The 56,590-nt window shown below is 67.6% G+C and carries 56 protein-coding genes, 2 pseudogenes and 1 riboswitch (2 of these 59 running past the window's edge); of the genes and pseudogenes, 38 read left to right on the top strand and 20 right to left on the bottom strand.

The window, feature by feature from the left end; genetic code table 11:
- The 4 genes from H7J93_RS04030 to H7J93_RS04015 all read left to right on the top strand — a co-directional run.
- A protein-coding gene (locus H7J93_RS04030) for a carboxylesterase/lipase family protein (RefSeq protein ID WP_267305002.1) crosses the window boundary here: on the top strand, window positions 1–129 show its end. 1,434 nt of this gene lie to the left of the window's left edge; 129 of the gene's 1,563 nt are visible here — the last part of the coding sequence; its start codon lies off the left edge, out of view; its stop codon occupies window positions 127–129.
- A gap of 31 nt (window positions 130–160) precedes the next feature.
- Window positions 161–1,084 (top strand): sterol desaturase family protein, encoded by a 924-nt coding sequence (locus H7J93_RS04025; protein WP_267305001.1) that lies wholly within the window; start codon window positions 161–163, stop codon window positions 1,082–1,084.
- Between the two features lie 43 nt (window positions 1,085–1,127).
- On the top strand, window positions 1,128–2,534 hold the full coding sequence (locus tag H7J93_RS04020; protein WP_267305000.1) for an NAD(P)/FAD-dependent oxidoreductase: 1,407 nt from the start codon (window positions 1,128–1,130) through the stop codon (window positions 2,532–2,534).
- Between the two features lie 187 nt (window positions 2,535–2,721).
- Window positions 2,722–3,402 (top strand): Rv1815 family serine proteinase, encoded by a 681-nt coding sequence (locus H7J93_RS04015; protein WP_267304999.1) that lies wholly within the window; start codon window positions 2,722–2,724, stop codon window positions 3,400–3,402.
- On the opposite strand, the gene H7J93_RS04010 is transcribed toward H7J93_RS04015, so the two are convergent.
- Window positions 3,399–3,839 (bottom strand): nitroreductase/quinone reductase family protein, encoded by a 441-nt coding sequence (locus H7J93_RS04010; RefSeq protein WP_267304998.1) that lies wholly within the window; start codon window positions 3,837–3,839, stop codon window positions 3,399–3,401. The genes H7J93_RS04015 and H7J93_RS04010 overlap by 4 nt on opposite strands.
- A 100-nt stretch (window positions 3,840–3,939) precedes the next feature.
- Between H7J93_RS04010 and H7J93_RS04005 the strand changes: the two genes are divergently transcribed.
- From H7J93_RS04005 to H7J93_RS03985, 5 genes are all read left to right on the top strand, one after another.
- Entirely contained in the window at window positions 3,940–4,617 is a 678-nt protein-coding gene (locus tag H7J93_RS04005; protein ID WP_267304997.1) for a TetR/AcrR family transcriptional regulator, read from the top strand.
- A gap of 42 nt (window positions 4,618–4,659) precedes the next feature.
- Window positions 4,660–5,007, top strand: coding sequence for an ArsR/SmtB family transcription factor (locus H7J93_RS04000; protein ID WP_267304996.1), 348 nt, complete (start codon window positions 4,660–4,662; stop codon window positions 5,005–5,007).
- Entirely contained in the window at window positions 5,000–5,635 is a 636-nt protein-coding gene (locus H7J93_RS03995) for an SRPBCC family protein (protein WP_267304995.1), read from the top strand. The genes H7J93_RS04000 and H7J93_RS03995 overlap by 8 nt, the downstream gene beginning before the upstream one ends.
- Before the next feature lie 63 nt (window positions 5,636–5,698).
- Window positions 5,699–6,193, top strand: coding sequence for a VOC family protein (locus H7J93_RS03990; RefSeq protein WP_267304994.1), 495 nt, complete (start codon window positions 5,699–5,701; stop codon window positions 6,191–6,193).
- Window positions 6,190–7,644: an FAD-binding protein gene (locus H7J93_RS03985; protein ID WP_267304993.1), complete on the top strand. Its 1,455-nt coding sequence runs from the start codon at window positions 6,190–6,192 to the stop codon at window positions 7,642–7,644. Before H7J93_RS03990 ends, H7J93_RS03985 begins: the two co-directional genes overlap by 4 nt.
- On the opposite strand, the gene H7J93_RS03980 is transcribed toward H7J93_RS03985, so the two are convergent.
- From H7J93_RS03980 to H7J93_RS03970, 3 genes and pseudogenes are all read right to left on the bottom strand, one after another.
- Window positions 7,641–9,557, bottom strand: a complete 1,917-nt coding sequence (locus H7J93_RS03980) for an ABC transporter ATP-binding protein/permease (protein ID WP_276021302.1) — start codon at window positions 9,555–9,557, stop codon at window positions 7,641–7,643. The genes H7J93_RS03985 and H7J93_RS03980 overlap by 4 nt on opposite strands.
- A 57-nt stretch (window positions 9,558–9,614) precedes the next feature.
- Complete coding sequence (locus tag H7J93_RS03975) at window positions 9,615–9,788, bottom strand: hypothetical protein (protein ID WP_267304991.1); 174 nt, start codon at window positions 9,786–9,788, stop codon at window positions 9,615–9,617.
- 5 nt (window positions 9,789–9,793) lie between these two features.
- Window positions 9,794–10,015 (bottom strand): annotated as a pseudogene (locus tag H7J93_RS03970) (FAD-dependent monooxygenase); the annotation flags it as partial.
- 38 nt (window positions 10,016–10,053) lie between these two features.
- Between H7J93_RS03970 and H7J93_RS03965 the strand changes: the two are divergent.
- From H7J93_RS03965 to H7J93_RS03905, 13 genes are all read left to right on the top strand, one after another.
- A complete protein-coding gene (locus tag H7J93_RS03965; protein ID WP_267304990.1) occupies window positions 10,054–11,697 on the top strand; it encodes an acetolactate synthase in 1,644 nt (547 codons plus the stop codon).
- Window positions 11,698–11,829: 132 nt separating this feature from the next.
- Complete coding sequence (secA2, locus tag H7J93_RS03960) at window positions 11,830–14,154, top strand: accessory Sec system translocase SecA2 (protein ID WP_267304989.1); 2,325 nt, start codon at window positions 11,830–11,832, stop codon at window positions 14,152–14,154.
- A gap of 9 nt (window positions 14,155–14,163) precedes the next feature.
- On the top strand, window positions 14,164–14,787 hold the full coding sequence (locus H7J93_RS03955) for a CDP-alcohol phosphatidyltransferase family protein (protein WP_267304988.1): 624 nt from the start codon (window positions 14,164–14,166) through the stop codon (window positions 14,785–14,787).
- A complete protein-coding gene (locus tag H7J93_RS03950; RefSeq protein ID WP_267304987.1) occupies window positions 14,784–15,680 on the top strand; it encodes a DUF881 domain-containing protein in 897 nt (298 codons plus the stop codon). The genes H7J93_RS03955 and H7J93_RS03950 overlap by 4 nt, the downstream gene beginning before the upstream one ends.
- 10 nt (window positions 15,681–15,690) lie before the next feature.
- Window positions 15,691–16,023: a small basic family protein gene (locus H7J93_RS03945; protein ID WP_083150732.1), complete on the top strand. Its 333-nt coding sequence runs from the start codon at window positions 15,691–15,693 to the stop codon at window positions 16,021–16,023.
- Window positions 16,024–16,031: 8 nt separating this feature from the next.
- Window positions 16,032–16,850: a DUF881 domain-containing protein gene (locus tag H7J93_RS03940; protein WP_267304986.1), complete on the top strand. Its 819-nt coding sequence runs from the start codon at window positions 16,032–16,034 to the stop codon at window positions 16,848–16,850.
- Between the two features lie 34 nt (window positions 16,851–16,884).
- Window positions 16,885–17,280 (top strand): glycine cleavage system protein GcvH, encoded by a 396-nt coding sequence (gene gcvH / locus H7J93_RS03935; protein WP_267304985.1) that lies wholly within the window; start codon window positions 16,885–16,887, stop codon window positions 17,278–17,280.
- A gap of 166 nt (window positions 17,281–17,446) precedes the next feature.
- Window positions 17,447–17,923 (top strand): glycogen accumulation regulator GarA, encoded by a 477-nt coding sequence (gene garA / locus H7J93_RS03930; RefSeq protein WP_267304984.1) that lies wholly within the window; start codon window positions 17,447–17,449, stop codon window positions 17,921–17,923.
- A 29-nt stretch (window positions 17,924–17,952) separates the two neighbouring features.
- Window positions 17,953–18,702, top strand: coding sequence for a transcriptional regulator FtsR (gene ftsR / locus H7J93_RS03925; RefSeq protein WP_267304983.1), 750 nt, complete (start codon window positions 17,953–17,955; stop codon window positions 18,700–18,702).
- Between the two features lie 48 nt (window positions 18,703–18,750).
- A complete protein-coding gene (locus tag H7J93_RS03920; protein ID WP_267304982.1) occupies window positions 18,751–19,245 on the top strand; it encodes a bifunctional nuclease family protein in 495 nt (164 codons plus the stop codon).
- Window positions 19,246–19,473: 228 nt separating this feature from the next.
- Window positions 19,474–20,097: a MerR family transcriptional regulator gene (locus H7J93_RS03915; protein ID WP_267304981.1), complete on the top strand. Its 624-nt coding sequence runs from the start codon at window positions 19,474–19,476 to the stop codon at window positions 20,095–20,097.
- A gap of 109 nt (window positions 20,098–20,206) precedes the next feature.
- A riboswitch (glycine riboswitch) is annotated at window positions 20,207–20,304 on the top strand.
- 151 nt (window positions 20,305–20,455) lie between these two features.
- On the top strand, window positions 20,456–23,302 hold the full coding sequence (gene gcvP / locus H7J93_RS03910) for an aminomethyl-transferring glycine dehydrogenase (protein ID WP_267304980.1): 2,847 nt from the start codon (window positions 20,456–20,458) through the stop codon (window positions 23,300–23,302).
- 57 nt (window positions 23,303–23,359) lie between these two features.
- Window positions 23,360–24,235: an alpha/beta fold hydrolase gene (locus tag H7J93_RS03905; RefSeq protein ID WP_267304979.1), complete on the top strand. Its 876-nt coding sequence runs from the start codon at window positions 23,360–23,362 to the stop codon at window positions 24,233–24,235.
- On the opposite strand, the gene H7J93_RS03900 is transcribed toward H7J93_RS03905, so the two are convergent.
- From H7J93_RS03900 to H7J93_RS03860, 9 genes are all read right to left on the bottom strand, one after another.
- Window positions 24,232–26,313 (bottom strand): substrate-binding and VWA domain-containing protein, encoded by a 2,082-nt coding sequence (locus H7J93_RS03900; RefSeq protein WP_267304978.1) that lies wholly within the window; start codon window positions 26,311–26,313, stop codon window positions 24,232–24,234. The genes H7J93_RS03905 and H7J93_RS03900 overlap by 4 nt on opposite strands.
- Window positions 26,314–26,351: 38 nt before the next feature.
- Window positions 26,352–28,559: a malate synthase G gene (locus H7J93_RS03895; protein ID WP_267304977.1), complete on the bottom strand. Its 2,208-nt coding sequence runs from the start codon at window positions 28,557–28,559 to the stop codon at window positions 26,352–26,354.
- Between the two features lie 72 nt (window positions 28,560–28,631).
- Complete coding sequence (locus H7J93_RS03890; protein WP_267304976.1) at window positions 28,632–29,555, bottom strand: polysaccharide deacetylase family protein; 924 nt, start codon at window positions 29,553–29,555, stop codon at window positions 28,632–28,634.
- The gene (locus H7J93_RS03885; protein ID WP_267304975.1) at window positions 29,548–30,612 is read right to left on the bottom strand and encodes a hemolysin family protein; all 1,065 of its coding nucleotides are present in this window, start codon (window positions 30,610–30,612) and stop codon (window positions 29,548–29,550) included. Before H7J93_RS03885 ends, H7J93_RS03890 begins: the two co-directional genes overlap by 8 nt.
- Window positions 30,612–31,973 carry a hemolysin family protein gene (locus tag H7J93_RS03880; protein WP_267304974.1) on the bottom strand — a complete coding sequence of 454 codons (1,362 nt, stop codon included), beginning with the start codon at window positions 31,971–31,973 and terminating at the stop codon, window positions 30,612–30,614. Before H7J93_RS03880 ends, H7J93_RS03885 begins: the two co-directional genes overlap by 1 nt.
- Before the next feature lie 205 nt (window positions 31,974–32,178).
- Window positions 32,179–33,615 (bottom strand): GuaB1 family IMP dehydrogenase-related protein, encoded by a 1,437-nt coding sequence (locus H7J93_RS03875; protein ID WP_267304973.1) that lies wholly within the window; start codon window positions 33,613–33,615, stop codon window positions 32,179–32,181.
- A gap of 97 nt (window positions 33,616–33,712) precedes the next feature.
- On the bottom strand, window positions 33,713–35,173 hold the full coding sequence (gnd, locus tag H7J93_RS03870; protein WP_267304972.1) for an NADP-dependent phosphogluconate dehydrogenase: 1,461 nt from the start codon (window positions 35,171–35,173) through the stop codon (window positions 33,713–33,715).
- A 54-nt stretch (window positions 35,174–35,227) separates the two neighbouring features.
- Entirely contained in the window at window positions 35,228–36,163 is a 936-nt protein-coding gene (locus H7J93_RS03865; protein WP_267304971.1) for a M56 family metallopeptidase, read from the bottom strand.
- A 14-nt stretch (window positions 36,164–36,177) separates the two neighbouring features.
- Window positions 36,178–36,594, bottom strand: a complete 417-nt coding sequence (locus H7J93_RS03860; RefSeq protein WP_267304970.1) for a BlaI/MecI/CopY family transcriptional regulator — start codon at window positions 36,592–36,594, stop codon at window positions 36,178–36,180.
- 238 nt (window positions 36,595–36,832) lie between these two features.
- On the opposite strand from H7J93_RS03860, the gene H7J93_RS03855 reads away from it, so the two are divergent.
- From H7J93_RS03855 to H7J93_RS03820, 8 genes are all read left to right on the top strand, one after another.
- On the top strand, window positions 36,833–37,609 hold the full coding sequence (locus tag H7J93_RS03855; protein WP_267304969.1) for an iron reductase: 777 nt from the start codon (window positions 36,833–36,835) through the stop codon (window positions 37,607–37,609).
- Window positions 37,610–37,791: 182 nt separating this feature from the next.
- Complete coding sequence (locus H7J93_RS03850; protein WP_267304968.1) at window positions 37,792–38,196, top strand: PaaI family thioesterase; 405 nt, start codon at window positions 37,792–37,794, stop codon at window positions 38,194–38,196.
- 54 nt (window positions 38,197–38,250) lie between these two features.
- Window positions 38,251–38,553 carry an urease subunit gamma gene (locus tag H7J93_RS03845; protein ID WP_267304967.1) on the top strand — a complete coding sequence of 101 codons (303 nt, stop codon included), beginning with the start codon at window positions 38,251–38,253 and terminating at the stop codon, window positions 38,551–38,553.
- On the top strand, window positions 38,550–38,882 hold the full coding sequence (locus H7J93_RS03840; RefSeq protein ID WP_267304966.1) for an urease subunit beta: 333 nt from the start codon (window positions 38,550–38,552) through the stop codon (window positions 38,880–38,882). Before H7J93_RS03845 ends, H7J93_RS03840 begins: the two co-directional genes overlap by 4 nt.
- 16 nt (window positions 38,883–38,898) lie before the next feature.
- A complete protein-coding gene (locus tag H7J93_RS03835; protein ID WP_267304965.1) occupies window positions 38,899–40,620 on the top strand; it encodes an urease subunit alpha in 1,722 nt (573 codons plus the stop codon).
- Window positions 40,621–40,635: 15 nt separating this feature from the next.
- Window positions 40,636–41,271: an urease accessory protein UreF gene (locus H7J93_RS03830; RefSeq protein WP_267304964.1), complete on the top strand. Its 636-nt coding sequence runs from the start codon at window positions 40,636–40,638 to the stop codon at window positions 41,269–41,271.
- Window positions 41,272–41,287: 16 nt separating this feature from the next.
- Entirely contained in the window at window positions 41,288–41,962 is a 675-nt protein-coding gene (gene ureG, locus H7J93_RS03825; RefSeq protein ID WP_267304963.1) for an urease accessory protein UreG, read from the top strand.
- Window positions 41,962–42,588, top strand: coding sequence for an urease accessory protein UreD (locus tag H7J93_RS03820; RefSeq protein ID WP_267304962.1), 627 nt, complete (start codon window positions 41,962–41,964; stop codon window positions 42,586–42,588). The genes ureG and H7J93_RS03820 overlap by 1 nt, the downstream gene beginning before the upstream one ends.
- Here the strand turns inward: H7J93_RS03820 and H7J93_RS03815 are convergent.
- From H7J93_RS03815 to H7J93_RS03805, 3 genes are all read right to left on the bottom strand, one after another.
- A complete protein-coding gene (locus H7J93_RS03815; RefSeq protein ID WP_267304961.1) occupies window positions 42,585–43,958 on the bottom strand; it encodes an NAD(P)/FAD-dependent oxidoreductase in 1,374 nt (457 codons plus the stop codon). The genes H7J93_RS03820 and H7J93_RS03815 overlap by 4 nt on opposite strands.
- A gap of 112 nt (window positions 43,959–44,070) precedes the next feature.
- Window positions 44,071–45,000, bottom strand: coding sequence for an LLM class F420-dependent oxidoreductase (locus tag H7J93_RS03810; RefSeq protein ID WP_267304960.1), 930 nt, complete (start codon window positions 44,998–45,000; stop codon window positions 44,071–44,073).
- Window positions 45,001–45,067: 67 nt separating this feature from the next.
- Window positions 45,068–45,739: an SDR family oxidoreductase gene (locus H7J93_RS03805; RefSeq protein WP_267304959.1), complete on the bottom strand. Its 672-nt coding sequence runs from the start codon at window positions 45,737–45,739 to the stop codon at window positions 45,068–45,070.
- A gap of 202 nt (window positions 45,740–45,941) precedes the next feature.
- On the opposite strand from H7J93_RS03805, the gene H7J93_RS03800 reads away from it, so the two are divergent.
- The 3 genes from H7J93_RS03800 to H7J93_RS03790 all read left to right on the top strand — a co-directional run bounded on the left by H7J93_RS03800 (window position 45,942) and on the right by H7J93_RS03790 (window position 49,056).
- Window positions 45,942–46,742: an ABC transporter permease gene (locus tag H7J93_RS03800; protein WP_267305048.1), complete on the top strand. Its 801-nt coding sequence runs from the start codon at window positions 45,942–45,944 to the stop codon at window positions 46,740–46,742.
- Window positions 46,743–46,748: 6 nt separating this feature from the next.
- Window positions 46,749–47,804, top strand: a complete 1,056-nt coding sequence (locus tag H7J93_RS03795; RefSeq protein WP_267304958.1) for a sulfate/molybdate ABC transporter ATP-binding protein — start codon at window positions 46,749–46,751, stop codon at window positions 47,802–47,804.
- 220 nt (window positions 47,805–48,024) lie between these two features.
- Window positions 48,025–49,056 (top strand): APA family fibronectin-binding glycoprotein, encoded by a 1,032-nt coding sequence (locus H7J93_RS03790; RefSeq protein WP_267304957.1) that lies wholly within the window; start codon window positions 48,025–48,027, stop codon window positions 49,054–49,056.
- 50 nt (window positions 49,057–49,106) lie between these two features.
- Here the strand turns inward: H7J93_RS03790 and H7J93_RS03785 are convergent, their stop codons facing one another.
- Entirely contained in the window at window positions 49,107–49,358 is a 252-nt protein-coding gene (locus H7J93_RS03785; RefSeq protein WP_267304956.1) for a CDGP domain-containing protein, read from the bottom strand.
- A 221-nt stretch (window positions 49,359–49,579) separates the two neighbouring features.
- Between H7J93_RS03785 and H7J93_RS03780 the strand changes: the two genes are divergently transcribed.
- Window positions 49,580–49,885: a GlsB/YeaQ/YmgE family stress response membrane protein gene (locus H7J93_RS03780; RefSeq protein WP_267304955.1), complete on the top strand. Its 306-nt coding sequence runs from the start codon at window positions 49,580–49,582 to the stop codon at window positions 49,883–49,885.
- Window positions 49,886–49,900: 15 nt separating this feature from the next.
- Entirely contained in the window at window positions 49,901–50,947 is a 1,047-nt protein-coding gene (locus H7J93_RS03775; RefSeq protein WP_267304954.1) for a zinc-binding alcohol dehydrogenase family protein, read from the top strand.
- Here H7J93_RS03775 and H7J93_RS03770 read toward each other — a convergent pair.
- Window positions 50,944–51,423, bottom strand: coding sequence for a hypothetical protein (locus H7J93_RS03770; protein ID WP_267304953.1), 480 nt, complete (start codon window positions 51,421–51,423; stop codon window positions 50,944–50,946). The two genes, H7J93_RS03775 and H7J93_RS03770, sit on opposite strands and share 4 nt — an antisense overlap.
- 122 nt (window positions 51,424–51,545) lie before the next feature.
- Between H7J93_RS03770 and H7J93_RS03765 the strand changes: the two genes are divergently transcribed.
- Window positions 51,546–52,133 (top strand): CGNR zinc finger domain-containing protein, encoded by a 588-nt coding sequence (locus H7J93_RS03765; RefSeq protein WP_267304952.1) that lies wholly within the window; start codon window positions 51,546–51,548, stop codon window positions 52,131–52,133.
- A gap of 18 nt (window positions 52,134–52,151) precedes the next feature.
- Here the strand turns inward: H7J93_RS03765 and H7J93_RS03760 are convergent, their stop codons facing one another.
- Together H7J93_RS03760 and H7J93_RS03755 are read right to left on the bottom strand one after the other, a co-directional pair.
- The gene (locus H7J93_RS03760; RefSeq protein WP_267304951.1) at window positions 52,152–52,919 is read right to left on the bottom strand and encodes a CPBP family intramembrane glutamic endopeptidase; all 768 of its coding nucleotides are present in this window, start codon (window positions 52,917–52,919) and stop codon (window positions 52,152–52,154) included.
- Between the two features lie 11 nt (window positions 52,920–52,930).
- Window positions 52,931–55,345: a phosphoketolase family protein gene (locus H7J93_RS03755; protein ID WP_267304950.1), complete on the bottom strand. Its 2,415-nt coding sequence runs from the start codon at window positions 55,343–55,345 to the stop codon at window positions 52,931–52,933.
- Window positions 55,346–55,429: 84 nt separating this feature from the next.
- On the opposite strand from H7J93_RS03755, the gene H7J93_RS03750 reads away from it, so the two are divergent.
- A complete protein-coding gene (locus H7J93_RS03750) occupies window positions 55,430–56,305 on the top strand; it encodes a TIGR03619 family F420-dependent LLM class oxidoreductase (protein WP_267304949.1) in 876 nt (291 codons plus the stop codon).
- Window positions 56,278–56,590, top strand: a pseudogene (locus H7J93_RS03745) (CaiB/BaiF CoA transferase family protein) (it continues 2,046 nt past the right edge of the window). The gene H7J93_RS03750 and the pseudogene H7J93_RS03745 overlap by 28 nt, the downstream one beginning before the upstream one ends.

The raw sequence follows: 56,590 nt of genomic DNA, 5'->3' as shown, positions 1-56,590 counted from the left end.
CCGCAGTGGCGGTCCTACCGCAAGGAGGACCGCGCGACGCTGGTCATCGACGCGGCCGAGCGGGTGGTCGAGGATCTGGACCGCGATGTGCGCCTGGCCTGGGGCGATGAGGTCCTCCACTTCCGCTAGGTCGTAAGCTTTTTGCCCAGGAGGTGTCACCGTGGACTCGACCGGTGTGCTGTCGCACGTATTGCCGCCGCTGATGCATGACCCGGTGACCTTCGCGATCCCGTTCTTCCTGATCATGCTGGTCATCGAGTGGGTCGCCGCGGGCAAGCTCGCCCATGACGAGGCCCAGCGCCCGCCCGCCGGGGCGTACCTCAAACCGGATGCGTGGGCGAGCATCAGCATGGGGCTGGTGTCGATCCTCACCAGCGGCGTGCTGAACGCCGTCGCACTGGTCGGCTACGCCGCGCTCTACGTCTACGTCGCGCCCTGGCAGCTACCCGCGAACGCTTGGTACACCTGGGTGATCGCCATCGTCGGCGTCGACATCCTGTACTACCTCTATCACCGGATCGCGCACCGGGTGCGCCTGATCTGGGCGACGCATCAGGCGCATCACTCCAGCCAGTACTTCAACTTCGCGACAGCGCTGCGCCAGAAGTGGAACATCAGCGGCGACGTCTTCCTGCGCGCGCTGCTTCCGCTGTTCGGAGTGCCGCCGTGGATGGTGTTCGCCAGCTTCTCGATCAACCTGATCTACCAGTTCTGGATCCACACCGAGCGCATCGGAAAGCTTTGGCGCCCAATCGAGTTCGTCTTCAACACGCCGTCGCATCACCGCGTCCACCACGGGATGGACCAGCAGTATCTCGACAAGAACTACGGCGGCATCTTCATCCTCTGGGACCGCATGTTCGGCAGCTTCAAGGCCGAGACCGACAGGCCGAACTACGGCCTGACGAAACAGGTGGACACCTACAACATCTGGACGCTGCAGACCCACGAATATGTGGCGATCTTCCGCGACGTCCGGCGCGCGACCCGCTGGCGCGACAAGCTGGGCTACGCGTTCGGTCCGCCGGGCTGGGAGCCCGCGGGTCGTCCCGTGGAGGCGGGGGCCGCCGAGGTCCGCGTCTAGGGTTTTTCGACGCCGCCGCCGTCGGCCCCGTAGTCTCCGCCATGTGGAAACGGTGTTCGATGCCCCTGTCGACCCCGCGCTGGTCGAACGTTCGCTTGCCGCAAGCACCTTCGGCTCGATGTGGCTGGACATTCCCAGGCCGGTCTACCCTCCGCTATCCACCTCGGTCACGTGCGACCTCCTGGTGGTGGGTGGCGGCTACACCGGGCTGTGGGCGGCCCTGCACGCCGCCGAGCGCAATCCCGGCCGCCGCATCGTCCTCATCGAGGCGAACCGGATCGGATGGGCGGCCTCGGGGCGCAACGGCGGTTTCGTCGACGCCAGCCTGACCCACGGCGCCGAGAACGGAAAGTCGCGTTGGCCCAACGAGTTCGACACGCTCGAGAAGCTCGGCATGGCCAATCTCGACGGTATGCAGTCCGACATCGAGCGCCTCGGTCTGGACACGCAGTGGCAACGCACCGGGATGCTGTCGGTGGCCACCGAACCACATCAGGTCGACTGGCTGCGCGAGGCCGCCGAGGCCGGTGAAGGCCGCTTCCTCGATACGCAGCAGGTCCGCGCGGAGGCCGACTCGCCGACCTACCTGGCGGGCCTGTTCAGCGCGGACACCTGCGCGATCGTCCATCCCGCCAAGCTGGCAGTCGAACTCGCCCGCGCGTGTTCCGAAGCGGGCGTGCAGATCTACGAGGGCACCAACGCCACCGGACTCGAATCCGACGGTGACGCACTGCGCGTCGCCACCGCAGCGTCGACCATCACCGCGCATCAGGTGGTGCTGGCGACGAACGTGTTTCCGAGCCTGCTGCGACGAAATCGGCTACGCATCGTGCCGGTGTACGACTACGTGCTGGCCACCGAACCGCTCACCGACGAGCAGCTGGCCCGCATCGGGTGGCAGGGTCGACAGGGAATCGGGGACTGCGCCAACCAGTTTCACTACTACCGGCTGACCGTGGACAACCGCATCGTGTGGGGCGGCTACGACGCCGTCTACCACTTCGGGCGCAAGGTCGATCCGGCCTACGAGGACCGGCCAGCGACCTACCGCCGCCTCGCCGCGCATTTCTTCATCACCTTCCCGCAGCTCGACGACGTCCGGTTCTCCCACCGCTGGGCGGGCGCCATCGACACCAACACGCGGTTCTGTGCGCACTGGGGGACCGCCCACGACGGCCGGGTGGCTTACGTCAACGGGTTCACCGGCCTCGGGGTGGGCGCGGCCAGGTTCGCCGCCGACGTCTGCCTGGACCTTCTCGACGGCGCGTCCACTCCGCGGACCGAACTGGAGATGGTGCGGAAACGCCCGCTGCCGTTCCCGCCTGAACCCTTCGCGAGCATCGGCATCCAGGCGACGCGGTGGTCGCTCGATCGTGCCGATCATTCGGCGGGGCGCCGCAACCTCTTCCTGCGCACGCTCGACGCATTGGGCCTCGGCTTCGACTCCTGACGACCCCGTCGTTGCCACTCTGTAACGTCTTCGTGATCCTCGCCGATGGGGTGAAGTAGGGACAGCTCAGGGACAGCTGGCGTGCAGTTGCTCCTGGTCGGGCGAGGTTATCGGGTTATCTCACTCGGCCTGTGGGCATCGCTGTACGTCGGTACCCTTTACACACTTGAGACCCAAGGGGGGCGACATGCGCCGACGGTGGTTACGTGTATTCGCTGCGGTAACGGCCCCGGTCGCCGCGCTGGTCCTCCCCGTCATGCCGGTGGGCGCCGACCCGGGAGTCGTCGTGTTCCCGGGTATGGAGGTCATCCAGGGCACAAACGCCTGCACCGTGGGATTCGTCGATACGCAGGCGCGCGTCGCCTACACCGCGGGCCATTGCCGCGGCGACGGCAACGTGCTCGACCGGGGCCGCAGGTTCGTCGGGCACCAGGGGGCGTTCCGCGACAACACACCCAACGGCGCGACCATCGACACCAATCACCAGATCACCGATTGGGAGGCCATCAACCTGGCCTCCGACGTCACAGTCAACAATGTGCTGCCCCGAGGCCTGGTGCTGGTCTCCGACCCCGCGATCGTCCCGACGCCCGGTCTGCCGGTGTGCCACTTCGGTGTGGTCACGGGGGAGAGCTGCGGGAACATCCAGGCCGTGTACAACGGCTGGTTCACGATGGCCAACGGTGTGGTGAGTCAGAAGGGCGACTCCGGCGGGCCGGTCTACTCGATCACCCCGGACGGTAGGGCGGCCATCGTGGGGATGTTCAACAGCACCTGGGGGCAGTTCCCCGCCGCGGTGTCGTGGCACATCACCAGCCAGCAGGCGCAGCAGGACGTCATCTCCGCGATGAACGCTCCTGCCCCTTAACGCTGTAATTCGAACACCGGGATCGACGGCGCCGTCGCGCTCAGCTCGGCGGCCGACGATTCCGGCGTCAGCCCACCGACGTGCCCCTTGACCTCCCAGAACCACCGGTCGAGATAGCGCTTCAGCAATGCAGGCTTGGCATCGTCGGCGACCTCGGCGATGCCGACCTCGCGGCTGCGCCACCGCGGACCCATCTCGATGCTGCCTGCCGCCCGCGCGTTGCGAACCCACTGGGTGTCGCCGCGGGGCGAGACCAGGTAGTCGCGGCCGTCGACGGTCAACAGGTTGACCACCACCCCGCGCCGCTTTCCGGTCTTGCGGCCCCGCACCCGAATCGCCACCGTGCCGGCGACGCTGATGCCGATTTCGGCCAGCAGCCGGAACAGTTCGTTGAAGGCGCGGGCCGCCGGTGTGGGCTGGTCGTAGCGGGTTGCCATGGTGTTCTCCTCAGTTTCGAGAGCAGTGCTCTCTTTCGACTGTGCCACGCGATGGGCAGAAATTCAAGAGCAGTGCTCTCGTTCGTGCGACACTGGCGCCATGGGTAAGCGGCAGGACACTCGCGAACGGATCGAGGCTCAGATCATCGAGCTGGGCCGTCGCCATCTGGTCACCGAGGGGGCGGCCGGGCTCTCGCTGCGTGCGATCGCGCGTGACCTCGGCATGGTGTCCTCGGCGGTGTACCGGTACGTGGCCAGTCGCGACGAACTCCTCACCCTGCTGCTGGTCGACGCCTACACAGAGCTGGCCGATGCGGTGGATGCGGCGGGCGCGACCCACGCGACGTGGCGCGATCGACTGCATGCGATGGCGCATGCCGCCCGCGAGTGGGCGGTCGCACACCCCGCGCGGTGGGCGCTGCTCTACGGGAGTCCGGTGCCGGGTTACCGCGCACCGGCGGAGCGAACCGTCGGCCCGGGTACCCGGGTGGTGGGTGCCTTGTTCGACGCCGTCGGTGCCGGGATCGACGCCGGCGAGATCTCTAAGACCGAAGTCGTTGTGCCACAGCCCTTGTCGTCGGATTACGACGGAGTCCGCGAGGAGTTCGACTTCTCCGGCGACGACTCCGCGGTCGCCAAGTGCTTCCTGCTGTGGGCGGGACTGATCGGGGCGATCAGCCTCGAGGTCTTCGGGCAGTACGGGGAGGACACGCTCACCGATCCCGCCGAAGCCTTCGACGTCCAGGTGAAGCTGCTGATCGAGATGCTGATCAAGTAATTAAAGCTTGACTTATATAAGTGGTGGCTTTAATTTAGGGAGGTGCACGCGTTCGACGTACTGGGAGACCCGGTGCGCCGGCGCATTCTCGAACTGCTCGCGGAGGGTGAGCTGTCGGCGGGGGCCATCGGTGCGCAGATCCAGGGTGAGTTCGCGATCAGCCAGCCTGCGGTGTCGCAGCATCTGAAAGTGTTGCGGGAGAACGGGTTCACCTCGGTGCGTCCGGATGGACAGCGCAGGCTCTACGCGGTCAACGGCGCGGCGTTGCGCGACGTCGATGAGTGGCTGGAAGGCTTCCGCCGCTTCTGGACGCCACACCTCGACGCCCTGGCGACCGAGATCGCGCGCGGTAAGCGACAACGCAGAAACCAAGGAGGGCAACATGACTGAGGTAGACGTCGACCATCAGATCAAGGCGGTCGAGCGCAAGTTGGGCACCCGCATCATCGACGCCAAAGAGGCGCACGTCGTCACCATCAGTCAGTCCTACGACACCGACCAGGACGACCTGTGGGACGCCGTCACCAACATCGAACGCATACCCAGATGGTTGATGCCGATCACCGGCGACCTCACCGTCGGCGGCAAATACCAGTTGGAGGGGCAGGCCGGCGGCACCATCCTTACCTGCGATCCACCGAAGAACTTCACGGCGACTTGGGAATTCGGCGGTGGCGTCAGCTGGATCGACGTCACTGTCAGTCCCGAAGGGTCGGACCGCGCGCGTCTGGTCATCGAGCACATCGCCCACGTCGACGACCACTGGGAGCAGTTCGGGCCTGGTGCGGTCGGGATGGGCTGGGATTCGATGGTGCTCGGGCTGGCGATCCATTTGTCCACCGGCGAGGCCATCGACCCGTCGTTCGGCCAGCAGTGGATCGTCACCGACGAGGGCAAGCGTTTTCTCGCGCTGTCCGGCGAGAAGTGGCGTGACGCGAACGTGGAGTTCGGGACCGACCCGGCGGCGGCCGGCGCGATGGCCGAGCGGTGCCTGAAGGCCTACCTCGGCGAGGAGTAGCCGGGGAGCCAGAACTAGAACACGTTCTAGCCATCCCGTGCGGCGGGGGATATCCTCGACGCGATGCTTGCCCAGACACCTGTCCAGATTGCGTGGGTGACGCGGGACCTCGATGCCACCGAGAAGGCGCTGACCACGCTGTTGGGCGCCAAGAAGTGGGTGCGGGTGCCCGACGTCCACTTCACCCCCGACACGTGTACGTATCGCGGTCGCCCCGCCGATTTCACCGCCCACATCTCCTTCAGCTACGCCGGCGACACCCAGCTCGAGCTGATCGCACCGCAGAGCGGCGACAGCGTGTACTCGGAGTTTCTCGACACCGGTGGGCCCGGACTCCACCACATCTGCGTGGAGGCGCTGGACCCACCCGCATTCGATAGCGCACTGCGCGACGCAGAGCGCAACGGAACACCCGTCGTGCAACAGGGAGTCATGCCCGGAGGCATGCGGTTCGCCTACCTGTCGGCCGCCGATGCGGGCGTGCCCTACATCGAGATCGCCGATATCCCCGGCGAAATCAAGGCGTTCTTCGACTACGTGAAACAGGAGCAACAGTGAGCGGTCTCGACATCCCGGACACCGTCAACGCGGCCGATGTGACGTCATGGTCCGATGAGGTCGACGTGCTGGTGATCGGCTTCGGTATCGCCGGTGGTTCGGCAGCCGTCAGCGCCGCATCGGCAGGGGCACGGGTGCTGCTGCTGGAGCGCGCCGCGGCCGCGGGCGGCACCACCTCGCAGGCGGGCGGCCACTTCTACCTCGGTGGCGGCACCGCGGTGCAGCTGGCGACCGGTCACGACGACAGCGCCGAGGAGATGTTCAAGTACCTGATGGCGGTGTCGTGCGACCCCGAGCCGGAGAAGATTCGGGCGTACTGCGAGGGCAGCGTCGAACACTTCAACTGGTTGGAGGACTTGGGTTTTCAGTTTGAGCGCAGCTTCTACCCGGGCAAGGTGGTTGTTCCGCCCGGCACCGAGGGACTGTCATACACCGGCAACGAGAAGGTGTGGCCGTTCTGCGAGAAGGCCAAGCCGGCTCCGCGCGGACACTCGGTGCCGGTGCCCGGCGAACTCGGCGGTGCGGCGATGGTCATCGACCTGCTGGTGAAGCGGGCCGACGAACTCGGGGTGGAGGTCCGCTACGAGACCGGGGCCACCAACCTCGTCGTCGACGGCGACGGCACGGTGATCGGCGTGCGCTGGAAGCACTTCAACGACACCGGCGCGATCAAGGCGAAGGCGGTGGTGATCGCCGCGGGCGGGTTCGTGATGAACCCCGACATGGTGGCCAAGTACACGCCGCGGATCTCGGAGAAACCGTTCGTGCTCGGCAGCACCTATGACGACGGTCTCGGGATCCGGATGGGTATCTCCGCAGGCGGTTTCACCAAGCACATGGACGAGGCGTTCATGACGGCGCCGGTCTATCCGCCGGAGATCCTGTTGACCGGCATCATCGTCAACAAACTCGGGGAGCGGTTCGTCACGGAGGACTCCTACCATTCGCGCACTTCGGCTTTCGTGATGGACCAGCCCGACAGCGCGGCGTTCCTCATCGTCGACGAGGCGCACCTGCAGAACCCCGAGGTGCCGCTGGTGCCGCTGATCGACGGGTGGGAGGCCGTCGAGGAGATGGAGAAAGCCCTCGGGATTCCGGAGGGCAAGCTCGTCGCCACACTGAACCGGTACAACGCGAACGCGGCCAACGGCGAAGACCCCGACTTCCACAAGCAGCCCGAATACATTGCGCCCCAAGATAAAGGACCGTGGGGAGCATTCGACCTGTCACTCGGCAAGGCGATGTACTCCGCGTTCACGCTCGGTGGGCTCGCGACGTCCGTCGACGGCCAGGTGCTGCGCGAGGACGGCAGCGTCGTGCCCGGTTTGTATGCCGCCGGAGCGACTGCGTCCAAACTCGTGCCGGACGGCAAGGGCTATTCCAGCGGCACGCAGCTGGGCGAGGGCTCGTTCTTCGGCAGGCGCGCCGGCGCGCACGCCGCGCGCGCCTAGACCTTCGCCGGTTCCTCACCGCCCACCCGGCCGAACCGCCATTCGCCGCCGCCGAGCAGTTCGAGCTCGTGGGTGTGGTGCTGCTCGAGAGCCTTTCGGTGACTGACGCTGACCAGGATCGTGTCGGGCAACTCGGTGCGAATGAGGGTGTACAACAGGTACTCCAGACCTTCGTCGAGCGCCGAGGTGGACTCGTCGAGGAACACGGCCTTCGGTTGGGTCAGCAGGATGCGGGCGAACGCGATGCGCTGCTGCTCACCGGGGGAGAGGATCTTCGCCCAGTCCTCGACTTCGTCCAGCCGATCGACCAGGTGCGGAAGTGCCACCTTCGCCAGCGTGCGTTTCAGCGTCGCGTCGTCGATCTCGCCGTCCTCGTTCGGATAGCTGACCACGGCGCGCAGACTGCCGAGCGGCACATAGGGCATCTGCGACAGGAACATGGTCTCGTTCGGCCCACACGGCCTCGTCAATGTTCCTGTGGTGTAAGGCCATAACTCGGCGAGGCTGCGCAGCAGCGTGGTCTTGCCGGAGCCGGATTCGCCCTTGACTGCCAACGTGTCACCGACCTCGAGGCGCAAGGCGAGTGGGTTGACGAGTTGCTTTCCGTCGGGGGTGCGCACCTCGATGTCCTTGAGTTCCACCGTGCCGTCTTTGCACGCCGTGGTCGTGATCTCGGGCAGTGCCCTGCCCTCTTCGTTCGCGGTCATCAGGCCGTCGAGTCGGATGATCGACGCGCGATATCCGGCGAACGCGTCGTACGCGTTACGGAAGAAGGACAGTCCCTGCTCGATGTTGCCGAACGCCGACGCCGACTGGCTCATCGCGCCGAGGGTGATCTCGCCGCTGAAGAACCGCGGGAACTGGAACAAATACGGTGGCACCACGATGATCTGACTCATCGACAGGTTCCAGCCGTAGAAGCCCATCATCCGGTTGATCCACCGCTTGTAGTTGGTGACGATCGGCGCGAACAGCTTGCGCAACCCGGTGCGTTCGGCGAGCTCGCCCCGGTAGAACGCGACGGCCTCGGACGCGTCGCGCAGCCGCACCAGTGCGTAGCGGAAGGCCGCGTTGAACTTCTCGTTGCGGAACGACAACCAGATGATCGGCCGGCCCACCCAGAACGCGATGACTGACGCGAACAGCACGTACGTCAGCAGGATCCAGAACATGGCCTTGGGCAGCTCATAGTTCACGATCGGGATCGTCAGCGTCCCGGACAGGCTCCACAGAATCGCGGTGAACGAAATCATCGAGGCGATGGCGTTGACCGACCCGAACAACAGCGTCGACGTAGAGGTGTTGGCCGGAGTGTTCGGAAGTCCGCCGACACCTGCGGTGAAGATGTCGATGTCGTACTGAATACGCTGATCGGGGTTGTCGATCGTGTCGTCGATGAAGCGTCCGCGGTAGTAGGCCTTGCCGTCGAGCCAGTCGCCCGTCATCCGGTCGGTGAGCCACGCACGCCAGGCCAGCATGAACCGCTGCGTGATGAACAGATCGAACATGATCCGGGCGACGTGCAGGACAGCCAGCGCCGAGAACACGAACATCGACAGGTAGAAGCCGTCGCGCCCGGAGTTCTTGATCGCGTCATCGCCCGCGGCCACGCCCGACGCCACCACCTGGAAACTGGTCATCATGTCGCTGCCCTGGAAGGTGAACAGCACCGACAGTCGGACGCCGAAGATCACCGACAGCAGGATCAGCGCCAGCCACAGCCACACCTTGACGCTTTCCGGGCCCTTGAAGTAATCGCCGGTGATACGCCAGAACTGCCGGCCCCACACCGTGTACCTGGCGAGCAGGACACAGATGACCAGTGTTGCGACCGCGGCGATCAACCATGCCTGGCCGATCCACTTCAGCGAAACCAGGAGTTCCTGGCTCCAGTCCAGCGTCGGGGCGAACATTCCCTCATCCACTGTGGCAAGGTACCTCGCCGGCTACCGACCGGCGTGGCAGTGGCCTCAACTGTGGGCGGCCGTCTCAGCCGAACGTGGTCCGAAGGTGTATCGAAGGTGTAGGGCCAGGCCGTCGAGGTCCGAGTGTGTGCCGGCGAAGCCGAGATAGCCGTCGCGAATGACAGGCAGAACGGTGGCGGCGACGTCGGCTCCCGGTGCGGCGATCAGGTAGACGCCCATGTCGCCTGCCCGACGTTCTCGCCGTTGACGTAGAGGATCTGTCCGTGCATCTGGATGGCCGCGTCCTGTATGCCCTCCGATTCGAAGACTTTGAGCGTACGGGGTTGGACGCCAACGGCTTTCGTGTACTGCGGTGGTTCGGCAAGCGGGTCGACGACGCGATAGTCGATGCCGCGCCGGACCAGCTCGATGGCCGCCGTGAGACCGACGGGACCGGCTCCGCCGATGAGGACGTCCGTGGTCCCGCGCTGATTATGCTGCCCTCATGGGCAACGACGCTCCGACGGTCAACGCCGGACACGTGATCGCGCGGCGGCTGCGGGCCAGCGGCATCGACACCATCTTCACGCTGTCCGGCGGCCACCTGTTCTCGATCTACGACGGCTGCCAGGCCGAGTACGTGCGCCTGATCGACACCCGGCATGAGCAGACGGCGGCGTTCGCGGCCGAGGGCTGGTCGAAGGTGACCCGGGTGCCGGGCGTCGCGGCCCTGACCGCCGGGCCCGGTGTCACCAACGGTATGAGCGCGATGGCCGCCGCCGCGCAGAACCAGTCGCCGCTGGTGGTGCTCGGCGGCCGGGCTCCTGCGCTGCGGTGGGGCCAGGGGTCGCTGCAGGAGATCGACCACGTGCCGTTCGTCGCGCCGCTGACCCGGTTCGCGGCGACCGCGGAGTCACCGGATGCGGTTGGCCCTCTGGTCGACGATGCGTTGCGGGCCGCGGCCGGGTCGGACGGGCAGCCGACGGGGGTGTCGTTCGTCGACTTTCCGATGGATTACGTGTTCGGCGAAGCCCATGACAACGGTGCACCCGGCGCGCTGGCGGGTCCCGCCGCGGTTGTCCAGCCCGATGGCAACGCCGTCGACGCGGCGGTGCGGCTGCTCATCGACGCGCGGCGACCGGTCATCATGGCGGGCACCAACGTCTGGTGGGGCCACGCCGAGACCGCCCTGCTGCGCCTGGCCGAAGCGCTGCGGATCCCCGTGCTGATGAACGGCATGGCGCGCGGCACCGTACCGGCCGATCACCAGCTCGCGTTCTCGCGTGCCCGGTCAAAAGCGTTGGGGGAGGCCGATGTTGCGGTGGTCATCGGCGTGCCGATGGACTTCCGGCTCGGCTTCGGCGGTGTGTTCGGGGCCGAGACCACGTTGATCGTGGCCGACCGCGTCGCACCCGAGCGACCGCATCCGCGCGCTGTCGCCGCCGAACTGTACGGCGACCTGACGACGATCCTGTCGGCACTGTCGGCGGCGTCGCCGACCGAGCATGAGGACTGGATTGCCGCTCTGCGCACCACGGAGACCGCCGCGCGGGCTGGTGAGGCCGCCGAGTTGGCCGACGACCGCACGCCGCTGCACCCGATGCGGGTCTACGCCGAGGTGAGCGCGCTGCTGGACCGGGACGCGATCGTCGTGATCGACGCAGGTGACTTCGGCTCGTACGCAGGCCGGGTCATCGACAGCTACGTGCCGGGCGCATGGTTGGACAGCGGACCGTTCGGCTGCCTGGGCTCCGGACCGGGTTACGCGCTGGCCGCCAAGCTGGCCCGACCCGATCGGCAGGTCGTCCTGCTGCAGGGGGACGGGGCGTTCGGATTCTCAGGTATGGAGTGGGATACGTTGGTGCGCCACGGAATTCACGTGGTTTCGGTGATCGGCAACAACGGCATCTGGGCGCTGGAGAAGCACCCCATGGAGATGCTGTACGGCTACTCGGTGGTGGCCGAACTGAGGCCGGGCACTCGCTACGACGAGGTGGTCACTGCGCTGGGCGGACACGGCGAGCTGGTGGCCGCACCCGCCGAGTTGCGTCCCGCGCTCGAGCGGGCGTTCTCCGCCGGACTGCCCGCGGTCGTCAACGCGCTGACCGATCCGACGGTGGCCTACCCGCGTCGGTCCAACCTCGCCTGACGCTTGCCGAGACTGCGCACAGATCGCGAGATCACGGATTTTCGCGATCTGGGCGCAGTCTCGACGTCCGGAGTGTGCGCGTCAGACACGCACTGTCGCGGAGTAAGTGGAGGCGCCGCGTACCGTAAAGCTGTGGCGAAGACGAAGACCCGCACCTCAGGACGTGTCAGCAGTCGCTTTTGGCGGATGCTCGGGGCGAGCACCGAACGGGATCAGGCGTCGTCGATGGCGCAGGTCCGCGAATCGGCGGAGTTCGACGAGAAGGCCGCCGACCTCGACGACGAGGAACTGCTGAAGGCCGCGAAGCTGCTGAACCTGGACGACCTGGCCGATTCCGCGGACATCCCGCAGTTCCTGGCGATCGCGCGTGAGGCATCCAAGCGGACCACCACGTTGCGACCGTTCGACGTCCAGTTGCAGGCCGCCCTGCGGATGCTGGCCGGCGACGTCGTCGAGATGGCCACCGGTGAGGGCAAGACCCTGGCTGGCGCGATCGCCGCGGCCGGCTATGCGATCGGCGGCCGCCGCGTACACGTCATCACCATCAACGACTACCTGGCCCGCCGCGACGCCGAATGGATGGGCCCGCTGATCGGGGCCCTGGGCCTGACGGTCGGCTGGGTCACCGCCGACTCGACGCCCGAGGAGCGGCGCAAGGCCTACAAATGCGACGTCACCTACGGCTCGGTCAACGAGATCGGCTTCGACGTCCTGCGCGACCAGTTGGTCACCGACGTCGAGGACTTGGTGTCACCCAACCCCGATGTGGCGTTGGTCGACGAGGCCGACTCGGTGCTCGTCGACGAGGCGCTGGTCCCGCTGGTGCTCGCAGGCACCACGCACCGCGAGACGCCGAAGGTCGAGATCATCCGAATGGTCGGCGAGCTGACCGAGGGCGAGGACTTCGAGACCGACTCGGACAGCCGCAACGTCCACCTCACCGAGAAAGGTGCGCAGAAGCTCGAGGCCAAGCTCGGCGGCATCGACCTGTACTCCGAGGAACACGTCGGCTCGACCCTGACCGAGATCAACGTCGCGCTGCACGCGCACGTCCTGCTGCAGCGCGATGTGCACTACATCGTCCGCGACGACGCGGTGCACCTCATCAACTCCTCCCGCGGCCGGATCGCGCAGTTGCAGCGCTGGCCCGACGGGCTTCAGGCCGCGGTGGAGGCCAAGGAGGGCATCGAGACCACCGAGACCGGTGAGGTGCTCGACACGATCACGGTGCAGGCGCTGATCGACCGATACCCCACGGTGTGCGGGATGACAGGCACCGCGCTGGCTGCGGGCGAGCAGCTGCGCCAGTTCTACAAGCTCGGTGTGTCCCCGATCCCGCCGAACACCCCGAACATTCGCGAGGACGAGCCGGACCGCGTGTACGTCACGGCGGCCGCCAAGAACGACGCGATCGTCGAGCACATCATCGAGGTGCACAAGACCCGACAACCGATCCTGGTGGGTACCCGCGACGTCGCCGAGTCCGAGGACCTGCACGAGCGGCTGGTCAAGGCCGGTGTCCCCGCCGTCGTGCTCAACGCCAAGAACGACGCCGAGGAGGCCGCCGTCATCGCCGAGGCGGGCAAGCTCGGCGCGGTGACCGTGTCCACCCAGATGGCGGGCCGCGGCACCGACATCCGGCTCGGCGGGTCCGACGAAACCGACCATGACGAGGTCGCCGAACTCGGCGGGCTGCACGTCATCGGCACCGGCCGGCACAACACCGAGCGGCTGGACAACCAGCTGCGCGGACGCGCCGGCCGCCAGGGCGATCCCGGCTCGTCGGTGTTCTTCTCCAGCTGGGAGGACGACGTGGTCGCCGCGCACCTCGAAGCGAGCAAGCTGCCGATGCAGACCGACGAGGACGGCCGCATCACCAACCCGAGGGCAGCGACCCTGCTCGACCACGCTCAGCGGGTCGCCGAGGGCCGTATGCTCGACGTGCACGCCAACACCTGGCGCTACAACCAGCTGATCGCGCAGCAGCGCGCCATCCTCGTCGAGCGCCGCAACACCCTGCTGCGCACCCCGACCGCACGCGACGAACTGCGCGAGCTGTCGCCGGACCGCTACGAAGAGCTGGCCGAGGAGATCGGCGAGGAGAAGCTCGAGAAGATCAGCCGCCTGATCATGCTGTACCACTTGGACCGCGGCTGGGCAGACCACCTCGCGTTTCTGGCCGACATCCGGGAGAGCATCCATCTGCGCGCCCTCGGCAGGCAGAACCCGCTGGACGAGTTCCACCGGATGGCCGTCGATGCGTTCGCCTCGCTGGCGGCCGACGCGATCGAGGCCGCCCAACAGACCTTCGACACCGCCCAATCCATCGAGGACGAGCCCGGAATCGACCTGTCCAAGCTCGCGCGCCCGACCTCGACGTGGACGTACATGGTGCACGACAACCCGCTCGCCGATGACACGCTGTCGGCACTGAGCCTGCCCGGAGTATTCCGCTAGTTTCTACCTATGGAGGAGCCGCCGGGCCGGCGATCTCAGACGGGGGCCGCGCAGACGTCGCAATCCCGGGTGCTGACGGTGCCCAATGCGCTCAGTGCGCTCCGCCTGGTGCTGGTGCCGGTGTTCCTGTGGTTGCTGCTCGTGGCGAACGAGAACGCCTGGGCGGTGGCGGTCCTCATGTTCAGCGGGTTCTCGGACTGGGCTGACGGCAAGATCGCGCGACTGGTCGACAACCAGTCGTCGAGGCTCGGCGAGCTGTTGGATCCGGCCGTCGACCGCATCTACATGGTCGCCGTCCCGATCGCCCTGGCGATCCACGGGTCGGTGCCGTGGTGGATCGTGCTGACCCTGCTCGGACGCGACGTCGTGCTCGCCGCGACGCTGCCGCTGCTGCGCAGCAGGGGACTGACCGCGCTGCCGGTCACCTACATCGGCAAGGCCGCGACCTTCGCGCTGATGTCCGGGTTCCCGCTGATCCTGCTCGGCCAGTGGGATGCGCTGTGGAGCCGGGTGATCCTCGCGTGCGGCTGGGCGTTCCTGATCTGGGGCCTGGCGATGTACCTCTGGTCGGGCGTGCTCTATCTGATCCAGGTGTCGATGGTGATGCGCCGCATGCCGAAGGTAGGACGATGACGCATCTCGGCGGCTACGACCCGAACGCCGGTCGCAGCGCCCACGACGCGGACAAGCCGGCCCTGATCCCGGTGCCGTCGCTGCTGCGCTCCCTGCTGTCGGACCACCTCGATCCGGGCTACCAGGCGGCGGCCGACGCGAAGAAACAGGGCAAACGGCGCAAGCGGTGGCAGTCGTGGGCGTGGCAGATTGCAGGGGCGCTGTTGATCGCGCTGGTTTTCGTGGCCGCGGTCGCCCAGGCCCGGTCGACCGCACCAGGCGTACGTGAGACGCAACAGGTCCTCTCCGGCAGCGTGCGTGTCGCCGAAACAGACGTCGCGGGCGCCTCCGCTCGACGCGACGACCTGGCGGCGGAAGTGGACACCGTGCGGCGTCAACGCCTCGAGGGTGACGCGCGCGGCCAGCAACTGCTCGGCCAACTCGACGAATCGAACTTAGACGCGGCCGCGACCCCCGTCATCGGGCCGGGCCTGGAGATCACCGTCACGGATCCCGGGATGTCGAGAGACCTCACCGACGTGTCCAAGGAGCGCGTGCCCGGTAGCCAGCAGGTGATCCTGGACCGCGATCTGCAGCTGGTGGTCAATTCGCTGTGGGCCAGCGGTGCGGAGGCGGTTTCGGTGGGCGGCGTGCGGATGGGGCCGAACGTGACGATCCGGCAGGCGGGCGGCGGCATCCTGGTCGACAATCAACCGATCAGCAGCCCCTACGTCATCCTCGCGGTCGGACCGCCGAATGCGGTGCGGGATGGCTTCGAGCGCAGTCCCGGTCTGCAGCGCCTGCGCCTGCTGGAGACCTCGTATGGAGTGGGAGTCACGGTGAGCACCTCGGAGGCGCTCACCCTGCCGGCCAGCCCGGTCCGGGATGTCAACTTCGCCAAGGAGATTGGATGAGTCCAGACAAATGATCGGAATCGTCGCACTCGTCATCGGCATCGCGCTGGGGTTGGTGTTCCACCCCGAGGTGCCCGAGTTCGTACAGCCGTACCTCCCGATCGCCGTCGTCGCCGCGTTGGACGCCGTGTTCGGTGGTCTGCGGGCCTATCTGGAGCGCATCTTCGACTCGAAAGTGTTCGTGGTGTCCTTCGTGTTCAACGTGTTGGTCGCCGCGCTGATCGTCTACCTGGGAGATCAGCTCGGCGTCGGGACGCAGCTGTCCACCGCGATCGTCGTCGTCCTCGGCATCCGGATCTTCGGAAACGCAGCCGCCTTGCGGCGCAGACTATTCGGCGCGTGACATAAGCGATGAGTGACGAGTCGCCACACCGTTCCGATGCCGACCAGCACGGCCGCCACGAGCTGCCGCCCGACGCGCCGGCGCCCGAGATCGGCAAACTGCACGCCGGTGGCGTCGCCGGGGTCGTGCAGCGCGGCCGGACGCAGATCATCTTCGGCGCACTGGGCGTGCTGCTCTGTCTGCTGCTGGGTGTCGCGATCATCACCCAGGTGCGGCAGACCGACTCGGGCGATGCGCTGGAGAACGCCCGGCCCGCCGACCTGCTGGTACTGCTGGACTCGCTGCAGCAACGCGAGGCGGCGCTGAACACCGAAGTGGCCGACCTGCAGCGCACGCTGGCGCAACTCCAGGCCTCCGGATCCAGCGATCAGGCCGCGATCGAAAACGCCCAGGCCCGGCTGGCGGCATTGTCGATCCTGATCGGCACGGTGCCCGCCACCGGTCCCGGCGTGACGCTGACCATCACCGACACCACCCCCGGCGTACCGGCCGAGACCATGCTCGACGTGATCAACGAGCTGCGCAATGCCGGGGCCGAGGCGATGGAGATTCGCGGGGGAGGTTCGGAGGTCCGGGTGGGCCTGGACACCTGGGTCGTCGGAGTCCCCGGCGCGCTCGTCGTCGACAGCGTGACGCTCAACCCGCCGTATTCGGTTACCGCGATTGGTGATCCGCCGACGCTGGCCGCGGCCCTGAACATTCCCGGCGGCGCGATGGACAGTGTCGAACGCGTCGGCGGCACGATGAGCGTGCAGCAGGCGGAGCGTGTGGACGTCACCGCCTTGCGGCAACCGAAACCTCGCCAATACGCTCAGCCAGTCAAATGACGGTGAAAACGCGGAAGAGAGACCTAGGAGCGCCGTGAGCGAAATCCCAGCCGACCTGTACTACACCGAGGAGCACGAGTGGGTGCAGCGTACCGGTGATGACACCGTCCGCGTCGGCATCACCGATTACGCGCAGTCCGCGCTCGGGGATGTGGTGTTCGTCCAGTTGCCCGACGTCGGCGCCGAGGTCACCGCGGGCGAGTCGTTCGGCGAGGTGGAATCGACGAAGTCGGTGTCGGATCTGTACGCGCCGGTCAGCGCGAAAGTCGTTGCGGTGAATGGTGATCTGGAGGCTAACCCGCAGCTCGTCAACTCGGAGCCCTACGGCGGAGGTTGGCTGATCGACCTGCAACTCGACGCCGACGCGTTGAACGACGGGCTGGGCAAGCTTCTCGATGCCGACGGCTACCGCGCCACCGTGGCCGAATGACGGGTTGTTAGGGTTTTCCCGACTGGGGATACCAACCAGAGGCGGATCCGGCGGTGGTGGACACAATCGCGTCCACCTCACGGTACGGTCGACACCAGACGAACTTCGGCTGCGGGTTTGGCCTGATATGCCTGAATACGCCACAGCGGCTAGTGAGGAGCAGCGGGTGACGGACAAGGACCAGAATTCTGGGGCGGACCAGACGTCTGATGATCTCACCGTGGAAACGACATCTGTCTTTCGCGCGGACTTCCTCAACGAACTGGACGCTCCGGCGGCGGCGGGCACCGAAGGTGCGGTCACGGGGGTCGAGGGCCTACCCGTGGGCTCCGCACTGCTGGTCGTCAAGCGGGGGCCCAACGCCGGTTCGCGGTTCCTGCTCGACCAGCCCACCACATCGGCGGGTCGGCATCCCGACAGCGACATCTTCCTCGATGATGTGACCGTGAGCCGCCGTCACGCGGAGTTCCGACTCGAAGGCAACGAGTTCCAGGTCGTTGATGTCGGCAGTCTCAACGGCACCTACGTCAACCGTGAGCCCGTGGACTCCGCGGTGCTCTCCAACGGCGACGAGGTGCAGATCGGCAAGTTCCGCCTGGTGTTCCTCACCGGGCCCAAGAGCGACGACAACGGCGGCAGCTAGTGGTCGATGAGCGCACTCCCGACGAGTAAATGAGCCAGCCCGACACCCCCGCTCTGACTGGGATGTCGATCGGCGCGGTTCTGGATCTGCTGCGACCGGACTTCCCGGATGTGACCATTTCCAAGATTCGATTCTTGGAGGCCGAAGGACTGGTCACCCCGGAGCGCACGGCGTCGGGCTACCGTCGGTTCACCGCGTACGACTGCGCTCGCCTGCGCTTCATTCTGACCGCTCAACGCGACCAGTACCTGCCACTGAAGGTCATCAAGGCCCAGCTGGACGCCCAGCCTGACGGGGAATTACCGCAGAGCGGATCCGCTTACGGCATACCGCGTTTGGTGCCGGTGACCGGTGCCTTGACGGACGCCGCAGACGCTGCGGGCGGCCAGGGCGGCGTGGCACCCACCCAGGTGCGGTTGTCGCGCGAGGATTTACGCACCCGTTCCGGCGTCGACGACGAACTCATCACCGCGCTGGTCAAGGCGGGGGTGATCAAGACCGGGCCTGGCGGCTTCTTCGATGAGCACTCCGTGCTGATCGCCCAGTGCGCTCGCGCGCTGGCGGAGTACGGCGTCGAGCCGCGGCATCTGCGGGCGTTCCGCTCGGCAGCCGACCGTCAGTCCGATCTGATCGCGCAGATCGCAGGACCGGTGGTGAAGGCGGACAAGGCGGGCGCGAGGGATCGTGCCGACGATCTGGCGCGTGAGGTGGCGGCGCTGGCCATCACTCTGCACACGTCGCTGATCAAGTCGGCGGTGCGCGACGTTCTCGACCGCTGAGGATTAGACTCGAATCTGCAGGCATCTCAGCGCGAAGGGCGGACACAGATGGGCGAGGTTCGTGTAGTCGGCATTCGCGTGGAGCAGCCCCAGAACCAGCCGGTTCTGCTGCTCCGCGAGTCCAACGGCGACCGCTACCTACCGATCTGGATAGGTCAGTCGGAGGCGGCGGCGATCGCACTCGAACAGCAGGGTGTGGAGCCGGCACGGCCGCTCACACACGACCTCATCCGGGATGTCATTGGCGCGCTTGGTCATTCGCTCAAAGAGGTGCGCATCGTCGACCTGCAGGAGGGTACGTTCTACGCCGACCTGATCTTCGATCGCGACATCAAGGTGTCGGCGCGTCCTTCGGATTCGGTGGCGATCGCGCTGCGGGTCGGCGTGCCGATCTATGTCGAAGAGGCGGTGCTCGCCGAGGCCGGGCTGCTGATTCCGGATGAGAACGACGAGGAAGCCACCGGTGCGGTGCGCGAGGACGAGGTCGAGAAGTTCAAGGAATTCCTCGACAGCGTGTCGCCCGACGATTTCAAGGCGACCTAGCCGCACTTCGGGTCGCCTTTTCGTGCGGTTTTGTCACGGATGCGTCTCGTCGGCCTCGACACGCGGGGCGGGTTTCTCCGAACGGGGAAGCGGGCAGCCATACTCTGATGGTCGGACCTGCTGATGGCCAGTCTCGGGCCCGGCGAAAGCGTATGCTCGACACATTCGGGCTTGGGCAAACGTGCTGCCATGCAGGTCACAAAGCGAGACCGGCGAGAGGATTCGAAAGTGGGAGACACGCCACGTCAAGAGGAATTCGACCTGTCCTCTGCCAGCGGTCCCGCCGAATCGGGGGTCACCGTATCGGAAGCACCAGTGCAGGCAGGTCTGTTCCCTGACGACTCCGTACCCGACGAGCTCGTCGGCTACCGCGGCCCCAGTGCATGCCAGATCGCCGGAATCACCTACCGGCAGCTCGACTACTGGGCACGCACCTCGCTGGTCGTGCCGTCCATCCGCAGCGCCGCCGGTTCGGGCAGCCAGCGGCTCTACTCGTTCAAGGACATCCTCGTCCTCAAGATCGTCAAGCGCCTGCTGGACACCGGCATCTCGCTGCACAACATCCGCGTCGCCGTCGATCACCTGCGTCAGCGCGGCGTCCGCGACCTCGCCAACATCACGCTGTTCTCCGACGGCACCACGGTCTATGAATGCACCTCGGCCGAGGAGGTGGTCGACCTTTTGCAGGGCGGCCAGGGCGTGTTCGGTATCGCGGTGTCGGGCGCCATGCGCGAGCTGACCGGCGCGATCGCCGACTTCCCAGGTGAGCGCGCCGACGGCGGCGAATCCATCGCCGCGCCCGAGGACGAACTGGCGTCTCGGCGCAAGCACCGCGACCGCAAGATCGGCTAGTTCCCGCCCCGCGAAACTGCGGGGAGATCGCGAAAATCGCCGAACCCGCGATCTGTGCGCACTCTCGGCGCGGCTATTGCGGCGCCCACCGGTAAACTCGTCACCGCATCGCCCTTGTGCGGGAGAGTTCCGTGGTCGCCAGCCGCGGACGCCGAAGGAGCAACACCTCTCCGTCAACCTCTCAGGCACCCGGACCGCACAGGGCCCCGATGCCTCTGGAAAGTGGTGGGCCCAGGTCCACCCGCCCATGGGGAAAGGCTTCGTCGCGCTGCGCGGGTCGCCGAATCTCTCAGGCACCGACGACAGAGGGAGAGGAGCCCAACGGTTCTGACCCTTCACGCGTCTGGAGCAATCGCCGGTGTCCGACCAGAACGACTCATTCACCTTCGCCGCACGGCATATCGGCCCTGACGCCGACGCCGTCGCCACCATGCTCACCACCATCGGCGTCGGCTCCCTCGACGAACTCGCCGAAAAGGCGTTGCCCGCGGGCATCCTCGACGCGCTGACCGCCGATCAGGTGGCGCCCGGTCTGGATCAGCTGCCGCCGGCGGCCACAGAGGACGAGGCGCTCGCGGAACTGCGGGCGCTCGCCGACGCGAACACGATCGCGGTGTCGATGATCGGGCAGGGCTACTTCGACACGCTCACCCCGCCGGTGTTGCGCCGCAACATACTTGAGAACCCCGCGTGGTACACGGCGTATACGCCGTATCAGCCCGAGATCAGCCAGGGCCGACTCGAGGCGTTGCTCAACTTCCAGACCATGGTCAGCGACCTGACCGGGCTCGAGGTCGCCAACGCGTCCATGCTCGACGAGGGCACCGCCGCCGCCGAGGCGATGACGCTGATGCACCGTGCGGTGCGCGGGTCGTCGAACCGGCTGGTCGTTGACGCCGACGTGTACCGCCAGACCGCCGCCGTGTTGGCCACCCGTGCGAAGCCGCTCGGCATCGAGATCGTCACCGCCGACCTGCGACAGGGCCTGCCCGACGGCGAGTTCTTCGGCGTCATCGTCCAACTGCCGGGTGCCGGCGGCGCGATCGTCGACTGGACCGAACTGGTGACGCAGGCCCACGACCGGGGTGCACTGGTGGCCATCGGCGCCGACCTGCTCGCACTGACGCTGATCACCCCGCCCGGTGAGATCGGCGCCGACGTCGCGTTCGGCAGCACCCAGAGATTCGGCGTCCCAATGGGATTCGGTGGACCGCACGCCGGTTACCTCGCCGTGCACGCCAAGCATGCCCGCCAACTGCCCGGCCGTCTGGTTGGTGTGTCACTCGACGCCGACGGCGCTCCCGCGTACCGGTTGGCGCTGCAGACCCGCGAGCAGCACATCCGCCGCGACAAGGCGACCAGCAACATCTGCACCGCTCAGGTGCTGCTCGCGGTGATGGCCGCGATGTACGCCAGCTATCACGGTGCCGAGGGGTTGACCGCGATCGCACGGCGGGTGCACGCGCACGCCGGGGCACTGGCCGCCGGTTTGGCCAAGGGCGGTGTCGAGGTGGTGCACAGCGCGATCTTCGACACGGTGCTGGCCCGCGTTCCCGGTCGGGCTGCGGAGGTTCGCGACAACGCCAAGGCGCACGGCGTGAACATCTGGCTGGTCGACGCTGACCATGTGTCGGTGTCGTGCGACGAGGCCACCACGGCGCAGCACGTCGACACCGCGCTGTCGGCGTTCGGCGTGACCGCGGCAGACGGGTTCGACGGACCCGCCATCGAGACCCGCACCTCGGAGTTCCTGACGCACCCGGCGTTCACCAGGTACCGCACCGAAACCGAGATGATGCGCTACCTGCGGTCCCTGGCGGACAAGGATATTGCGTTGGACCGCAGCATGATTCCGCTCGGGTCGTGCACCATGAAGCTCAACGCGGCCGCCGAGATGGAGCCGATCACCTGGCCCGAATTCGCCAGGCAGCATCCGTTCGCTCCGGCATCCGACACTCCCGGACTGCGCAAGCTGATCGCCGACATCGAGACCTGGTTGACGGCCATCACCGGCTATGACGCGGTGTCGCTGCAGCCCAACGCGGGCTCGCAGGGGGAGTACGCCGGACTGCTGGCGATCCAGGCCTATCACCTCAGCCGCGGCGATTCGCAGCGCAACATCTGCCTCATCCCGTCGTCCGCGCACGGCACCAACGCCGCATCGGCCGCGCTGGCGGGGATGCGGGTCGTCGTGGTGGGTTGCCGCGAGAACGGTGACGTCGATCTCGACGATCTGCGCGCCAAGATCGCCGAGCACGCGGAAAGCGTTGCGGCGCTGATGATCACCTATCCGTCGACCCACGGTGTCTACGAGCACGACGTCGCCGACATCTGCGCCGCGGTCCACGATGTGGGCGGCCAGGTCTACGTCGACGGGGCGAACCTCAACGCGCTGGTCGGGTTGGCGCGGCCGGGCCGGTTCGGCGGCGACGTCAGCCATCTCAACCTGCACAAGACGTTCTGCATCCCGCACGGCGGCGGCGGTCCCGGTGTCGGACCGGTCGCGGTGCGTGCGCATCTCGCGCCCTATCTGCCGGGGCACCCGCTGGTCGACGAACTCGGCGACGACCTGACGGTGTCGGCGGCGCCGTACGGGTCGGCGTCGATCCTGCCGATCACCTGGGCCTATATCCGGATGATGGGGGCCGGTGGCCTACGCGCGGCGTCGCTGACGGCGATCGCGTCGGCCAACTACATCGCCCGCCGCCTCGACGAGTACTACCCGGTGCTGTACACCGGCGAGAACGGCATGGTGGCCCACGAGTGCATCCTCGATCTGCGGGGCATCACCAAGCAGACCGGCGTCACCGTCGATGATGTGGCAAAACGGCTGGCGGACTGCGGGTTCCACGCTCCGACGATGAGCTTCCCGGTGGCGGGCACGCTGATGGTCGAGCCGACGGAGAGCGAAAGCCTGGCCGAGGTCGACGCGTTCTGCGAGGCGATGATCGCGATCCGCGGCGAGATCGACGCCGTGGCGGCGGGTACGTGGCCGGTCGACGACAACCCGATGCGTGGCGCGCCGCACACCGCGGAATGCCTGCTGGTGTCCGACTGGGGCCACGCCTACACCCGCGAGCAGGCGGCCTATCCGCTCGGCAAGTCCTTCCGCCCGAAGGTGTGGCCGCCGGTGCGTCGCATCGACGGCGCGTACGGCGACCGCAACCTGATGTGCTCGTGCCCGCCGGTGGAGGCGTTCGCCTGACCTGCCGGCGCGTCGAATTGTGCGGGTGACCCACGTTCGGCGGCTAGGGTTCGTGGCGTGTTACCCCGAAGTGTGGAGCAGTGGAGCGACGGTGGCTCCTGGTTGAGCGTTGCCGCTGGCCGAGTGTTCGTCCGTTCGGCGCCGGGCGAGGGCCCGACGATCCTGCTGCTGCACGGCTACCCGTCCAGTTCGTACGACTACCGCGAGGTCGTTCCGCACCTCGGCGGCCGGGCGTGGGTGACCCTGGACTTTCTGGGCTTCGGGCTGTCGGACAAACCGCGGCCGCACAACTACAGCCTGCTCGAACAGGCCGACATCGTCCAAGCCGTGGTGGCCGAGACGACCTCGGGTCCGGTGGAACTGATCGCGCACGACATGGGCACGTCGGTGGCCACCGAACTGCTGGCGCGAGATCTGCAGGGGCAGTTGCCGTTCGAGCTGTCGCGCGCGGTGATCGGCAATGGCAGCGTGATCCTGCACCGGGCCAGCCTGCGGCCCGCCCAGAAGCTGCTTCGCGGCCCGCTCGGGCCGATCCTCGCGCTGCTGTCCAATGCGTCGTCGTACCAGCGCGAGTTCGCAAAGCTGTTCAGTGCCGACCATCCGTTGACCAAAGAGGAGGCGGAAGCGCAGTGGGCGCTCTGGTCGTACAACGACGGCCACCGCATCCCGCACCGGCTCATCGCCTACCTCGACGAACGCGTCCGCTATGCCACGCGGTGGCACGGCGCGGTGCGGGACTGGACCAAGCCGCTGAGCTTCCTGTGGGCGCTCGAGGATCCCGTCGCGACCACGAACGTGCTCGACGGGCTCCGCGAACTGCGGCCCGCGGCAGCCGTTGTCGAACTGCCCGGGGTCGGGCACTACCCGCAGGTCGAGGTGCCGGAGGAGTTCACCCGCGCGGCGATGGCCCTGCTGTCAACAGCGTCGCGCTAGGACGTGGCGGCCGTGATCGCCGACGTCAGCTCCGGGCCCGCCGAGCTGTCCAGGTTCTGATACTTGCCGCGGGTGGTCTGCGCCACCGCCTCCCACGTCGCGCGGTCGGCGTCGCCACCGAAATCGATCACGTTCACCGCGACCGGGCGGGCGGGGTCGAACGCGCCGCGGATGTAATCCTGTAGTCCCTGGCCGTTCAGCGTCTGGTCCGTGTGCGGGCCGGTGGTGATGACGAGGACCGAATTCGGCTGGCCCTCACGGAAATTCGTCTTGGCCTGCTCATAGACCAGCCGCAGCGTGGTGAACGAGACCGCACCGCCGCTCAAGGGCGTCTGGCCACTGAGCTCAGCGTTCAGCACGGCCGACCGCGGCCTGCCGTCGAGCTGGTCGGACAGCGGGCCGAATGGCACCTGAGACTGACCCTGGACACCGTCGAATGTCCACAATCCGACCGCGGAGTTCGGCGCCAGCGCCTGCAGTCGCGCGTCGAGCGCCGCGGTCACGTTCGCCAGCCGCGATCCCGTGCCCTCGACGGCCGGCATCGACTGGTCGAGCATGATGGTCACCGCCGGGCTCTGCGCCGGTGCGGTCAGCGCGTTGGCAAGCGTGACGCGCATCGCGTTGTCGCCCACCGACAATGGCGCCGAAAGGGGAGCGAAGTCGGTGACGTCGCTCGCGGGCGGGGTGTCGCCGTCGGTGCGGAAGCCGGCCTTGGCGAGTTCGGCCAGTTGATCCGGCTTGCGCATGAAGCGCGCGAACTCGCTAGCGGCTGCCACCTGCTCCTGCGACAGCCACTCGCCGGCCAGCAGCGCCGTCGGGTAGTCCGCTACCGGCGTGGGCCCGGGCGGCAGCCACGACGTCACCGTGTTCTTGGCGTCGGTCAGTGTGGTGCCGCGTTGGAAGAGCTGTTGCTCGGTGACGACGACGGCATGCACCGGCGCGTCCGCGGGATCGGTCGCCTTCAGCAGCGCGTCCATCGCCGTCGCGGCCTTCGTGTCCGCCAGCTTCGGCTGACCTGCGACCAGCTGGCTCACCGCCCCGATGCCGGCGCTCGGCGGTGCGCCCGCGGGTGCGGCCGCCGCCGCGACCGCTTCGGCCGCGAGGTAGGAGGCATCGCTGTCGCCGGACATCGGCAGCGCCAACCGCAACGCGCCCCAGCCCGGCCGACCCAGCCCGTCCAGTGCGGTGGGGTTGGTCTGCAGCGCCGGCAACGTGGCCCAGTTCTGTTGTTTCAGCGCGTCTTTGAGCTCTGGTCTGATCGCCAGCACGACGGGCGAGGTGACCAGCGATCGGGCATCGCTGATGGTCTGCTCCCCGGCGCTGGCCTCGAGGCGCGCGGCCGAGATCGAGCTGGCCGGGATCCACAGCGCGGGCTGCTCACCAAGGTCGGACGGCCATTTCTCGTTGAATCCGTTGACCACCTGATCGGAGTCGGCCGGCGTCACGCCGACCTTCACGCAGCGGTCGCCGACCGGCGCGGCGTTCTGGTTGTAGCGGTCGGCCAGGGTCTTGATCTGGTCGGCGATGGAGGGGTCGGCGACGACGGCGACGCCGACCTCACCGTTGACGCACCGGGCCGCTGCGACATCACTGCGATCGGAGAGTGCGTCGCCGAAGAAGCGCCACAAGATGATCGCGCCGACCACCACGACGACGGTGACAAGGGCGATGATCACGCCGATGCTGACGCCGCGCCTGCCCGGCGTCACCGCGCGGTGGCTGCCCGTCCATTCACCGCCGTCCCAGTCCCCGCCGTGTTGGCGACCGGAGCGCGGACGATTGGGCGGCGGAGTAGACGACCCGACACGACGCAGGTCGAAACCCGAGGATTCCGGTTCGTCATCGCGGTAAATGTCATCGCTCGAAACGTCGTCGCGGTAAACGTCATCGCTCGAAACGTCGTCGCGGTAAACGTCGTCGCTGAATACGTCGTCGTCCGACCTGGCCGCTCGGGAGCCGTAGCCGGATCCGTAACCGGGCCCGGAATCCTCGGCCTGGCCGAACCGCGTGGTCTCGGTTTCGTCGTGCTGCTCTTCGCCGGCCGAATCCTCGGGGTCGGGAATGCTATGCCTGCCCACAGAAGCCCTTGTGCTCGCTACGTCGACGGGTCATCGGATCAAGCACCGCTATTGGCTGCCTTAAACTCGCGGCGCCTGCGATGCAGGATCGGTTCGGTGTAACCGTTCGGTTGTGCCGCGCCGGAGAGGATCAGTTCCTGGGCGGCCTGGAACGCCACGCTGCCCTCGGGGTCCGGTGCCATCGGCCGGAACTCCGGATCCTTCTCGTTCTGCTTGTCGACCACCGCGGCCATGCGTCGCAGGCTGGCCTTCACGTCGTCCTCGGTGATCACCCCGTGGCGCAGCCAGTTGGCCAGCAGCTGGCTCGAGATGCGAAGGGTCGCACGGTCTTCCATCAACGCGACGTTGTGGATATCAGGCACCTTCGAGCAGCCGACGCCGGCGTCGATCCAGCGCACCACGTAGCCGAGGATGGACTGGCAGTTGTTGTCGACCTCTTCGCGGATCTCCTCGGGAGCCCAGGCGAGCTCCTTCGCCAGCGGAATGGTGAGCAGGTCGTCGATCGTGGTCCGCGTCTTACCTGCGAGCTCCTTCTGCACCGCGTACACGTCGACCTCGTGATAGTGCATGGCGTGCAGCGTGGCCGCGGTCGGCGACGGCACCCACGCGGTGGTGGCGCCGGCCTTGGGCTGACCGATCTTCTGCTCGACCATGTCGGCCATCAGGTCGGTCATCGCCCACATGCCCTTGCCGATCTGTGCGCGCCCGGAGAATCCGGTGGCCAGCCCGATGTCGACGTTCTGGTCCTCGTAAGCCAGGATCCACGGCTGAGTCTTCATGGAACCCTTGCGGATCATCGGGCCCGCTTCCATCGACGTGTGGATCTCGTCGCCGGTGCGGTCCAGGAAGCCGGTGTTGATGAACACCACGCGGTCGGCGGCCGCCTTGATGCAGGCCTTGAGGTTGACGGTGGTGCGGCGTTCCTCGTCCATGATGCCGACCTTGATCGTGTTCGGCGGCAGTCCGAGGACGTCCTCGACGCGGCCGAACAGCTCGACGGTGAACGCGACCTCTTCGGGACCGTGCATCTTGGGCTTGACGATGTAGATCGAGCCGGTGCGGCTGTTGACCTTCGGGCCGTTCCCATCGCCGGACTTCAGCCCGTGGATCGCGATCAGGCTGGTGAACAACGCGTCCTGGATGCCTTCCGGCACCTCTGTGCCTTCTTCGCCATCGGCGCCTGTCACGATCGCGTCGTTGGTCATCAGGTGCCCGACGTTGCGCACGAACAGCAGGCTGCGGCCGGGCAGCGTCAGCTGGCCCTCGCCGTCCGGGGTGGTGTAGACGCGGTCCTCGTTGAGCACCCGGGTGAAGGTCTTGCCGTCCTTGCTGACCTCTTCGGCGAGGTCGCCGCGGTTCAGGCCCAGCCAGTTGCGGTAACCGAGCACCTTGTCATCGGCGTCGACGGCGGCCACCGAGTCCTCGAAGTCCATGATCGTGGTGATCGCGGACTCCAGGACGACGTCCTTGATGCCTGCCGGATCGGTGGCGCCGACGGGGGAGTCGGGGTCGATCAGGATCTCGACGTGCAGACCGTGGTTGCGCAGCAGCACCGACCAGGACGGCGAACCGAGTTCACCGGTGTAACCGACGAACTGCTCGGGCGTCGCTAGGCCGGTGGACAGCCCGTCACCCAGCGTGATGACCAGCTGGCCCTCGTCGATCTTGATACCGGTGGCGTCGTTCCACGCGCCGGTGGCAAGCGGCGCGGCACCGTCGAGAAAGCGGCGGGCATACGCGATGACCTTGTCGCCGCGAATCTTGTTGTAGCTGGTGCCCTTTTCGGCGCCGTCGTCCTCGGGGATGACGTCGGTGCCGTACAGCGCGTCGTACAGCGAGCCCCACCGGGCGTTCGCGGCGTTCAGCGCGAAGCGGGCGTTGAGGATCGGGACGACGAGCTGCGGGCCTGCGGTGGTGGTGATCTCGTCATCCACGCCCGCGGTGGTGATGGTGAAGTCCTCGGGCTCGGGCAGCAGGTACCCGATCTCGGTGAGGAACTGCCGGTAGGCCTCGGCGTCGATCGGCTCGATGACCCGCTGGCGGTGCCACTTGTCGATGCGGGCCTGCAGCTCGTCGCGCTTGGCGAGCAGCTCCTGGTTCTTGGGCGTCAGATCGGCGACGACCTTGTCCACACCGGACCAGAAGGTGTCGGGGTCGAGGTCGGTACCCGGCAGCGCCTCGTTGTTGATGAAGTCGTACAGCACCTGGGCAACACGCAGGTTGCCCACCTTCACGCGATCGGTCATATTTCCTCCCTCGCCTGCAAAGGCGCGTTGGACGCAGTGCCGTCGATCCAGCTTACCCGCGGGTAATGGCAGCTATTCCTGCGCTCCCGCTGCGGCTTTTTCGCGCTCGACCGCTTCCGTTGTCGCGCGGTTCACCGCGGTGGCGAGCAGCGCCTCGCACCGCTGCGCCAGCCGCTCCCGCAGCGGCGCTGCCCGGTCGGCAATCTGCTGCTGGATCCGCACGTATTCGGCCCGTCCCGCCGGCGTCTCGATGGCGATCGGCTCGAATCCGTAGTCGCGAAGATCGTAGGGGCTGGCCCGCATGTCGAGTTCACGGGCCTGCGCTGCGAGGTCGAGACAGTCCATCACCAGCATCGAATCGACCAGCGGCCCCAGCTTGTAGGCGTACTTGTAGCAATCCATCGCGGCGTGCAGGCAGCCCGGTTGCTCCGAGTGGATCTGGCCGTCGCGGGACAATTGCTCGCTGTTGAGCTCGGTCGCAGGGTCGGTGAAGAACCGGAAGGCGTCGAAATGGCTGCACCGCAACGGCATCGATTCGACCACCGCATCCGTGCCTTCGGCGCCCAGCCGCAGCGGCACACGGTCGTGGCGCACGGACCGCGCCCGGTAGACCATCGCCCATTCGTGCAGCCCGAAGCAGTTCAGTCGCGCCGGCCGCGACGCGGTCGCCCGCAACAGCCTGGTGATGAACCGCACGGTCTCGGCCCGGCTCTGGAGGTAGTCGCGGGTCACGGTCACCCCGTGCGGTGCGCGGCCGTAGCCGGTGCGGCCCAGATAGCGAGCCGCCGAGTCGCCCGCGAGCACGACACCGAACCCGGGATGCCACCACCGCAGCTGCCGGGGCCGCAACCTGTAGTAGGTGAACAGGAAGTCCCAGACGGGGTGGGGCTGCCCGGCCGGCGAGCGGTAGACCCGTAGGAAGTCGTCGACGCGGTCGCGGTGGTGTTGTGCTCGGGCGGTCCAATCGCGCTCGTCGAGCACGAGCGCATCAGACACGGTGGGTCCCGTCGCGCACGGTGCCGACGAGGTCCTCGACCAGGTCTTCCAGCGCGACCATCGCCGAGATGCTGCCGTCGGGCGCGGTCAGCAGTGCCAGGTGAGCGTTCTCCCGTCGCAGCCTTGAGAGCGCGTCGGGCAGCGACATCGACGCCGGCACCCGCGGCAGCGGCCGCACCATCGAGGCGTCCAGCACGGCGTTGTCCGTGTTGGGGTCGTCGACCAGCGGCAGGACGTCCTTGATGTGCAGGTACCCCACGAACTCGCCGGACAGGCCGCTGACCGGGAAGCGCGAGTAGCCGGTTTCGGCGAGCGCCTCCTCGATCGCCGCCAGGGTGGGCCCGCAGCCCTCGCGCGCCACCGGGACGGTCCTGATCTCGCTGAGCGGCATGGCAACGTCGCTGGCGACGCGGTTGCGGATCTGCAAAGCGCGGGTCAGCCGGCTGTGCTCCTCCTGGTCGAGCAGCCCCTCAGACACCGACTCGGCGATCATCTCGGACAGCTCGACGGTCGACACCGTGACGTCGAGTTCGTCCTTCGGTTCGACCCCCATGGCGCGCAACGTGGTGTTGGCGCACCAGTTGTAGAAGGCCACGAACGGGCGGGCCAGCCGGACGTAGACCAGGTAGACCGGGATCAGCAGCATCGCCGCCGATTCGGGCCCGGCGATCGCGATGTTCTTCGGGACCATCTCGCCGAGCAGCACGTGCAGCGTCACCACGACGGCAAGTGCGACGAAGAACGACACCGTGTGCAGCACCGAGTCGGGGATGCCGAAAAGATCGAACGGCTTCTCCAGCAGATGCGCGACCGCGGGCTCGCCGACCCGGCCCAGCAGGATCGAGCAGATCGTGATGCCCAGCTGGGCTCCGGCGAGCATCAGCGACAGGTTCTCGCCGGCGCGGATGACGGTCACCGCGCTCTTCTTGCCCTGCTCGGCCAGCGCTTCGAGCCGGTCGCGACGCGCCGAGATCAGCGCGAACTCCGACGCGACGAAGAACGCGTTCGCGCCGAGCAACAGCACGGTCAGCAGCACGCCGAAGATGTCGCCGCCCATCAGCTCTCATCTCCTGTGCTGCGGCGGCCGAGTTCGGTCAGCTCGAGCAGGTCGATGCGCCTGCCGTCCATGCGGACCACGGTGGCCAGCCAGCGAATCGGGTCGTCCAGCGCGACGCCGTCGGGGTCGAACGCCGTCAACTCCACCGACTCGGCCTGCTCGGGAATGTGCCCGAGCTTCTCGAGCACCAGTCCGCCGATGGTTTCGTAATCGCCTTCGGGCGCACGGAAACCCGTGGCCTCGGCGACTTCGTCGATGCGAAGCAGCCCCGACACCTGCCAGCCCTTGCCTGCGGGAACCACGTCGGGGGGTTCGACGTCGTGCTCGTCGCGCACATCGCCGACGATCTCCTCGATGAGGTCCTCCATGGTGACCATGCCCGCGGTGCCACCGTATTCGTCGACGACGAGTGCGGTCTGCAATCCGTTGGCACGAATCTGTGTCATCACCGCGTCGCCGTCGAGCGTCGAGGGCACCTTGGCGATGGGCAGCGCCAAGCTGGCCAACGGGGTGGTGCTGCGACGCGCCGCGGGCACCTCGAACACCTGCTTGACGTGCGCGATGCCGATCGTCTCGTCGAGATCGCCCTGGATGATCGGGAAACGTGAGTGGCCGGTCTTGATGGCCGCGGCCACCAGGTCTGCGGCGGTGTCGTCGGATTCCAGCGCTTCGATCTTCGCCCTCGGGGTCATCAATTCCTCGGCGGTGCGTTCACCGAACTGCAGGGATCGGTCGACGAGCACCGCGGTGACGGGATCGAGCGCGCCACTGCGTGCCGAGCTGCGCACCAGTGACACCAGTTCCTGCGGGGAGCGGGCCGAGCGCAACTCCTCCGCAGGCTCGATGCCCAGTCGGCGCAGGATCCAGTTGGCGGTGCCGTTGGTCAGCCGGATCAGCGGGGTGAACAGCGTCGAGAACACCAGTTGCGGGCCCGCCGACCAGCGCGCCGTCTGCACCGGCCTGGCCACCGCCAGGTTCTTGGGCACCAGCTCGCCGAACACCATCGACAGCGAGGTGGCGATCACCACGGCGAAGAACAGCGCGAGGCCGCCGGCGAAGCGTTCGGGCACACCGATCGCGTCCAGACCGGGCCGGATCAGCCGCCCGACGACGGGTTCGGCCAGGTAGCCGGTGGCCAGCGTGGTGATCGAGATGCCCACCTGTGCGCCGGAGAGCTGGAACGACAGCGTGCGGTGGGCGCGCTGCACCATCAGGTCGCGACGGTCGCCGCTGCGCGCGTTGGCCTCGACGGTGCTGCGTTCGAGTGCGGTCAGCGAGAACTCCGCGGCGACGAACACCGCGGTGCCGATGGTCAGCAGGATGATGGCGGCGATGGAGAGCAGCGAGGTGGCGAGTGTCATGCCGAGAGTCCTCGTGGTCTCGCCGGTAGTGAGCCGGGCCTTCCGCCCGGCCGACTAGAAGAGGGCTCGGCGTCGGACGGTTCGTCGCCGGGCCGCTCGGCCCGGAAGCTCGCGGCCTCAACGGGTGCCTGCGGCACAGGGTCCCTTTCGAGTAGGCGCTGAAAAAGTGAAATCTATGGTAGCCGGTGGCGGCGGGCCGAGGGGCTTACCAGCCGGTCGGCAGCGGATGACCCTCGGCGAACCCCGCCGGGGACTGCACGCCGAGCACGACCTTCTCGTGTAGCTCGGCGAGGTTGGTGGCGCCGACGTAGGTGCACGTGCTGCGCACCCCCGAGGTGATGTGGTCGAGCAGGTCTTCCACTCCGCCCCGGGACGGGTCGAGCCCCATCCGCGACGTCGAGATGCCCTCCTCGAACAACGCCTTGCGGGCCTGGTCGAACGGATCGTCGGCGGCGGTGCGTGCCGCCACGGCGCGCTTGGACGCCATGCCGTAGCTCTCCTTGTACGGGCGGTCCTCGCGGTCGCGCATCAGGTCGCCCGGCGATTCATAGGTGCCGGCGAACCACGAGCCGATCATCACGTTCGACGCCCCGGCGGCGAGCGCCAGCGCGACGTCGCGCGGGTGCCGGACACCGCCGTCGGCCCACACGTGGGCACCGAGTTGCTTTGCCGCAGTAGCACATTCGAGCACCGCGGAGAACTGAGGCCGACCCACGCCCGTCATCATCCGGGTCGTGCACATCGCGCCGGGTCCGACGCCGACCTTGACGATCGACGCGCCCGCCGAGATCAGGTCACGGGTGCCCTCGGCGGACACCACGTTGCCAGCGACCAGCGGCAGTCCGAGGTCGAGCGACGCGACGGCCTTGATGGCGTCCAGCATCTTGACCTGGTGGCCATGTGCGGTGTCGATCACCAGCAGGTCGACCCCGGCCTCGGCCAGGCTGCGGGCCTTCGCGCCGACGTCGCCGTTGATGCCCACCGCCGCGGCGATGCGCAACCGGCCGCTGTCGTCGACGGCGGGGGTGTAGATGCCGGCGCGGATGGCCGCGGTTCGGGTCAGCACACCGGCCAGCGTGCCGTCGGCCTCGGTCATCACCGCCACGTCGATCGGGGCGTGTTCGAGCAGGTCGAACACCTTTCGTGGGTCCGTGCCCACCGGCGCGCCGACGAAGTCGGACACCGCGATGTCGCGGACCCGGGTGAAGCGGTCCACGCCGACGCAGCCGGCCTCGGTGACCAGGCCGATGGGCCGTCCCTCGAAGGCGACGACGGCGGCGCCGTGGGCACGCTTGTGGATCAGGGCCGTCGCATCCGACACCGAGTCGTCGGGGGAGAGCACCACCGGGGTGTCGACGACGAGGTCGCGGCTCTTGACGAAGTCGACCGTCTGCTGGACCGCCGCGGTCGGAAGGTCTTGCGGCAGAACGACAAGGCCGCCGCGACGCGCCACCGTCTCGGCCATCCGGCGGCCGGCGACGGCGGTCATGTTGGCCACCACAATCGGGATCGTCGTGCCCGAGCCGTCCGACGTCGACAGGTCGACGTCCATCCGCGACAGCACATCGGAGCGACTGGGGACGATGAAGACGTCGTTGTAGGTCAGGTCGAAAGCGGGCTCGTGGCCGTGAAGAAATTTCATCTCACCCCAAGTCTAGTTGCCGCCGAGACTGCTGACAGATCGCGATTCCAGCCCAACTCACGATCTGTACGCAGTCTCGACGAGGTGGGGATCCGGGCTAGGCCTCGATCTCGCTGCGATCGCCGCTCCACAGCGTGTGGAACCGCGCGCTCGGGTCGGCGTCGATGCGGCCGTAGGTGTGGGCGCCGAAGAAGTCGCGCAGGCCCTGCGTGAGCGCGGCGGGCAGCCGCTCGGTGCGCAGCCCGTCGTAGTACGACAACGCCGACGAGAAGCCAGGGATCGGGATGCCGAGCTCCGTCGCGGTCACCACGACACGTCGCCAGCTGTCGATCGCGGACTCGATGGCGCTGCGGAAGTACGGCGCCACGATCAGCGTCGGCAGCTCGGGGTTCTCGTCGAAGGCCTCTTTGATGCGATTGAGGAACTTGGCCCGGATGATGCAGCCGCCGCGCCAGATGGTCGCCATATCGCCCGGGTTGATACCCCAGTTGTATTCGGCACTGCCGGCCTGTATCTGATTGAAGCCCTGCGCGTAGGCGATGATCTTCGACGCGTACAGCGCCTTGCTCACGTCGTCGATGAATTGCTTTGCATCGCTGGGCTTCTCGCCCAGATCGCCGGACGCCAGACCCGTCGTGGCCTTGCGCTGGGCGACAGAGCCCGACAGCGCACGAGCGAACACCGCCTCGGCGATCCCCGTCACCGGCACCCCGAGGTCGAGCGCCGATTTCACCGTCCACCGGCCGGTGCCCTTCTGCTCGGCCTCGTCGAGGATGAGGTCGACGAGCGGCTTGCCTGTCTTGGTGTCGGTCTGCCGCAACACCTCGGCGGTGATCTCGATGAGGAAGCTGTCCAGGTCGCCCTTGTTCCATTCGGCGAACACATCGGCGATCTCGGGCGCCGTCAGTCCCAACCCATCGCGCAGCAGCTGGTAGGCCTCGCCGATCAGCTGCATGTCCGAGTACTCGATGCCGTTGTGCACCATCTTCACGAAGTGTCCGGCGCCGTCGGGGCCGATGTGGGTGCAGCAGGGCACGCCGTCGACGTGTGCGGAGATCTCCTCGAGCAGCGGTCCGAGCGACTTGTACGACTCCGCAGGCCCGCCGGGCATGATCGACGGCCCCTTCAGGGCGCCCTCCTCGCCGCCGGAGATGCCCGCGCCGACGAAGTGCAGGCCGCGCTCGCGGATCGCCTTCTCCCGACGGATGGTGTCGGTGTAGAGCGCGTTGCCGCCGTCGATGATGATGTCGCCTTCCTCCATCGCGTCGGCGAGCTCGTTGATCACGGCGTCGGTCGCTTCGCCGGCCTTGACCATGATGATCACTCGGCGCGGCTTCTCAAGGGCGGCAAGGAATTCGGGAATGGTCTCGCTGCGGATGAACTTGCCCTCCGAGCCGTGTTCGGCCAACAGCGCGTCGGTCTTGGCGACAGACCGGTTGTGCAGCGCCACGGTGTATCCGTGGTGCGCGAAGTTGCGCGCGAGGTTGGATCCCATCACGGCGAGGCCGGTGACCCCGATCTGAGCGGTGCCGTTCGTGGGATTTTCAGACGAGCTCATACGGGCAGCCTTTCGTGTTTTGTTGTGCAGAACCGGGCTACTGCTGACAAACGCCTACGCGGTGAACAAACGATTCAACTCGGTCAACCATGGCAGGACCACCGCGACGGTGGGAACCACCAGTACCGCCGCAGCGGCGGTGTAGGCGCCGGCGGCCAACGCCAGACTGTTGCCGCGGCCGCCGAGGCGCTGCACCCGGGCCACGGTCGTCGGCCCACCGGCGGCCAGCGCACCCGCAGGTGTGCGGCCCGTCGCGCAAGCCACCAACGCGCGAGCCAGGGGAGTCGGACCGGCTGCGCGCACCGCCGCATCGTCGGCCAGCATCTCGATCAACAACCGCACGGCGTCCAGCGCGCTGGCGCTCCGCACGAACCGCGGGAACGCGGCATGCACCGCCATGAACATCTCGAGCACCAGGTCATGCCGCGCGCGCAGATGTGCGCGCTCATGCGTCAGGATGGCGGCGATCTCGTTGTCCTCCAACGTGGTCAGCGTGCCCTCGCTGACCACCACCCGGCTCCGCACGCCGGGTAGGCAGTAGGCCAATGGCTCCTCGACGTCGAGAATGCGCAAACCGTGCCCGGCGTGGGTGTGCTTCCGCGACGTGCCCACCAGGTCGACGACCATCCGATGATGTGCACGCCTGCGCCGGGTTGCGATGGCGACCTGCACGACGGCGATCGCGAGCCGCGCCCCGATCACCAGCGTGAGTGCGAACACCGCGAGGTAAGTGAGCCACAGCGGCCAACCGAGGGCGTCGATCTCGCTGGCGAAGGTCGCGGTCGGCCTGCCGTCCGGACCGGGCGCGAAAAGCCTGCTCGCGATGGCGATTCCCGCCGAGAAGGCCGACAGGACCGCGGCAAGTGCGATGGCCTGCCACAAGACGATTGCCGCCCGTGGCGCCCGCGACGGCCAGGTAGCCCGCGCCAGCATCGCAGGCACCGGTCCCGACAGGACCAGCGCCATGACGGTGAAGGCCAGCGCGGACACGCTGTAAGTGTCTCTCAGCCGGTGCCCGGATTACCAGCGGGTGGGGGTATCCGGTGTTTGTCTTCCAGCTCGGCAAGAGCGCGCCGCAGAGCCGCCGCTTCATCGGCACCCACGCGCTCGACGAAGTGCACGAGCGCGGCCTCGCGGCCGCCGGAGTCGGCGGCCTGATCCAGGGCATCGACCATCAAGCCGGCGACCAGTTCGTCGCGGCCGTGGGTGGGCGCGTATCGATGGGCCCGATCATCGCGGTGCTGAACGACGAGATTCTTCTTCGCCAACCGCTGCAGCACGGTCATGATCGTGGTGTACGCCAGGTCGCGCCTGGCCGACAGCGCCTCGTGAACCTGGCGCACGGTCTGGGGTTCTCGCGCGGACCAGAGGTGGTCCATCACCGCGCGTTCCAATTCCCCTAAACGCGTCAATTTGGCCATCGTGTTCATCTCCTAGAGACGGTAGATCCAGCGTACTACGGGTTTACTACCGTGCGTCGTATCGCGCACGCCTACGTCGCTCGAGCACGCTGGCGTGCGCGCTCGACGGGACGGTTCGGCGCCGTCCTTCCGAGGTCACCGCCCCTGTTCCGAACCCTGTGAGTCCAGTCACAGGGTCTGGCCTTGGTGATTGGCCTGACTATAGTAAGGCTAACCTAAGCTACCTCAGGAGGTCTCAATGACGGTTCTGGTCGACGACCCGCTCATCGCGAGCATGGAGATCGAGCAGATGCTGCCGTTGCACGAGTCGAGCCGCCGGTTGCGCGAGCTGTACCCCGAGTGTCCGCGCGTTTACGGCGTCGCCGTGATCGGCGACCTGTCGCGCAGACGTTGGTGGCCGCTGATGCAGGCGCTGACCACCGACCGCCTGCATTCGATGTTCGCGCTGGCGTCCGAAGAGACCGAGAACCGCGCCGCGGTCGCCCAGCAGCTGGCCGCGACCCTGGCGCACGTGGTCATCGGACGGGTCATTCCGCTGCTCGTGCTCGAGGGGCGCGCCTGGGACACCGGCCTGGAGAACCTCTGGGTGCACGTGGATTCGGAAGGTGCAATCGATTGGGTCGGGGTCGTCGATCCGATGCTGCGCGCACTGCCCGACGATCCGTTCTTCGCCGGCAGTTCGGTGCGGGCACACAATTCTGCACGCGACGGGATTGTCGCCCTGCCCAACGAGGCGGCGCTGACGACCTGGATCGCCCACCGCAGTCATCGCACCCTCGAGCCGTTGTTCGCAAAGCTCGCGCAGGTCAGCGATTCCGCGATCTCCATCGCGTCCATGTGGCACATCGTCGGCGCCGCGGTGGTGGGTGCCGCGACGCAGGTGCCGCTGCTCGCAGGTTCGAGCGAGGTGACCAGCATGCGCCGCGGCCAGGCGGTGCTCGATGCGCTGGTCGGCTTCGGCCTGCCGGTCCGGGGCCTGACGAGAACACCGGCAGGGAAGGTCTTGCTTAATTAGGGCAGCCTTGCCTATGCTCCAAGAGCGAAACAACGTGTACTACCGGACCGCGCCGGAGTCCTGAGGGCTGCAGTGACTCCCGGTCCACACGAAGGACAGGCCCCGCACCATGTGCGGGGCCTGTCCGCATTTCGGGGGTCACCGCTCGCAGCGGCGCCGAGGCGACCGTGTAGACAATCTGCGTGAGCTCAGACATCCCCTCCGGCTTGGGCGCCGGGTTCGACAAAGAGATCGGCCTCGAATTCGTCGAGTTGACCCCCGACGGCGGTACAGCGCGTCTGCGGATCGACGACAAACTGCTTCAGCCGTGGGGGATCGTGCACGGCGGCGTCTACTGCGCGGTCGTCGAGAGCCTCGCCAGCGTCTCGGGTCAGCTGTGGCTGAGCGAACACGGTGGCGGCAACGTCGTCGGGGTCAACAACAACACCGATTTCCTGCGCGCGATCTCGTCGGGCACGGTGACGGCGGTCTCGACCCCCATTCACCGCGGCCGAAGCCAGCAGCTGTGGTTGATCACGATCACCGACGAGAACGAGCGGGTCGTCGCTCGCGGCCAGGTGCGGCTGCAGAATCTGGCGGCCAAGTAGCCGCCGCCGTTCCTCGCGCTGCTGAGGTGTGCAGGGCGTGGCAATATCCCCGGCATGCGATTAACGCCGCATGAACAGGACCGGCTTCTGTTGTCATACGCCGCCGAACTGGCGCGCCGCAGGCAGGCTCGTGGCCTCAAGCTCAATCACCCCGAGGCGGTCGCGGTGATCACCGACCATCTCCTCGAGGGGGCCCGCGACGGCTGCACGGTCGCGGAGCTGATGGCCAGTGGCCGTGAGGTTCTCAGCCGCGACGACGTGATGGACGGCGTCCCGGAGATGCTCGAGGACGTCCAGGTGGAGGCGACGTTCCCGGACGGCACGAAACTCGTGACCGTCCACCACCCGATCCCATGACCGCCGATCGCCCGTCATGGGCTCCCGGCGAGATCGTCTACGGCGACGGCGATATCGAGATCAACCCGGGCGCGCCGCGGCTCGAGATGGAGATCGTCAACACCGGCGACCGACCCGTCCAGGTCGGCAGTCACGTGCACCTGCCGCAGAGCAATTCCGCGTTGCAGTTCGACCGCGACGCCGCGTACGGGCATCGGCTCGACATCCCCGCCGGTACCGCGGTGCGGTTCGAACCCGGTGTCGCCCAGCAAGTCCGGTTGGTTCCACTGACCGGATCGCGCGAGGTGTACGGGCTGAGCCTGCAGCCGCCGGGCAAATTGGACAATTGACGAGCAGAGGACACAGATGAGCGCTGTTTCCCGGTCCAGATACGCCGCGCTGTTCGGGCCGACCACCGGTGACCGCATCCGGCTGGCCGACACGGATCTGTTCGTCGAGATCACCGAGGACCGCAGTGGTGGCCCCGGCCTCGCCGGTGACGAGGCGGTGTTCGGCGGCGGCAAGGTGCTGCGCGAGTCGATGGGCATGGGCCGCGCCACCCGTGCCGACGGTGCACCCGACACGGTGATCACCGGTGCCGTGATCATCGATTTCTGGGGAATCATCAAGGCGGACATCGGTATTCGTGACGGTCGCATCTGCGCGATCGGCAAGGCCGGCAATCCCGACATCATGTCCGGTGTCCACCCCGACTTGGTGGTGGGCCCGTCGACCGAAGTCATCGCAGGCAACGGTCGCATCGTCACGGCCGGGGCGATCGACTGCCACGTGCACCTGATCTGTCCGCAGATCAAGGAGGAAGCGCTCGGCGCCGGCATCACGACGATCGTCGCAGGCGGCACCGGCCCGGCCGAGGGCAGCAAGGCCACCACGGTCACACCGGGGGCGTGGCATCTGGGCCGCATGTTGGAAGCGCTGGACTCGTGGCCGATGAACATCGCGTTGCTCGGTAAGGGCAACACGGTCAGCAGCGAGGCGATGTGGGAGCAGTTGCGCGGCGGCGCAGCAGGATTCAAGCTCCACGAGGACTGGGGGACCACCCCGGCCGCGATCGACGCGTGCCTGACGGTGAGCGACGCGGCCGGAGTGCAGGCCAACATCCACACCGACACCCTCAACGAGGCCGGCTTCGTCGAGGACACGCTCGCCGCGATCAAGGGCCGGTCGATCCACGCGTACCACACCGAGGGCGCAGGCGGTGGGCACGCACCCGACATCATCACCGTCGCAAGCCATCCCAACGTGCTGCCGAGTTCGACCAACCCGACGCGGCCGCACACGGTCAACACGCTCGACGAGCATCTCGACATGTTGATGGTGTGCCATCACCTCAACCCCAGCGTCCCCGAGGATCTCGCGTTCGCCGAGAGCCGGATCCGCCCGTCCACGATCGCCGCCGAGGACCTGCTGCACGACATCGGCGCGATCTCGATGATCGGCAGCGACGCCCAGGCGATGGGCCGCATCGGCGAGGTGGTCATGCGGACGTGGCAGACCGCGCATGTGATGAAGCGCCGCCGCGGATTTCTGCCAGGCGATACACACGCGGACAACGCCCGGGCGCAGCGCTATGTCGCGAAGTACACGATCTGCCCGGCCGTCGCACACGGCCTGGACCACGAGATCGGGTCCGTGGAGGTCGGCAAGCTCGCCGACCTCGTGCTGTGGGAGCCGGCGTTCTTCGGCGTGCGTCCACACGCGGTGGTCAAGGGCGGCATGATCGCCTGGGCGGCAATGGGGGACGCCAACGCGTCGATCCCGACGCCGCAGCCCGTGCTACCGCGGCCGATGTTCGGTGCCGAGCCCGCGGCCGCCGCTGCGACGTCGGTGCACTTCGTATCCCAACAAGCCGTCGACGACGGGCTCGCCGAGCGGCTCGCTGTCAGTCGCCGACTCGTCGCGGTCAAGGATGTCCGCGGCGTCGGCAAGGCCCAGATGCCGCACAACGACGCGCTTCCCGACATCAAGGTCGATCCCGACACCTTCACCGTCCGCATCGACGGCGAGGTGTGGCAGGAGGACCCCGCCGTCGAATTGCCGATGGCGCAACGTTATTTCCTGTTCTGAGGGGTCTGACCTTCGATGACCAACCTGGCGACGCTGCTGACGCTGTCGGACTCGCGGCTGCCCACCGGCGGGCACGTGCATTCCGGCGGCGTCGAGGAGGCCGTCGCCGAGGGCCTGGTGCGCGACCTCGCCACGTTGCGGGCGTTTCTGCGCCGGCGGATCCGAACCACGGGGTTGGTGAGCGCGTCGATCGCCGCCGCCGTGCACAGCGGCAGCCTGACCGCCGCCCAGGCCGACTCCGAGATCGACGCCCGCACACCGGCGCCCGCCGTCCGCCAGGCCTCCCGCGCGCAGGGACGCGGGCTCCTGCGGCTGGCGCGACGGGTCTGGCCGGACGAGCGCTGGGAAGCGTTGGGCGCCACCCCGCATCTGCCCGTGGTCGCAGGTGTGGTCGGCGCGGCCAGTGGGCTGGAGCCGGAGCAGACCGCGCTGACAGTCGTCTATACGACGATGACCAACTCAGCGACAGCCGCGCAACGGCTCCTGGCGCTCGACCCCGGCGACGTGGCGGCGCTGACGTTCGAGCTCGCCGCGCTGTGCGACCAGACCGCGCTCTCGGCGAGCAAGGAGCTTGCCGACCTGTCCGATCCGCTGCTCGACGTGCTGGCCCAGCGACACAGCCACCGCGAGCGACCGCTGTTCGCCTCCTGAAAGAGAAGAGCCCCTCATGCCACCGCATTTCCTCGACGGCCAACCACACGGCCATGCCGATCGCCCCAAACGTCAACGGGCTGCGGGGGAGCCGCTGCGCATCGGCGTCGGTGGGCCCGTCGGCTCGGGCAAGACGGCGCTCGTCGCCGCGCTGTGCAGGCAACTGCGCGACGAATTGTCACTTGCCGTGCTCACCAACGACATCTACACCACCGAGGACGCCGACTTCCTGCGTCGTCATGCGGTGCTGCCCGACGGCCGGATCGCCGCGGTGCAGACGGGCGGCTGCCCACACACCGCGATCCGGGACGACATCACCGCGAATCTCGATGCGATCGACGACCTCATCGCAGGCAACGACCGGCTCGACCTCATCCTGGTGGAATCCGGTGGGGATAACCTGACGGCCACCTTCTCCTCCGGGCTCGTCGACGTACAGATCTTCGTCATCGACGTCGCGGGCGGTGACAAGGTGCCGCGCAAGGGCGGGCCGGGGGTGACCTACTCGGATCTGCTGGTCATCAACAAGACCGACCTCGCTCCGCTTGTCGGGGCCGACCTGGACGTGATGCGCCGCGACGCGGCCGCCGTGCGCGGTGGCCGGCCGGCCGTACTGATCTCGCTCACCGAAGACCCCGCCGCAACGGACGTATTGACCTGGGTCCGTGAGCAATTGCGAGTGCCCGTCTGATGCGCTCCGACGTGCTTATCGTCGCGCGCCGCGACCGACGGCCGCGCATCGAATCCACGGGTGGACTCGCCGCGCGCGAAACCGAACCCGAGACCGTGCACCTGGTGTCGACGGCGGCCACCCCGCTCGGCGGCGACTCCCTCTGTGTGCGCATCGTCGTGGAACCGGGCGCACGCCTGCGGGTACGGACCGCCGCGGCGACGGTGACGCTGCCCGGACCCATCACCCATGAGTCGCATTCGATCTGGGATCTTGAAGTCGCGGGTGAACTCGACCTCGATCCAGAACCCACGGTCGTCGCCGCCACCTCCCGCCACCTCACCTCGACACGACTCGCGCTCGGCGAGGCAGGCCGCGCCAGGCTGCGGGAACGCATTCAGATCGGCAGAAGCGGTGAGCGGCAAGGGTTCTGGTCCGGGTCGCTGCACGCCGACGTGGACGGATCGGCGCTGTTGCGGCACCGCATCGAACTGGGCCGCGGCTCGGTGGCCGACGACGAGTTGTCCGCGCCGATGGCGTGCATCAGCGAATTGCACTATCCCGAAACGGAAGTCGACACCGCAGGCATGGCGCTTGCATTGGCCGGCGGCGGCTGCCTGTCGACCTGGCAGGGCGAGCGGCTCTAGACAGCCGCTCTCTCGGGATCCTGTACCAGGGCCGCGATCTCCTCGAGCTCTTCGATCCTGGTACGGGCGTACGCCTGCTGTTCGGTGATGGTCAGGTTGCCGCGCGCCGTCGACAGGAACGTCACCGTCCACGACACCAACGTGGTGAGCTTGCGCCGGAATCCGACCAGATACACCAGGTGCAGCACCAGCCACGCCAGCCAGGCGATGAAGCCGCCGAACTCCAGTGGTCCGATCTTGGCGACCGCCGAGAACCGTGACACCGTCGCCATCGAGCCCTTGTCGAAGTACTGGAACGGCTCGCGCTTTTCGGGGTCGGCGCCCTTGAGCTCCGCCTTGATGGCCTTGGCGGCGTACCTGCCGCCCTGGATGGCGCCCTGCGCCTGGCCGGGAACGCCTTCGACGGCGGCCATGTCGCCGACGACGAACACGTTGCGATGACCGGGAACGGTGAGGTCGGGCAGTACCTTCACCCGGCCCGCCCGATCGATCTCGGCATCGCACTGCTCGGCGATGTCGCGACCGAGCGGGCTCGCCGCCACACCCGCCGACCAGACCTTCGTCGCGCACTCAATACGGCGGAATTCGCCGCTGGGATCCTTGACGGTGATGCCGTTGCGGTCGACGTCGGTGACCATCGCGCCGAGCTGGATCTCGACGCCCATCTTCTCCAGGCGCGCCTGAGCCTTCTTGCCGAGCTTCTCACCCATCGGAGGCAGCACGGCCGGCGCGGCGTCGAGCAGGATCACCCGCGCGGTGGTCGTATCGATGTGCCGGAACGAGCCTTTGAGCGTGTGATCGGCGAGTTCGGCGATCTGCCCGGCCATTTCGACACCCGTCGGCCCGGCCCCGACGACGGTGAACGTCAGCAGCTTCTCCCGGCGAGCGGGATCGTTGGACCGCTCGGCCTGCTCGAAGGCGCCGAGGATGCGGGCACGCAGCTCCAGCGCGTCGTCGATCGACTTCATGCCCGGCGCCCACTCCGCGAAATGGTCGTTGCCGAAGTAGGACTGACCCGCACCCGCCGCGACAATCAGCGTGTCGTACGGGGTGACGTACGTGTGCCCGAGCAGCTCCGACTTGACGGTCTGGTTGGTCAGGTCGATGTGCGTCACGTTGCCGAGCAGTACCTGCGCGTTCTTCTGCTTGCGCAGGATCATCCGGGTCGGCGGGGCGATCTCACCCGACGGGATGATGCCCGTGGCGACCTGGTACAGCAGCGGCTGGAACAGGTGGTGGGTGGTCTTGGCGATGAGCTTGATGTCCACGTCGGCCCGCTTGAGCGCCTTGGCGGCGGTCAGCCCACCGAACCCCGAACCGATGATGACGACTTTGTGCCTATCAGTTGCAGTGGCTCCGGGATGGCTCATGTTCGGGCTCCTCGACGGTGCGTCACGTGCATTTACTACCCATTACGGTAGTCGCCCGAACCTCCGATGGCCGCATCGATGGGCTGTGGTGTTTCCCACGTCAGGGCGGGAATTACCCCGTCAGATGCGGTTTCAGCGCCTCCGCGACCGCCGTGACGCCGCCCGGCTGATAGCCGTTGAGGCTTGTCACCGGGCTCAGGATGACGCCGGTGATGCCCGCATCGAGCACCTTGGTCTTGATCTGCTCGGCGACGCGCTCGGCGCTGCCGAACACCGCCTGCTGCCTGAAGTCCTCGGGGATCAGGTCTTCGGTGACGTTCTCGTCGATGATCGCGATGACCAGCATGCTCGTCTCGAGCGTGGCCGGATCCCGACCGATCTCCTCGCAGCGAGCCTTGACCACGTCGAGCTTGCGGGGCAGTTCGTCGAACCCTGCGATGACGTTCAGGTGGTCGAAGTGCTTGACCGCCAACGGGATCGTCTTCTTCTCGCCGCTGCCGCCGATCATCAGCGGAATGTGGTCGCGGAAGCGGGGTTCGGCCATGGCCTCTTTCGTGCGGTAGTACTTGCCGTCCACCGTCGGCCGCTCACCCTTGAGCATCGGCAGGATGATGTCGAGCGCCTCGCCGAGCTTGTTGAAACGATCGGTGAAGGTGCCGAATTCGAAGCCGAGGGAGTCGTGTTCGAGTTCGTACCACCCCGTGCCGATGCCGAGGATCGCGCGTCCCTGGCTGATCACGTCGAGGGTGGTGATCGCCTTGGCCAGCAGCGTGGGATTGCGGTAGGTGTTCCCGGTGACCAGCGTGCCCAGTTGGACGCGCTCGGTCGCGGTGGCCAGTGCGCCGAGGGCGGTGTACGCCTCGAGCATCGGCTGGTCCGGGGTGCCGAGACCCGGCAGTTGGTAGAAGTGGTCCATCACGAAGACGGAGTCGAAGCCTGCGGCCTCGGCTTCCTGAGCCTGCGCGATGACCGTGGGGAAGATTTCGGCGACGCCGGTGCCGTACGAGAAGTTGGGGATCTGAAGTCCGAGTTTGATGGTCACGCCTTCACGTAACCACAACTAAGCGGGGCGGTCACCCCGCTTTAGCTTTCGGCGAACGAAGGAATATTCAGCCGAAGTTTGCGAGCGCACCGTGGCTGACGTGCAGCGTCTGCCCGGTGATGTGCCGCGCGGCGGGCGTGGTCAGGAACAACGCGAGCCGGCTGATCTCCTGGGCCACCGACGGCGGGGTACGCGACAGGCCGTCGTAGCCGGGCTCGGCGCTGCGGCCGGACGCGACCGCGTTGACGGTGATGCCGCGGATCCCGAAGTGCGCCGCCTGTCCGGCGGTCCAATCGGACACCGCCGCCTTGACGGCCGCTCCCGCGCTGCCCTCGGCCGGGTTCTCGGGCACGACGTTGATGATCGTCCCGCCCGACCGCAGGTGATCGCCGAGGATCTGCACGGTGAGCACGGCCGAGAGCGCGGTGCTCTCGAGCGATTTACGCCATGCGGTCGCCAGATCGGACAGGGTGTACGTCCGCGGATCGCCGGCGTCCCAATCCGGGGCGGGCACATTGACGATGGTGTCCAGATGGTGGGGGAACTGGCCTCGCGCCGCCTCCAGGCTCGCGGGGTCGGTGTTGTCGAGGACGATGGCGTCGACCTCGAGTTCCTTCGCGGTCACCTCGAGGTCGTCGCGGCGTGCGCCCACGACGACGACCCGATGGCCCGCGTCACGGAAGCTAGCTGCGATTGTTCGGCCCAGATCGGTGTCGCCACCGGTGACAAGCACCTCCATGGCAAGGACCTCCTCCGTGTTCAACGCTGAACCCCAGTCGTTGCACCAGAATGTTACTGGACAGTAGCTACTGGAGGAAACACGGCGCGCAGCACTCGGCCCCACATCGCGTCACAAGTGCCATAGGGTCGTGATCTGTGAAGCCCATCGCGGCGGCGACCACCTCGAACATCAGCCCGATTCCCGCAGCTCGCGCCACGCCTTGACCCCGTCGGCCGTCCTCCCTCGCTGGATCTATGTCCCCGCTGCGCTCGGGGCGTTGTTCGTCGCTGTGCCCCTCGTGGCGGTGGCGGCCAAAGTCGACTGGCCGCACTTCTGGTCGTTGATCACCAGCCCGGCATCGCTGTCGGCATTGGAGCTGAGTCTGCGAACCGCGACCGCGAGCACGGTCCTGTGCCTGATCCTCGGCGTGCCGATGGCGCTGGTGTTCGCGCGCAGCGAGGCCAGAGTGGTCCGGACGGTTCGGCCGTTGATTCTGCTGCCGCTGGTGCTCCCGCCGGTGGTCGGTGGCATCGCGCTGCTCTACGCGTACGGTCGCCTGGGCCTGATCGGCGAGTACCTGGACGCCGCGGGCATTCAGATCGCATTCACCACGACCGCCGTCGTGCTGGCGCAGACGTTCGTGTCGCTGCCGTTCCTGGTCATCTCGTTGGAGGGCGCCGCGCGTACCGCCGGAAATGACTACGAGGTGGTCGCCGCGACGCTGGGGGCCAAGCCCACCACCGTGTGGTGGCGGGTCACCCTCCCGCTGCTGGCCCCCGGACTGGTGTCCGGCGCGGTGCTGGCCTTCGCAAGGGCGTTGGGCGAGTTCGGCGCGACCCTGACGTTCGCCGGTTCTCGCGAGGGCGTCACCCGCACGCTGCCGCTGGAGATCTATCTGCAACGCGAGAGCGACGCCGACTCCGCGGTCGCCCTGTCGTTGCTGCTCGTCGTGGTCGCCGCGGTCGTCGTCGTCGGCCTTGGCAGCAGGCGCCTGCGTACCGGGGGCGCCAATGCGTGGTGAGTCATCGTGACCGACATCAGCGTGCGCGCGGTGGTCGAAAACCGCGGTGTAGACATCGAATTCGCGGTTGGCGCCGGAGAGGTCCTCGCCGTGCTCGGCCCCAACGGGGCGGGTAAGTCGACGACGCTGCACGTGATCGCCGGTCTGGTGCGGCCTGACGACGGTGTCGTTCGTGTCGGCGGACGCGTGCTGACCGACACTTCGACCGGCACGCACGTCGCCACGCATGACCGCCGGGTCGGATTGCTGCTGCAGGATCCGCTGTTGTTCCCGCATCTGAGCGTCGCCGCGAATGTCGCGTTCTCGCCGCGCTGCACCAAAGCGGATGCGGCGCGCTGGCTGGACGAGGTCGAGGCCGGCGACCTTGCCGACCGCATGCCGCGACAGCTGTCCGGGGGACAGGCGCAGCGGATCGCGCTGGCCCGCGCGCTGGCGGCCGAACCGGACGTGCTGTTGCTCGACGAGCCGTTGGCCGGCCTCGACGTGGGGGTCGCGGCCGCGATGCGCACCCTGTTGAGCCGTGTGATGGCCCGCGACGGTCGTTCGGCCGTGTTGATCACCCACGATCTGGTCGACGTTCTGACCCTCGCCGACACTGTGCTCATCCTCGAAGAGGGCAAGATCGCCGAAAAGGGTTCGACCGCATCGGTTTTGGCGTCGCCGCGGAGCAAGTTCGGGGCGCGCTTCGCCGGTGTGAACCTGGTCGTCGGCACCGCCGGCGACGACGGAGTGCTGACGACGCCCTGGGGCCCCTGGCACGGCGTCGCCGGACCGGATGTCGTCGCGGGGCGTCCCGCGGTGGCCTTGTTCTCGCCGGCGGCAGTCGCGGTGTACCGGGACAAGCCGCACGGCAGCCCCCGCAACACGATCGCGGTGACGGTCGCCGAACTCGACAGCCACGGGTCCTCGATCCGGGTGCGCGCCGAGGACCAGCTGGACGGCGCTCCCGGTCTCGCCGCAGACATCACCACCGACTCGGCCGCCGAACTGCGACTGACCCCGGGGGAGCGGGTCTACTTCTCGGTCAAAGCACAGGAGGTCACCCTGCTCCCGAGCCCGTAACGGCGGGGCCGGCTGACACGAATTACCGACTGGATCGCGCCGACACAGGGCGCACGTCCGACACGGCCACCCCCGCGCCACGCGCCGGGGCCCTCGTCATGTCAGCAATCACTCATTATCCCACTGACTGGCGGTTTATCGTCCACAGCAATGTCACAATTTGGCACAATTGGAGCACCCCACACTTGCGTCACGACGGTAACACGGTAGTTTCTTTCCCATGGATCAGCCGGACGCCACAGGCGCACACCGCAAGGGCCTCTCGAAGTCGCTGGCGCTCGCAGCGCTGACCGGTGCCACCGCAGTGGCGCTCGCGCTGCCGTCGATCGCGCAAGCACAGCCGGAGCCCACGCCGACGCCCGAGCCGCCGCCGAGCGGCAACACGTTCATGCAGGGGCCGCCGCCTCCGCCCGCAGATCCCAATGCGCCGCCTCCTCCGCCGGCCGATCCGAACGCACCTCCGCCTCCGCCGGCGGATCCGAATGCGCCGCCTCCTCCGCCGGCCGATCCCAACGCCCCGGCGCCGCCGCCCGTTGACCCCGGGCGGGTCGACAACGCCGCGGGCGGATTGAGCTTCGTCGTGCCCGCGGGTTGGAAGGTCTCCGACGCCACCCAACTGTCCTACGGCCAGGCGCTGTTGACGAAGGTCGCTCCGGAAGGTGCTGAGCCGCCGAACGATACGAGCGTGCTTCTCGGGCGGCTCGACCTGAAGTTGTTCGCAGGCGCCGAAACCGACAACACCAAGGCGGCGCAACGGCTTGCGTCCGATATGGGCGAGTTCTTCATGCCGTTCCCCGGCACGCGGGTGAACCAGAAGACAGTTCAGCTCGATGCCGCGGGCATGCCGGGTGTGGCGTCCTACTACGAGGTGAAGTTCACCGACACCAACAAGCCGACCGGTCAGATCTGGGCGGGCGTCGTGGGTGAGCCCGTCGAACCCGGTACGCCGCGCGGTCAGCGCACCCCGCAGCGCTGGTTCGTCGTCTGGCTCGGGACCGAAACCAACCCGGTGCCACAGGAAGAGGCCATCGCGCTGGCCAACTCGATCCGGCCGTACACGCCGCCGGCCGCGCCTCCGCCTCCGGACCCGAACGCACCGCCTCCGCCCCCGGGCACGCCTCCGCCGCCTGCCGATCCGAATGCGCCGCCGCCTCCGCCGGCAGATCCCAACGCGCCGGCCGCGCGGCCGGGTGTCGGGGTGGCCGTGCCGGTCGCGCCGGAGGCAGCGCCAGGAATGCTCCCGCCGTCCTGACGGGCTGACGGACCCGCCGCGGGGCCCCGAAACCTAACTGGCAGTTGGTCTCAGGGGCCAACCCGCGGCGGCTGGGCGGTGGCGACGTTCACGATGAAGCAGTTGGTCCCGCCGAAGCCGAGCACACCGGTGGTCTGGCAGCGTTCGAAGTTTCCGTCGGGTGCAACCGGTCCGTCGCAGATTTCGCCGCCGCCCCACGGGGTCCAGCCCGCCTGGCATCCGGCGCTGGCCGGAGCAGCCAAGGCCACGGCGATACCGCTTGCCGTCAAGGCACTGATCGCCAGCGCAACAAGTGCTTTCATACCTCCACCTCCCCAAGCGGTACCGGTGCTGACCGGTACATAGCCGTCCCGCGGTGCAGACCGCGTTATACACAGGTTATGCCGTCGTGACCGATTAGGAATCGCAATTTGACGACTACTGATCTTGACCGTGGTAACGGCTGAATCGTTATCCAGAACCGGTATAGCTGAAGGTGGCCCAGCGGCCCCGCTGGTGCCAGGGCCAGCGATAGGAGATCCCGATGGACATCATTGCGGCTACCGAGTTCCTCGGAGAAAGGTCCAGCACGCTCACCAGCGTCGGCTGGATCGGCTACATCATCATCGGGGCGCTTGCCGGTTGGATCGCCGGAAAGATCGTCAAGGGCAGCGGATCCGGCATTGTGATGAACATCGTGATCGGAATCGTCGGTGCCTTGATCGGCGGCTTCCTCCTCAGCTTCTGGTTCAACACCGCTGAGGGCGGTTGGTGGTTCACCTTCTTCACCGCGATCCTCGGTTCGGTCATTCTGCTTTGGCTCGTCGGTCTGGTGCAGAAAAAGACCTAGCGTCACGATGGGGTGATGAGCACCCCAACGATGAGTGCATGGCGGGTTCGGCGGCCGGGGCCGATGAGCAGTCGGCCACTGGAGCACGTCACCGCGGAGGTACCGCAGCCCGCACCCGGTGAGCTTCTCGTCGCGGTGCGGGCATGCGGCGTGTGCCGCACCGACCTCCACGTCGCCGAGGGCGACCTGCCCGTGCACCGCCATGAGGTCATCCCGGGCCATGAGGTGGTGGCCGAAGTCATCCAAATCGGCCCCGGCGTCGGCACTGAAAACGCTGCTGCGACAACGGCGGACGGTGAGTTCGCCGTCGGCGACCGCGTCGGCATCGCCTGGCTCCGGCACACGTGCGGCACGTGCAAGTACTGCCGGAGCGGCAACGAGAACCTGTGCCCGGAATCTCGCTACACCGGGTGGGACGCCGATGGCGGATACGCCGAATTCGCCACTGTCCCAGCTGCTTACGCACACCACCTGCCGCAGGGCTACTCTGATACCGAGCTGGCGCCGCTGCTCTGTGCGGGCATCATCGGCTATCGCGCACTGCTGAGAGCCGAACTGCCGCCCGGCGGGCGTCTTGGCATCTACGGCTTCGGGGGAAGCGCACACCTCACGGCACAGGTGGCGCTCGCGCAGGGGGCCGAGGTGCATGTGATGACGCGCGGCGAGAAGGCGAAGGAATTGGCGTTGGCTCTCGGCGCCGCGTCGGTTCAGGGTGCCGTCGACCGTCCGCCGGTGCCGCTGGACTCCGCGATCCTCTTCGCGCCCGTCGGCGATCTGGTGCTGCCCGCGATGGAGGCACTGGACCGCGGCGGCACGCTGGCCGTCGCAGGCATCCACCTGTCGGACATCCCGCCGATGAACTACCAGCGGCACCTCTTCCAGGAGCGCCAGCTGCGGTCGGTGGCGTCGAACACGCGCGCCGACGCCCGTGAGTTCCTGGCTTTCGCAGGTACTCATCGCCTCGAGGTGACGAGCCCGGAGTACCCCCTCGGCAAGGCCGATCAGGCGCTCGCCGACCTCAGCGCCGGACGCATCTCAGGTGCCGCGGTCCTGGTCGTCTAAAGCGCTGCGAGCGCGGCGCCGAGCCGGCCCGCCAAGTCTCCGCGGCCGTACCGGTAGAGCGGTCCCGTGCCGTCGCCCAAGACGAGGCGCAACCGCGCCATGCCGCGGGCACTGACCGGCCGGGGCGAGTGCAGCCGCAGCGTGATCGCGTCGATGAGGTCTTCGGCCGCTGCGATGTTGGTGGAGTGCACCGGTATCCGTGAGGACAGCGCCCGAATACCGGCGCTGTCGGCGACAGCGGCGCGCAGCGACCGTGCGATAGCCTCTCTCTCGGCCGTCGAGGTCAGACGGGCCTCATGCGCTGCGAGCGCACTGCCTGCCGGAGCGGGGACGCCGACGGCGAGCTGCCGGTCGAAGTGCTCGGCGCGCAGGCGTGCCTGCACCCGTGACATCAGTGAGGGCCGGGGGCGCGCGTCGGGTGAGGCGGTGGCGGCGATGGTGGAAAGAACGTCGGCTGGAATCTTGTTGTCAGCCATTGGGTATCTACCTCTTAGCCGGGTTTCGGCATTCGTTGCTCTAGTGACTGTCTAACAGAGTACAGCGGTCATGCATGACCAGTCAAGTTGATATACCGGTCACGCGGGGTTATCGTGACCACATGGCTGCCGAACCGCAGCGATGGCCCGCCGACGACGAATCCAAGCCGGCGCCAGGACCGCTGCTCCGAGTTCAGGCCCTGGTCAACACCGTCGAGTTGCCTGCAGGGCCGGACCGCCTGGCCGATGCCGCCGACGCTCGTCCCTGGCTGATCGACCAAGGCCTGTTGGCGCCCGGGACCGCTCTGAGCGACGCCGACCTGCAGCAGCTGCGCGACGTCCGCGAGGCGTTGCGCGCCCTGTTGCTCCGCAACGGAGACGGGCCGGCGCCGACCGAGGCCGAGTTGGCGCCCCTTCGCGCGGTGGCCGCCGGCGGGGCCGCGCGGGCGGAGTTCGACGCCGACGGGGCGGTGCGTCTGGCCGCGGCCGGCGAATCGGTGTCCGAGCGACTGGTCGAACTCCTGCTGATCGTGCGAGACGCGCAGCGTGACGGCAGTTGGGCGCGGCTGAAGGTCTGCGCGAACGACGAGTGCCGATGGGCGTTCTACGACAGGTCGCGCAACCACGGCGGCACGTGGTGCGAGATGTCGACGTGCGGGAACAAGCTCAAGAACCGCGAATTCCGCGCCCGCCGGAAGGCGAGCCGCTGACGGCGAAGTGTTCGTCAGTCAGGTGGACAGGTGCCACACGAGCGCGGCGGCCAGCGCGCCCAGCCCGTTCAGCGACCAGTGCAGGGCGATCGGCGCGATCAGGCTGCCGCTACGCCGGCGCAGCCAGGTGAAGACGAACCCCGCGAAAGCCGTCGCCGCCACGGCCAGGACGACCCCGGCCACCGTGCCGAGCAGGCCACCGCCGAACAGCCGGGTGAACCCGACGTTACTGCTGGTCAACCCCAGTGACGTCGCGATATGCCACAGCCCGAACAGCAACGAGCCCGCCGCCGCGACACCGCGGAACCCCCAGGCCCGGTTCAGCGCTCCGTGCAGTACGCCGCGGAACGCCAGCTCCTCGGGAATCACCGTCTGCAGCGGGATGATGATCATCGAGGCGATCAACGCACCCGAGATCGTCGCGTAGTTGTTGTTCATGAACATCGGTCGCGTCCACGGCAGCAGCGCACCGATCGCGATCACCGAGACCACCAGTCCGACGGCGGCCAGCGCATAGCCCGCACCTGACTTCCAGTGCTCCCTGCCCAGTCCGAGTTCGGCCCAGCCCAGGCCGCGCGATCGCACGAGAAGCAGCAGACCCACCGCGGCCGCGGGCACCGTGGCGATGCTGGCCCACGGGGTGGTGAAGTGCGCGATGACATTGGTGAGCGCGAGCACCACGACGACGACGGCGATGTCGACGTAGATGCGGAAGTGATGAATCGCGGACAGCTGCTCGATCAGCGGGTGCGGAGGCGGCTCGGCTACCACGGCTTGATCGGACACGGGTCGGGATTCTACCCGCGCTCGCTGAGCGTCTCCTGAGACAGAGACGTCGCGTGGTAGTCGGGATCCCATGTCCAGTTGGTGATCGCGGGGTCGTCCTCGCCGTGGTCCCGCGTGTAGCGCCGGGCCGCCATGCGGGCGTCGACCATGCGCTGGCGCAGCATCGCCGCGCGGGTGGCCAGGCCGTCCACACGGTCGATGACGTCGAGCACGAGATGGAACCGGTCCAGGTCGTTGAGCATCACCATGTCGAACGGCGTGGTCGTCGTCCCGCGTTCTTTGAATCCGCGCACGTGCATCTGCGCGTGGTTGGTGCGCCGGTACGTCATCCGGTGGATGAGCCACGGGTAGCCGTGATAGGCGAAGATGACCGGCTTGTCGGCGGTGAAGATCGCGTCGAACTCGCGATCGGACAGCCCGTGCGGATGTTCGGTGTCGGGCTGCAGCCGCATCATGTCGACGACGTTGACCACCCGCACACGCAGCTCCGGCAGTTCGCGGCGCAGGATGTCGGCGGCGGCCAGCGTCTCCAGCGTCGGGATGTCGCCGGCGCACGCCAGCACCACGTCGGGCTCACCGGTCGTGGTGCTGGCCCAGTCCCAGATCCCGAGCCCGCGGGTGCAGTGCGCGATCGCCTGGTCCATGTCGAGGTAGGTCAGCGCGGGCTGCTTGCCGGCCACGATCACGTTGACGTAGTGACGGCTGCGCAGGCAGTGGTCGGCCACCGACAGCAGCGTGTTGGCGTCCGGCGGCAGATAGACGCGGACGACCTCGGGACGCTTGTTGGCGACGTGGTCGATGAAGCCCGGATCCTGATGCGAGGCGCCGTTGTGGTCCTGGCGCCAAACATGGGATGTCAGAAGGTAATTCAACGACGCGATCGGGCGACGCCACGGCAGTTGCCCGCTGCTGTACAGCCATTTGGCGTGCTGGTTCAGCATCGAGTCCACGATGTGCACGAACGCCTCGTAGCAGTTGAACAACCCGTGCCGACCGGTCAGCAGATAACCTTCGAGCCAGCCCTGACAGAGGTGTTCGGAGAGCACCTCCATCACCCGGCCGTCGGGGCTCAGGTGGTCGTCGTCGGGTCCGGTCTCGGCCAGCCACGTCTTGTCGGTCGCCTCCAGGACCGCCGACAACCGGTTCGAGGCGGTTTCGTCGGGGCCCATCACCCGGAAGCGATCCGGGTTGCGACGGATCACGTCGCGCAGGAAGGTACCGAGCACCCGGGTGGCTTCGGCGGTTCCCGTCGCGGGTGTCTCGACGGCGACGCCGTAGTCGGGGAAGGCGGGCAGGTCGAGGTCGCGCAGTAGCAGTCCGCCGTTGGCATGCGGGTTCGCGCTCATGCGTCGCTCACCCTGCGGGGCGAACTCGCGAAGGTGTGGCCGCAGCGCCCCGTCGTCGTCGAACAGCTCATCGGGGGAGTAGCTGCGCAGCCAGTCCTCGAGCTGCGCCAGATGTTCCGGGTTGCTGCGCGTCTCTGACAGCGGCACCTGGTGCGACCGCCAGGTGCCCTCCACCTTGTTGCCGTCGACCTCCTTCGGCCCGGTCCAGCCCTTGGGGGTGCGCAGCACGATCATCGGCCACAGCGGCCTGCCCTTCTCACCGTCGAGCCGGGCGGCCCGCTGGATCGCCGCGATCTGGTCGAATGCCTCGTCGAGTGCGGTGGCCAGCTGTTGATGCACGTTCGCCGGATCGTCACCGGCCACCGTGATCGGCCGATAGCCGTAGCCACCCAACAGCGCCTCGAGCTCCTCCTGCGGAATCCGCGACAACACCGTCGGGTTGGCGATCTTGTATCCGTTGAGATGCAGGATCGGCAGCACCGCGCCATCGGTGACGGGGTTGAGAAACTTGTTGGAATGCCAGCTCGCCGCCAGTGGCCCGGTCTCGGCTTCACCGTCGCCGACCACACACGCGACCACCAGATCGGGGTTGTCGAAGGCCGCGCCGAACGCATGGACCAGCGCGTAGCCCAGCTCACCGCCCTCATGGATCGATCCCGGTGTCTCCGACGCGACGTGACTGGGGATCCCGCCGGGGAACGAGAACTGGCGGAACAGCTTTCGCAGCCCGTCGGTGTCCTCGGAGATGCCCGAATAGACCTCGGTATATGTGCCCTCCAGATAGGCATTCGCCACCAGTCCCGGGCCGCCGTGGCCGGGCCCGGTGATGTAGATGACGTTGAGGTCGCGGTGGCGGATCACCCGATTGAGGTGCGCGTAGACGAGGTTGAGGCCGGGCGTGGTGCCCCAGTGACCGAGCAGCCGCGGTTTCACGTGATGCGGCGCCAGCGGCTCACGCAGCAATGGATTGTCCAGCAGGTAGATCTGGCCCACCGACAGATAGTTCGCGGCGCGCCAGTACGCGTCGATGAGCGTCAGTTCGTCGTCGGACAGGGTGGGGGCGAGCACCTGGTCGGTCATTCGACTCATCATCGTCTTCGCGGGTGAACAATGCTGAGATCCCGGTACCCGATTGGCACAGAGCTAAGCATTAGCCTGACGGTCGTGTTGGGATTCGCGGTACCGCAGTACGGGGAGGCCGCCTACGCCGACCTCGCCCGCTTCGCATCGACCGCCGAGGAACTCGGCGCCGACAGCCTCTGGGTCGGGGACCGACTGCTGCCCGCGGTGCACCCCAGCGTCGGCTATGCGGGCTCGGACTCGATTCCGGAGCAGTTTCGCACCGGCATCGATCCGTTCGTCGCATTGGCGGTGGCCGCCACGGCGACGAGCAGGGTCCGACTCGGCAGCAGCGTGTTCGTCGCGCCCTGGTATCCGCCGGCGCAACTGGCGCGCCAATTGACCAGCCTCGACGTGGTCAGTGGTGGCCGCCTGATGCCGGGGTTCGGCATCGGATGGTCGCCGGAGGAGTACCAGGCCGCGGGAGCGCCGTTCCGCCGCCGCGGCGCTCAACTCGACGAGCTCCTGGATGCCCTGGAAGCCTGGTGGACGACGAATCCCGTTGCGCACCAAGGTGAACGGTGGACGATCCCGGAGTCGTGGGTGAACCTCAAGCCGGTGCAGCGCCCACACCCGCCGATCTATCTGGGCGCATTCACGCCGGCCGGGCTCAAGAGGGTGGGTGAGCGTGCCGACGGCTGGACGCCGGTGGTGCAGGTGCCTCGCGCCGTGAGCGTCGAGATGCTGGACGGGCAACGGCGAGCCGTCGACGAGGCCGCCCGCGCCGCGGGCCGCGATCCGTCGTCGATCCACCCGTACGTCCGGATCAATGTCGCCGAAGGCACACCCGTCGAGCAGGTCGCCGACGCCATCGCGGTGCTCGCCGACAACGGCTATCCCGACGCGTTCGTCGACCTGCTCTACGTCTCCACCTCCACCGACTCCCATCTCGAATGGGTGGAACGGCTGCTGAAGCGGTGACCGAGGGACTGCTGGAGTCGGTACGGGTTCTGGACCTGGGCGGCGCATCGTCCGACGGCGTCGGCCGCCTGTTCGCCGACCTCGGCGCCGACGTGCTGAAGATCGAACCGCCCGGCGGTGGCGAGGGGAGAACCGCGCTGCCCGCCGTCGGGGGCGCAAGCATCGCCTTCGCGGTGTACAACGCCAACAAGCGCAGCGCGGTACTCGACCCCGATAGCGCCGCGGACCGGCAGCGACTGCTCGACCTGGCGGGCGCCGCCGACATCGTGATCGACAGTGGCAGTC

Source organism: Mycobacterium barrassiae, from assembly GCF_025822765.1.
Taxonomy (GTDB): domain Bacteria; phylum Actinomycetota; class Actinomycetes; order Mycobacteriales; family Mycobacteriaceae; genus Mycobacterium; species Mycobacterium barrassiae.
This window is presented reverse-complemented; position numbering and strand designations above follow the sequence as displayed.

What these genes read in the sequence shown, in the direction of transcription:
- H7J93_RS03840 (WP_267304966.1), top strand. Translation starts at nt 38,550, where the DNA reads ATGACCGCCGATCGCCCGTCATGGGCTCCCGGCGAGATCGTCTACGGC.
- ftsR (WP_267304983.1), top strand. Translation starts at nt 17,953, where the DNA reads ATGAGCCAGCCCGACACCCCCGCTCTGACTGGGATGTCGATCGGCGCG.
- H7J93_RS03980 (WP_276021302.1), bottom strand. Translation starts at nt 9,557, where the DNA reads ATGTTCGCCCCGACGCTGGACTGGAGCCAGGAACTCCTGGTTTCGCTG.
- H7J93_RS03855 (WP_267304969.1), top strand. Translation starts at nt 36,833, where the DNA reads ATGACGGTTCTGGTCGACGACCCGCTCATCGCGAGCATGGAGATCGAG.
- H7J93_RS03965 (WP_267304990.1), top strand. Translation starts at nt 10,054, where the DNA reads ATGGGCAACGACGCTCCGACGGTCAACGCCGGACACGTGATCGCGCGG.
- H7J93_RS03815 (WP_267304961.1), bottom strand. Translation starts at nt 43,958, where the DNA reads ATGAGCCATCCCGGAGCCACTGCAACTGATAGGCACAAAGTCGTCATC.
- gnd (WP_267304972.1), bottom strand. Translation starts at nt 35,173, where the DNA reads ATGAGCTCGTCTGAAAATCCCACGAACGGCACCGCTCAGATCGGGGTC.
- H7J93_RS03790 (WP_267304957.1), top strand. Translation starts at nt 48,025, where the DNA reads ATGGATCAGCCGGACGCCACAGGCGCACACCGCAAGGGCCTCTCGAAG.
- H7J93_RS03885 (WP_267304975.1), bottom strand. Translation starts at nt 30,612, where the DNA reads ATGGGCGGCGACATCTTCGGCGTGCTGCTGACCGTGCTGTTGCTCGGC.
- H7J93_RS03945 (WP_083150732.1), top strand. Translation starts at nt 15,691, where the DNA reads ATGATCGGAATCGTCGCACTCGTCATCGGCATCGCGCTGGGGTTGGTG.
- H7J93_RS03835 (WP_267304965.1), top strand. Translation starts at nt 38,899, where the DNA reads ATGAGCGCTGTTTCCCGGTCCAGATACGCCGCGCTGTTCGGGCCGACC.
- H7J93_RS03995 (WP_267304995.1), top strand. Translation starts at nt 5,000, where the DNA reads ATGACTGAGGTAGACGTCGACCATCAGATCAAGGCGGTCGAGCGCAAG.
- ureG (WP_267304963.1), top strand. Translation starts at nt 41,288, where the DNA reads ATGCCACCGCATTTCCTCGACGGCCAACCACACGGCCATGCCGATCGC.
- H7J93_RS03780 (WP_267304955.1), top strand. Translation starts at nt 49,580, where the DNA reads ATGGACATCATTGCGGCTACCGAGTTCCTCGGAGAAAGGTCCAGCACG.
- H7J93_RS03875 (WP_267304973.1), bottom strand. Translation starts at nt 33,615, where the DNA reads ATGAAATTTCTTCACGGCCACGAGCCCGCTTTCGACCTGACCTACAAC.
- H7J93_RS03820 (WP_267304962.1), top strand. Translation starts at nt 41,962, where the DNA reads ATGCGCTCCGACGTGCTTATCGTCGCGCGCCGCGACCGACGGCCGCGC.
- H7J93_RS03880 (WP_267304974.1), bottom strand. Translation starts at nt 31,973, where the DNA reads ATGACACTCGCCACCTCGCTGCTCTCCATCGCCGCCATCATCCTGCTG.
- H7J93_RS03765 (WP_267304952.1), top strand. Translation starts at nt 51,546, where the DNA reads ATGGCTGCCGAACCGCAGCGATGGCCCGCCGACGACGAATCCAAGCCG.
- H7J93_RS03990 (WP_267304994.1), top strand. Translation starts at nt 5,699, where the DNA reads ATGCTTGCCCAGACACCTGTCCAGATTGCGTGGGTGACGCGGGACCTC.
- H7J93_RS03805 (WP_267304959.1), bottom strand. Translation starts at nt 45,739, where the DNA reads ATGGAGGTGCTTGTCACCGGTGGCGACACCGATCTGGGCCGAACAATC.
- H7J93_RS03770 (WP_267304953.1), bottom strand. Translation starts at nt 51,423, where the DNA reads ATGGCTGACAACAAGATTCCAGCCGACGTTCTTTCCACCATCGCCGCC.
- H7J93_RS03845 (WP_267304967.1), top strand. Translation starts at nt 38,251, where the DNA reads ATGCGATTAACGCCGCATGAACAGGACCGGCTTCTGTTGTCATACGCC.
- H7J93_RS03955 (WP_267304988.1), top strand. Translation starts at nt 14,164, where the DNA reads ATGGAGGAGCCGCCGGGCCGGCGATCTCAGACGGGGGCCGCGCAGACG.
- H7J93_RS03940 (WP_267304986.1), top strand. Translation starts at nt 16,032, where the DNA reads ATGAGTGACGAGTCGCCACACCGTTCCGATGCCGACCAGCACGGCCGC.
- H7J93_RS03785 (WP_267304956.1), bottom strand. Translation starts at nt 49,358, where the DNA reads ATGAAAGCACTTGTTGCGCTGGCGATCAGTGCCTTGACGGCAAGCGGT.
- H7J93_RS04010 (WP_267304998.1), bottom strand. Translation starts at nt 3,839, where the DNA reads ATGGCAACCCGCTACGACCAGCCCACACCGGCGGCCCGCGCCTTCAAC.
- H7J93_RS04005 (WP_267304997.1), top strand. Translation starts at nt 3,940, where the DNA reads ATGGGTAAGCGGCAGGACACTCGCGAACGGATCGAGGCTCAGATCATC.
- H7J93_RS03920 (WP_267304982.1), top strand. Translation starts at nt 18,751, where the DNA reads ATGGGCGAGGTTCGTGTAGTCGGCATTCGCGTGGAGCAGCCCCAGAAC.
- H7J93_RS03775 (WP_267304954.1), top strand. Translation starts at nt 49,901, where the DNA reads ATGAGCACCCCAACGATGAGTGCATGGCGGGTTCGGCGGCCGGGGCCG.
- H7J93_RS03755 (WP_267304950.1), bottom strand. Translation starts at nt 55,345, where the DNA reads ATGACCGACCAGGTGCTCGCCCCCACCCTGTCCGACGACGAACTGACG.
- H7J93_RS04015 (WP_267304999.1), top strand. Translation starts at nt 2,722, where the DNA reads ATGCGCCGACGGTGGTTACGTGTATTCGCTGCGGTAACGGCCCCGGTC.
- H7J93_RS03895 (WP_267304977.1), bottom strand. Translation starts at nt 28,559, where the DNA reads ATGACCGATCGCGTGAAGGTGGGCAACCTGCGTGTTGCCCAGGTGCTG.
- H7J93_RS03830 (WP_267304964.1), top strand. Translation starts at nt 40,636, where the DNA reads ATGACCAACCTGGCGACGCTGCTGACGCTGTCGGACTCGCGGCTGCCC.
- H7J93_RS03860 (WP_267304970.1), bottom strand. Translation starts at nt 36,594, where the DNA reads ATGGCCAAATTGACGCGTTTAGGGGAATTGGAACGCGCGGTGATGGAC.
- H7J93_RS03950 (WP_267304987.1), top strand. Translation starts at nt 14,784, where the DNA reads ATGACGCATCTCGGCGGCTACGACCCGAACGCCGGTCGCAGCGCCCAC.
- H7J93_RS03975 (WP_267304991.1), bottom strand. Translation starts at nt 9,788, where the DNA reads ATGGGCGTCTACCTGATCGCCGCACCGGGAGCCGACGTCGCCGCCACC.